General features: G+C 69.4%; 46 protein-coding genes and 2 pseudogenes (2 of these 48 running past the window's edge). 18 read left to right on the top strand and 30 right to left on the bottom strand.

What is annotated here, in order from left to right; genetic code table 11:
* Nucleotides 1-7, bottom strand: the beginning of a protein-coding gene (locus ACWDZ6_RS17640) for a substrate-binding domain-containing protein (RefSeq protein WP_451503581.1). It extends 1112 nt beyond the left edge of the window; only the first 7 of its 1119 coding nucleotides appear in the window; its start codon is at nt 5-7; its stop codon lies beyond the left edge, outside the window.
* A gap of 134 nt (nt 8-141) precedes the next feature.
* The gene (locus ACWDZ6_RS17635) at nt 142-2487 is read right to left on the bottom strand and encodes a protein kinase domain-containing protein (protein ID WP_451503580.1); all 2346 of its coding nucleotides are present in this window, start codon (nt 2485-2487) and stop codon (nt 142-144) included.
* A 344-nt stretch (nt 2488-2831) separates the two neighbouring features.
* Here ACWDZ6_RS17635 and ACWDZ6_RS17630 point away from each other — a divergent pair.
* Together ACWDZ6_RS17630 and ACWDZ6_RS17625 are read left to right on the top strand one after the other, a co-directional pair.
* Nucleotides 2832-3634: pseudogene (locus tag ACWDZ6_RS17630) on the top strand (RNA polymerase sigma factor); the annotation flags it as partial.
* Between the two features lie 302 nt (nt 3635-3936).
* Entirely contained in the window at nt 3937-4131 is a 195-nt protein-coding gene (locus ACWDZ6_RS17625) for a hypothetical protein (protein ID WP_451503579.1), read from the top strand.
* A gap of 767 nt (nt 4132-4898) precedes the next feature.
* On the opposite strand, the gene ACWDZ6_RS17620 is transcribed toward ACWDZ6_RS17625, so the two are convergent.
* Together ACWDZ6_RS17620 and ACWDZ6_RS17615 are read right to left on the bottom strand one after the other, a co-directional pair.
* A complete protein-coding gene (locus ACWDZ6_RS17620; protein WP_451503578.1) occupies nt 4899-5720 on the bottom strand; it encodes an alpha/beta fold hydrolase in 822 nt (273 codons plus the stop codon).
* A gap of 468 nt (nt 5721-6188) precedes the next feature.
* Nucleotides 6189-7427 (bottom strand): MFS transporter, encoded by a 1239-nt coding sequence (locus ACWDZ6_RS17615; protein ID WP_451503577.1) that lies wholly within the window; start codon nt 7425-7427, stop codon nt 6189-6191.
* 100 nt (nt 7428-7527) lie between these two features.
* On the opposite strand from ACWDZ6_RS17615, the gene ACWDZ6_RS17610 reads away from it, so the two are divergent.
* The 3 genes from ACWDZ6_RS17610 to ACWDZ6_RS17600 all read left to right on the top strand — a co-directional run bounded on the left by ACWDZ6_RS17610 (nt 7528) and on the right by ACWDZ6_RS17600 (nt 12718).
* Nucleotides 7528-8613, top strand: a complete 1086-nt coding sequence (locus tag ACWDZ6_RS17610; RefSeq protein ID WP_451503576.1) for a DUF5937 family protein — start codon at nt 7528-7530, stop codon at nt 8611-8613.
* 386 nt (nt 8614-8999) lie between these two features.
* Nucleotides 9000-9752, top strand: coding sequence for an SDR family oxidoreductase (locus ACWDZ6_RS17605; RefSeq protein WP_451503575.1), 753 nt, complete (start codon nt 9000-9002; stop codon nt 9750-9752).
* A 203-nt stretch (nt 9753-9955) separates the two neighbouring features.
* Nucleotides 9956-12718, top strand: a complete 2763-nt coding sequence (locus ACWDZ6_RS17600) for an ABC transporter substrate-binding protein (RefSeq protein ID WP_451503574.1) — start codon at nt 9956-9958, stop codon at nt 12716-12718.
* Between the two features lie 266 nt (nt 12719-12984).
* On the opposite strand, the gene ACWDZ6_RS17595 is transcribed toward ACWDZ6_RS17600, so the two are convergent.
* The 3 genes from ACWDZ6_RS17595 to ACWDZ6_RS17585 all read right to left on the bottom strand — a co-directional run bounded on the left by ACWDZ6_RS17595 (nt 12985) and on the right by ACWDZ6_RS17585 (nt 16355).
* Entirely contained in the window at nt 12985-14706 is a 1722-nt protein-coding gene (locus ACWDZ6_RS17595; protein ID WP_451503573.1) for an acyl-CoA dehydrogenase family protein, read from the bottom strand.
* 112 nt (nt 14707-14818) lie between these two features.
* Nucleotides 14819-15376 carry a PadR family transcriptional regulator gene (locus tag ACWDZ6_RS17590; RefSeq protein ID WP_351445928.1) on the bottom strand — a complete coding sequence of 186 codons (558 nt, stop codon included), beginning with the start codon at nt 15374-15376 and terminating at the stop codon, nt 14819-14821.
* A gap of 358 nt (nt 15377-15734) precedes the next feature.
* On the bottom strand, nt 15735-16355 hold the full coding sequence (locus ACWDZ6_RS17585; RefSeq protein WP_366729808.1) for an L-threonylcarbamoyladenylate synthase: 621 nt from the start codon (nt 16353-16355) through the stop codon (nt 15735-15737).
* Between the two features lie 257 nt (nt 16356-16612).
* Between ACWDZ6_RS17585 and ACWDZ6_RS17580 the strand changes: the two genes are divergently transcribed.
* Nucleotides 16613-18481, top strand: coding sequence for a glycoside hydrolase family 15 protein (locus ACWDZ6_RS17580; RefSeq protein ID WP_451503572.1), 1869 nt, complete (start codon nt 16613-16615; stop codon nt 18479-18481).
* Nucleotides 18482-18557: 76 nt separating this feature from the next.
* Here the strand turns inward: ACWDZ6_RS17580 and ACWDZ6_RS17575 are convergent, their stop codons facing one another.
* The 7 genes from ACWDZ6_RS17575 to ACWDZ6_RS17545 all read right to left on the bottom strand — a co-directional run bounded on the left by ACWDZ6_RS17575 (nt 18558) and on the right by ACWDZ6_RS17545 (nt 28302).
* Entirely contained in the window at nt 18558-19748 is a 1191-nt protein-coding gene (locus ACWDZ6_RS17575) for a damage-control phosphatase ARMT1 family protein (RefSeq protein WP_451503571.1), read from the bottom strand.
* A gap of 69 nt (nt 19749-19817) precedes the next feature.
* Entirely contained in the window at nt 19818-22373 is a 2556-nt protein-coding gene (gene valS, locus ACWDZ6_RS17570) for a valine--tRNA ligase (RefSeq protein WP_451503570.1), read from the bottom strand.
* A gap of 373 nt (nt 22374-22746) precedes the next feature.
* Entirely contained in the window at nt 22747-24459 is a 1713-nt protein-coding gene (locus tag ACWDZ6_RS17565; RefSeq protein WP_366729804.1) for a glycerol-3-phosphate dehydrogenase/oxidase, read from the bottom strand.
* 75 nt (nt 24460-24534) lie between these two features.
* On the bottom strand, nt 24535-26052 hold the full coding sequence (glpK, locus tag ACWDZ6_RS17560) for a glycerol kinase GlpK (protein WP_389176432.1): 1518 nt from the start codon (nt 26050-26052) through the stop codon (nt 24535-24537).
* Nucleotides 26053-26106: 54 nt separating this feature from the next.
* Nucleotides 26107-26952, bottom strand: coding sequence for an MIP/aquaporin family protein (locus tag ACWDZ6_RS17555; RefSeq protein ID WP_451503569.1), 846 nt, complete (start codon nt 26950-26952; stop codon nt 26107-26109).
* Between the two features lie 279 nt (nt 26953-27231).
* Entirely contained in the window at nt 27232-27678 is a 447-nt protein-coding gene (locus tag ACWDZ6_RS17550) for a nitroreductase family deazaflavin-dependent oxidoreductase (protein ID WP_451503568.1), read from the bottom strand.
* Nucleotides 27679-27735: 57 nt separating this feature from the next.
* Nucleotides 27736-28302 carry a dihydrofolate reductase family protein gene (locus tag ACWDZ6_RS17545; protein ID WP_389176428.1) on the bottom strand — a complete coding sequence of 189 codons (567 nt, stop codon included), beginning with the start codon at nt 28300-28302 and terminating at the stop codon, nt 27736-27738.
* Nucleotides 28303-28449: 147 nt separating this feature from the next.
* Between ACWDZ6_RS17545 and ACWDZ6_RS17540 the strand changes: the two genes are divergently transcribed.
* Nucleotides 28450-28806 carry a DUF779 domain-containing protein gene (locus ACWDZ6_RS17540; RefSeq protein WP_451503567.1) on the top strand — a complete coding sequence of 119 codons (357 nt, stop codon included), beginning with the start codon at nt 28450-28452 and terminating at the stop codon, nt 28804-28806.
* Between the two features lie 24 nt (nt 28807-28830).
* A complete protein-coding gene (locus ACWDZ6_RS17535; protein WP_366729798.1) occupies nt 28831-29337 on the top strand; it encodes a hypothetical protein in 507 nt (168 codons plus the stop codon).
* On the opposite strand, the gene ACWDZ6_RS17530 is transcribed toward ACWDZ6_RS17535, so the two are convergent.
* Complete coding sequence (locus tag ACWDZ6_RS17530) at nt 29327-29521, bottom strand: hypothetical protein (RefSeq protein ID WP_326654167.1); 195 nt, start codon at nt 29519-29521, stop codon at nt 29327-29329. The two genes, ACWDZ6_RS17535 and ACWDZ6_RS17530, sit on opposite strands and share 11 nt — an antisense overlap.
* A 358-nt stretch (nt 29522-29879) precedes the next feature.
* Between ACWDZ6_RS17530 and htpX the strand changes: the two genes are divergently transcribed.
* Both htpX and pspAB read left to right on the top strand, forming a co-directional pair.
* Complete coding sequence (htpX, locus tag ACWDZ6_RS17525; protein ID WP_451503566.1) at nt 29880-30800, top strand: zinc metalloprotease HtpX; 921 nt, start codon at nt 29880-29882, stop codon at nt 30798-30800.
* 41 nt (nt 30801-30841) lie between these two features.
* Nucleotides 30842-31444, top strand: coding sequence for a PspA-associated protein PspAB (pspAB, locus tag ACWDZ6_RS17520; RefSeq protein ID WP_451503565.1), 603 nt, complete (start codon nt 30842-30844; stop codon nt 31442-31444).
* Nucleotides 31445-31449: 5 nt separating this feature from the next.
* On the opposite strand, the gene ACWDZ6_RS17515 is transcribed toward pspAB, so the two are convergent.
* The 7 genes and pseudogenes from ACWDZ6_RS17515 to ACWDZ6_RS17485 form a co-directional block, all read right to left on the bottom strand.
* Nucleotides 31450-32316 (bottom strand): phosphatidylinositol-specific phospholipase C/glycerophosphodiester phosphodiesterase family protein, encoded by an 867-nt coding sequence (locus tag ACWDZ6_RS17515; RefSeq protein WP_451503622.1) that lies wholly within the window; start codon nt 32314-32316, stop codon nt 31450-31452.
* A gap of 368 nt (nt 32317-32684) precedes the next feature.
* On the bottom strand, nt 32685-33782 hold the full coding sequence (locus tag ACWDZ6_RS17510; protein WP_451503564.1) for an acyl-CoA dehydrogenase family protein: 1098 nt from the start codon (nt 33780-33782) through the stop codon (nt 32685-32687).
* The gene (locus tag ACWDZ6_RS17505) at nt 33779-34960 is read right to left on the bottom strand and encodes an acyl-CoA dehydrogenase family protein (protein ID WP_451503563.1); all 1182 of its coding nucleotides are present in this window, start codon (nt 34958-34960) and stop codon (nt 33779-33781) included. Before ACWDZ6_RS17505 ends, ACWDZ6_RS17510 begins: the two co-directional genes overlap by 4 nt.
* Nucleotides 34957-35925 carry an NADPH:quinone oxidoreductase family protein gene (locus tag ACWDZ6_RS17500; protein WP_451503562.1) on the bottom strand — a complete coding sequence of 323 codons (969 nt, stop codon included), beginning with the start codon at nt 35923-35925 and terminating at the stop codon, nt 34957-34959. The genes ACWDZ6_RS17505 and ACWDZ6_RS17500 overlap by 4 nt, the downstream gene beginning before the upstream one ends.
* Before the next feature lie 181 nt (nt 35926-36106).
* Nucleotides 36107-36841: a PIG-L deacetylase family protein gene (locus tag ACWDZ6_RS17495; protein ID WP_451503561.1), complete on the bottom strand. Its 735-nt coding sequence runs from the start codon at nt 36839-36841 to the stop codon at nt 36107-36109.
* A 28-nt stretch (nt 36842-36869) separates the two neighbouring features.
* On the bottom strand, nt 36870-38168 hold the full coding sequence (locus ACWDZ6_RS17490) for an alpha/beta fold hydrolase (RefSeq protein WP_451503560.1): 1299 nt from the start codon (nt 38166-38168) through the stop codon (nt 36870-36872).
* 81 nt (nt 38169-38249) lie between these two features.
* Nucleotides 38250-38697: pseudogene (locus tag ACWDZ6_RS17485) on the bottom strand (cellulase family glycosylhydrolase); the annotation flags it as partial.
* A gap of 74 nt (nt 38698-38771) precedes the next feature.
* Here ACWDZ6_RS17485 and ACWDZ6_RS17480 point away from each other — a divergent pair.
* Together ACWDZ6_RS17480 and ACWDZ6_RS17475 are read left to right on the top strand one after the other, a co-directional pair.
* On the top strand, nt 38772-39905 hold the full coding sequence (locus tag ACWDZ6_RS17480; protein ID WP_451503621.1) for a hypothetical protein: 1134 nt from the start codon (nt 38772-38774) through the stop codon (nt 39903-39905).
* Between the two features lie 419 nt (nt 39906-40324).
* Nucleotides 40325-40729: an SseB family protein gene (locus tag ACWDZ6_RS17475; protein WP_351445893.1), complete on the top strand. Its 405-nt coding sequence runs from the start codon at nt 40325-40327 to the stop codon at nt 40727-40729.
* Between the two features lie 68 nt (nt 40730-40797).
* On the opposite strand, the gene ACWDZ6_RS17470 is transcribed toward ACWDZ6_RS17475, so the two are convergent.
* Nucleotides 40798-41217, bottom strand: a complete 420-nt coding sequence (locus ACWDZ6_RS17470; RefSeq protein ID WP_351445891.1) for a CBS domain-containing protein — start codon at nt 41215-41217, stop codon at nt 40798-40800.
* Nucleotides 41218-41563: 346 nt separating this feature from the next.
* On the opposite strand from ACWDZ6_RS17470, the gene ACWDZ6_RS17465 reads away from it, so the two are divergent.
* Nucleotides 41564-41740, top strand: a complete 177-nt coding sequence (locus tag ACWDZ6_RS17465) for a CsbD family protein (protein ID WP_451503559.1) — start codon at nt 41564-41566, stop codon at nt 41738-41740.
* Nucleotides 41741-41871: 131 nt separating this feature from the next.
* Here ACWDZ6_RS17465 and ACWDZ6_RS17460 read toward each other — a convergent pair whose 3' ends face one another.
* The 3 genes from ACWDZ6_RS17460 to ACWDZ6_RS17450 all read right to left on the bottom strand — a co-directional run bounded on the left by ACWDZ6_RS17460 (nt 41872) and on the right by ACWDZ6_RS17450 (nt 44360).
* Nucleotides 41872-42513: a uracil-DNA glycosylase gene (locus ACWDZ6_RS17460; RefSeq protein ID WP_451503558.1), complete on the bottom strand. Its 642-nt coding sequence runs from the start codon at nt 42511-42513 to the stop codon at nt 41872-41874.
* A 146-nt stretch (nt 42514-42659) separates the two neighbouring features.
* Nucleotides 42660-43451, bottom strand: coding sequence for a SigB/SigF/SigG family RNA polymerase sigma factor (locus ACWDZ6_RS17455; RefSeq protein WP_451503557.1), 792 nt, complete (start codon nt 43449-43451; stop codon nt 42660-42662).
* A 558-nt stretch (nt 43452-44009) separates the two neighbouring features.
* Nucleotides 44010-44360, bottom strand: a complete 351-nt coding sequence (locus ACWDZ6_RS17450) for a PRC-barrel domain containing protein (protein ID WP_351445885.1) — start codon at nt 44358-44360, stop codon at nt 44010-44012.
* Between the two features lie 526 nt (nt 44361-44886).
* On the opposite strand from ACWDZ6_RS17450, the gene ACWDZ6_RS17445 reads away from it, so the two are divergent.
* A complete protein-coding gene (locus ACWDZ6_RS17445; RefSeq protein WP_451503556.1) occupies nt 44887-45450 on the top strand; it encodes a ferritin-like domain-containing protein in 564 nt (187 codons plus the stop codon).
* 108 nt (nt 45451-45558) lie between these two features.
* Here the strand turns inward: ACWDZ6_RS17445 and ACWDZ6_RS17440 are convergent, their stop codons facing one another.
* Entirely contained in the window at nt 45559-47013 is a 1455-nt protein-coding gene (locus ACWDZ6_RS17440) for an ATP-binding protein (protein WP_451503555.1), read from the bottom strand.
* On the bottom strand, nt 47010-47846 hold the full coding sequence (locus ACWDZ6_RS17435; RefSeq protein WP_451503554.1) for a response regulator transcription factor: 837 nt from the start codon (nt 47844-47846) through the stop codon (nt 47010-47012). The genes ACWDZ6_RS17440 and ACWDZ6_RS17435 overlap by 4 nt, the downstream gene beginning before the upstream one ends.
* A gap of 260 nt (nt 47847-48106) precedes the next feature.
* On the opposite strand from ACWDZ6_RS17435, the gene ACWDZ6_RS17430 reads away from it, so the two are divergent.
* Both ACWDZ6_RS17430 and ACWDZ6_RS17425 read left to right on the top strand, forming a co-directional pair.
* A complete protein-coding gene (locus ACWDZ6_RS17430) occupies nt 48107-48745 on the top strand; it encodes a carbonic anhydrase (protein WP_451503553.1) in 639 nt (212 codons plus the stop codon).
* Entirely contained in the window at nt 48739-50694 is a 1956-nt protein-coding gene (locus ACWDZ6_RS17425; protein ID WP_451503552.1) for a SulP family inorganic anion transporter, read from the top strand. The genes ACWDZ6_RS17430 and ACWDZ6_RS17425 overlap by 7 nt, the downstream gene beginning before the upstream one ends.
* A gap of 188 nt (nt 50695-50882) precedes the next feature.
* Here ACWDZ6_RS17425 and ACWDZ6_RS17420 read toward each other — a convergent pair whose 3' ends face one another.
* Nucleotides 50883-51395, bottom strand: a complete 513-nt coding sequence (locus ACWDZ6_RS17420) for a hypothetical protein (RefSeq protein WP_366729781.1) — start codon at nt 51393-51395, stop codon at nt 50883-50885.
* Between the two features lie 10 nt (nt 51396-51405).
* Nucleotides 51406-51963, bottom strand: a complete 558-nt coding sequence (locus ACWDZ6_RS17415; protein WP_451503551.1) for a hypothetical protein — start codon at nt 51961-51963, stop codon at nt 51406-51408.
* 715 nt (nt 51964-52678) lie between these two features.
* Here ACWDZ6_RS17415 and ACWDZ6_RS17410 point away from each other — a divergent pair.
* Together ACWDZ6_RS17410 and ACWDZ6_RS17405 are read left to right on the top strand one after the other, a co-directional pair.
* A complete protein-coding gene (locus ACWDZ6_RS17410) occupies nt 52679-54031 on the top strand; it encodes a beta-ketoacyl synthase N-terminal-like domain-containing protein (RefSeq protein ID WP_451503550.1) in 1353 nt (450 codons plus the stop codon).
* A 77-nt stretch (nt 54032-54108) separates the two neighbouring features.
* A protein-coding gene (locus tag ACWDZ6_RS17405) for an SDR family NAD(P)-dependent oxidoreductase (protein ID WP_451503549.1) crosses the window boundary here: on the top strand, nt 54109-57292 show its 5' portion. The gene runs 3152 nt beyond the window's last position; 3184 of the gene's 6336 nt are visible here — the first part of the coding sequence; the start codon lies at nt 54109-54111; the stop codon falls past the right edge of the window.

Raw genomic sequence — 57292 nt, 5'->3', positions numbered from 1 at the left:
GGCGCATAGCCCCCATGATTGCCGCATGGCCTGCGGCGACCAAGCGGCAGCCGGAATCGAAACCGATTCGTAGAGATGGGAAGAGAGACAGAGCAAGATAGCTTGCCTGGGTCCAGCTGCGTCGATGTGACCAACCCCGGGTCAGAGGCAGGGACCCCAGTCGTACGCGTTGTACAGAGCGCGGCGGGTGTAGAGGTGGCCCGGGCCCAGCACCCGGGCACAGTCCTGGGCGAGTTGGTCGAACAGACCGGCCGCCTCCGCTCGCTCCCCCGCCCGGCGGAGGTAGTAGGCGTGGTTGTACCGGGCGCGCAGGGTGTCAGGGTGGTCCGGGCCCAGCACCCGCGCCCGGTCCTGGGCAAGTTGGTCAAACAGGCCCGCCGCCCGAGCCTCCTCCGCCCAGCCGAGGAAGTACGCGTGGCCGTGCTGGGCGCGCAGGGTGTCGCGGTGGTCAGGGCCCAGCACCCGGGCACAGTCCTGGGCGACCTGCTCCAGCAGACGCGCCGCCTTGGAACGCTCCCACGCCCGGCCGAGGTTGACCGCGTGGTAGTACCGGGCGTCCAGGGTGGTGGAGTGGTCGGTGCCCAGCACTCGGGCAAAGTCCTGGGCTAGCTGCTCCAGCAGACGCGCGGCCTCCTCACTCTGGCCCACAAGCCGGCTCGCCTCGCCGAGGTAGTACGCGTGGTGGTACCGGGCGTCCAGAGTGGCGGAGTGGTTCGGGCCCAGCGCCCGAACACAGTCCTGGGCAATCTGCTCCAGCAGATCCGCCGCCTGCGCTTGTTCGCCCGCCCGGCCGAGGTAGTACGCGTGGTCGTGCCGGGCGCGCAGGGTGTCGCGGTGGTCAGGGCCCAGCACCCGAACACAGTCCTGGGCGACCTGGCCCAGCAGGTGTGTCGCCTGCACATGCTGTCCCGCCCGGCCGAGGTTGACCGCGTGATAATACCGGGCGTCCAGGGTGGTGGAGTGGTCGAGGCCCAGCACCCGAACACAGTCCTGGGCAACCTGCTCCAGCAGACCCGCCGCCTGCGCACGCTCCCCCGTCCGGCCGAGGTGGAGCGCGTGGTAGTACCGGGCGTCCAGGGTGGTGGGGTGGTCCGGGCCCAGCACTCGCGCCCGGTCCTGGGCAAGTTGGTCGAACAAGCCCGCCGCCTGCGCATGCTCGCCTACCTCGCCGAGGTAGTACGCGTGCATGTACCGGGCGCTCAGAGTGTCACGGTGGTCCGGTCCCAACGCCCGAGCACGATCCTGGGCTATCTGCTCCAGCAGACCCGCCGCTTCCTCGCGCTCGCCCACACGCTCGCCGGGCTCGCCGGGATAGATCGCGTGGTCGTAGCGGGCACGCAGGGTGAGCAGGGTGTCGGGGTGGTCCGGGCCGAGCACCCGAGCACGATCCCTGGCGACCTGCTCCAGCAGGAGTTTCGCCCGCGCACGTTCCCCCACCTCGCCGAGGTTGACCGCGTGGTCGTGCCGGACGCGCAACGTAGCGGGGTGGTCCGGTCCCAGCGCCCGAACACGACCTCGGGCCACCTGCCCCAGCAGGTGCACCGCCTGCGCATGCTCGCCCTCATCGGCGAGCCTGTGTGCGTGTGCCTCCGTGCGGCGCAGTTCCTCTGGCGTGGAGAGGCTGGATGTGTGCTGCGGTGCGGAGAACACCCTGTGCAGGCGGTCGCGGACGGCGCGGGCGTGCGGGGGGCGGTCATCGAGGTCTTTGACGAGGAGATCCAAGACGAGTTGGTCCAGGGCGGGAGGAAGATCGTGACGGTGGGTCCTGGGGGGTTCGGGTTCTGTGTGGGCGTGGGCGGTCAGCAGCGCCCAGTGGTTGTCGGGGGTGAAGGGGGGCCGTCCGGTCAGCAGCGCGTAGAGCAGGCAGCCCAGGGCGTACAGGTCGGTGCGGCCGTCGAGGCGGGCGCCTGCTTTGGCCTGCTCCGGGGCCATGTAGGCGGGAGAGCCGATCAGACGGCCCTCGGCGGTGATCCGGGTGTACGCGCTGTCGATATAGGTCGCGATGCCGAAGTCCACAACTTTCACACAGCCGTTGCCCGGATGCGGGCGGGAGAGCATGACGTTGCTGGGCTTGATGTCGCGATGGATGATCCCCGCATCGTGGGCGGTGGCCAGGGCGTCGCAAATCTGCGCACCCCAGTCGATCACCTGAGCAAGATCCAGAATTGATGGCTGGGTAACCAGGTCGGTGAGGCAGGGACCAGGGAGGTGTTCCATCACCACATAGGGGACGCTGCGGCCATAGGAGTCGTGGTAGTGGCCGTAGTCGTAGACCGGCACGATATGCGGATGCCCGGAGAGCTGCGCAGTGATCCTTGCTTCCCGTCGGAAGCGGGCCTCGAATGCGGCCTCGTTCATGGTTGCGGCGCAGTGGAGCAGCTTGACCGCCACCAGCCGGTCCAGGCGCATATCCCGAGCGCGCCAGACCGCTCCTGCCCCTCCCGACCCCAACGGCTCATCCAACCGGTAGCGGTCTGCCAGTAACATCCCGCGCACTCTGCCCCCACTGGGGCGCGTAATGCCCACTCGTTCGGCCTAAGACGCCCCACCACCAAGCGTATTGCCGCAGGCGAGCGGGGACAGGGGGCCCGGCGGTCTTGTTGCACAGCTACTACTTACAACGGCCGACACAATGCACAGGCAGCCCAGTATCAGCGTTGAGTGCGGCTTACACATTCCGTGACGACATCGCGGAGACGCCCGGTCTGCTCCAGGAGATCTCGCTGCACACGGGCTCCGGTGCCTTCAGTCAGCAGTGCGCTGACCGATGCCTGAACGAGCGGCAGGTCGCCCGCCTCGCTGAGGGAGTCGCGTACGTGGTCCAGGAGCGCGTGCACCACGGTGTGTGCGGGGGCCGGGCGCATCGTCAGTGGGGCGTCTGGCCGGCCGACCCTTCCCCAAGCTCTCCGAGCAGGGGATACCCCATGCGGGACCCGAAGGGCTGGCTGATCACCGTGGCCTGGCGCAAGTTCCTCGACGCGACCCGCGCGGACGCCGCCCGCCGCCGGCGTGAGGACCGCCTCGACGAGGAGCCCGCGCCCGGGCCCGCGACCGCGGTGGACGACACGCTCCAGCTCTACTTTTTGTGCGCCCACCCGTCGCTGACGCCGTCGTCCGCGGTCGCGCTCACGCTGCGCGCCGTCGGCGGGCTGACCACCCGCCAGATCGCCCAGGCCTACCTGGTGCCCGAGGCGACCATGGCGCAGCGCATCAGCCGGGCCAAGCGGACCGTCTCCGGCGTGCGGTTCGAGCAGCCCGGCGACGTCGCCACCGTGCTGCGCGTCCTCTACTTGGTCTTCAACGAGGGCTACTCCGGCGACGTCGACCTCGCCGCCGAGGCCATCCGGCTCACCCGGCAGCTCGCGGCCCGGGCCGACCACCCCGAGGTGGCGGGGCTGCTCGCGCTCATGCTGCTCCACAACGCCCGGCGCGCCGCCCGGACCGCGCCCGACGGCAGCCTGGTGCCGCTCGCCGAGCAGGACCGCGGCCGGTGGGACACCGAGTCACCGAGGGCGTCGAGATCCTGCAGGCGGCCCTCGCCCGAGACCGGCTGGGCGAGTTCCAGGCCCAGGCGGCCATCGCGGCACCCCACGCCGACGCGCCCACCGCCGAGGAGACCGACTGGGTGAGCGTGGGCTCGTCGCGCGAATCACGCGGCCAGGCATCGAGTCCGGCGAACGCCTCGGTCGGCACCGCTGGAAGATCGAGCGGACGATCGCTTGGCTCTTCGGCTCCCGCCGCCTGACCGTCCGATACGAACGAAAGGGCTCGCACTTCCTCGCCTTCCTCGGCCTGGCCGCCGCCCTGACCTGCTACAAGAAGCTCGCGAAACTCGCCACGTGAGACACCCTCTTAGCCGCGCTCCGCGAACAACCCTGCGATCCAGGGGTTGTTCAGCGTCCCGGTCGCCTGCCGCTACCCGAGCCCACCGACCACTTGAACAGCATCGACGAGTTGCCCTCGGAGCAGCAGGGCTCCTCCGTCGAACCCGGCGACCGCCGACACGTGGCGGTGCCGAAGGCCGCGATCACCACGATCGCGATCGTGGTGATAGCGAGCGACGGCCCGAGGGCGCGGCTTGACGCCGCCCACTTCCAACTGCTCCCCGCTCCCTGCCCTCGTGTCCCCTGAGCGTCCCCCTGGATCTCGGTCTTCGGCTACGCCGCGCAACCTCCCGCACCCGAACCCGATTGTATCCCTGCAGGTCAGAGCCTTGAACGGAACAGCTACAGACCGCCGCGACATCTCGATCAGTACGTGTGAGCAGCGGATTCTCTCCGTTGGGCCCTACTTTGCACACCAACGCCCCCTGAAGGACGTTTCCGCAGGCCAGGGAACTGCTGTAGTGGGGCGGGGGGACTCGAACCCACGGCCGACGGATTATGAGTCCGCTGCTCTGCTCTACTACCCAATTCTCCCCCAACACTTCCCGTTCGTCGGCATGCAACTGGCCGCAGCCAGCGACCGGAATGCCCTTGCCGCACCCACCGAGCCTTGCCAACGAAGCGACAGGGCGTGTCGGCAAACCTGTTGTTGAGCTACTGGACGCCCCGGCGTGGTCCGGGTCCCGTGCCCGAGACCCGGATCCGGACCATTCCCGGACCAGGTCCGCCGCCGGTCGCCGTTCCGTCTCCGCAGGCCAGAGCAGGTGCCTCGTGTGTACCACCCTGAGACGACGAATCTCCTGGTGGGCTATTCGCCGAAGAAGTTGGGGTTCCCCCAGAGGGCGGTTGAGGGTCTCTGAACTGCAACTGTGCGGGACGGAGGCCCTCTTGCTGCGGGCTGCATCAGCTCGCCGGACCGAGAGCGCGCGACGTGCTGTTTTGCCCCCAGCCTGTCTCAACCGGCTCCCACCGCTGATCAGTATCTCCGGATTACTCCCGGGTGTTCGGTGTCGCTCAGCCGAGGCAGTGAGGCTGGAAGCCCGGATCGGCCGGACCCTTGCGCTGCAGGGCGTTCTGTACCCACTGCGCGACGACCTGGTCCTTGGTGGCTTGGTCGTGTTCGGTGATGTCGAGCGGGCACTCGTCCTGCAGTAGGACGTTGGTGACGTCGCCCGCCCGGCCGCTCAGGTAGGAGCTGGTGTAGGGGACGACCACCTCGTCATACTTGGTGGCGATCTGCGTGTAATCGGGACCTGCTGGGGCCTCGGGGGCGGCGTTGAGCTTCTGGAGCAGGCCGGAGCCGGCGGTCTGGTCCACGCAGGACGGGCAGACAGTGGCTCCGGCCGCGAGCGCCAGCGGGTTCGAGGTGCCGTGGTTCGAGGGCACGATGCCGACAAGGTCATCCACCTTGGAGGCACCGCCCAGGAACTTGATGTAGTAGCGCGGCATCATCCCGCCCTGGCTATGACCTACGAGGTCCACCTTGCGTGCGCCGGTCGAACCAAGTACGGCGTTGACGAAGTCGCGCAGCTCGGCCGCCGAGTCGGGTATGGGGTCGGTGGCCGCATGCCCGTAGTTGAACGCAAACACGCAGTAGCCGGCGTTCGCGAGCCGCGGCGAAAGCGTGGCCCAGTTCTCGGCCATGGTCTTGAAGGTGCCATTGACCAGGACGACCGGCTCCGGGTGCGCCGAGTCCGGCTTGCAGGACCAGTCATTCGCACCGGCCGGGGGGACATCGGTGACGTCGGCCTGAGCAGTGATGTGGGGACCCATGAAACCGAGGGCTACCGCAGCGGCGACAGCGGTCAGAATCCGGCGGGCGGCGCGCAGGCGCATGGGGCGTTCCTAACGTCAGGCCTCACTCGAGGGCGGTTCCACAGTGCCGAACCATAAGCGGAATAGTTACTTCCGAGTCAGTAGGGGTCAAGCCTGCGATCCGCCGCTGCATGTCACACCGCCTGAGCCTTGAGGTCGGAGTCGATGTGTGGTCATTGCGGTGCGGGGACGGAACGATCAAGCCGGAGCGCTCATGTACGACCTGATACCTCTTCGCCAACTGCCGCACGTCACAGGGCGGTTGCGCATGGCGCCGTTGCCCGACAGCACCCAGGTGGTTGCGCGCACCCCTTACCGGCGGTCGAGTGACTAAGTTCGCAGTACTGGCATGCGTCACAAGTTGCGCGCTGCCCGTATCCAACTCGCAGCTTGACGACACGTCTGGGGACTCCGACGAGCCCCTCCTCCGTCACGGCCGGAGAACGTCCTGCCGCTGCTTCAAGCCGTCGCCGGAGGCGCCTGCCGAGCTCACGAGCCTGCTCTCGCCCGGCGGCAGCAACCGCTGAGCCGCGTTCCTTGGTCCTTCTCGGTGGCAACGGCGGAGGCGGAGAGGAGCGTCGCACCGGCGAGGCTCCCCCAGAGGGCAGCCGGGCCGTGGGGTGCGAGAGCGGTGATGACCGCCGGGGAGACGGCGAGGCCGAAGCCCGTGGAGAGCTCGAAGCGGGCGAGGGCGCGTCCCAGGACATGGGCCGGGGCGAGGGCGGCGACGAGCGCGGTGGCGCTGCCGGCATAGATGATCTCGCCGATGGTGCAGACCACGGACACCGTGGCAACGGCCGGGGCACCCCAGCCGTGCCCCAGTGAGGTGGCCGCGAGGAAGCCGAGGTAGGACGCGGCGAGTACCACGCCGGCGAGAGCCAGCACGCTCCGCCGGGAGAAGCGGGACATCAGGACGGTGACCGGAACCTGCAGGGTGACCACCAGCACCGTGTTGGCCACGAAGATGGCTGCCGACCACACCGGGGATGCGTGCAACTGTGTCACCAGGACCAGCGGGAGCGCGATTTCGGGGACGTTGAGGCAGAACGCGTAGACCACGTTGGCGGCCAGCAGCGCGCGCATCCGGGGTGCGGGCCCGTCGGCCCTGTCCTTGGCAGGGGCAGCGGCCGGATGCGCGTGCAGGTGGACCGACCACGCCAAGGCCGCCGCAGCGAGATAGGCGAGCCCGGTGACGGCTGCCAGCGCCTGCAATGCGGTGGTGCCGCCCGCCAGGCACGCGGTGGCGAGGAGCGCGCCCGCGCCCAGGCCGGCGTTGCGCAGGGCGCGGCCTCCCGCGAGAGCGGTGTCGCGTTCCCGGCCGTGGGCGACCGTGGCCACGAGAGCTGCGTGGGCGGCGGGCCATGCCTGGTTGCCGATGCCGAGGAAGAGCGCCGCCGTTGCGAACGGCCAGACGTGCCCCGCCGGGGTGGCCAGCAGCAGCGCCACGCCAAGCACCCGCACCAGCATCGACGCTGCCACGACCGTGCTGCGTGCGCCCCGGTCCAGCCATCGGCCCACCGCCGGCATGCACACCAGACCCATGACGACGCCGACCGTCATGGCGATGCCGGTGGCCGGCGCGGACAGTCTCAGCACCGTCACCCCGTAGAGCAGCAGAAAGGGCCGCAGCAGGCCGGTGCCGAGCGCGTCCACGGCCAGGGCGACGGCATAGCGGGGGCCTCCCGAGGCACGGACGAGGGCGCGAGGCTGGATCTTGGTGGTTGCCATGGCGTCAACGGTCCGTTCGGCCGCCGGGCCGGGGTGCGTCGGTTGACGGACACCGTCAATCGACGCAGCCGCCGGCCATCCGGTCAGGGATGCTGAGGGGGTGACGTTGAGGATCGACATCAGCGGCCTGCCGTCCGAGCGACTGCGGTTCGCCGCCTCCCCGCTGGCCGAGCTGACCGCGATGCTGCACGTGCTTGCCGAACCCGGGCATCATCCGCAGCTCGCCGGCTGGGCCGGGGATGTCTGGGCCGGTCTGCGGCCTGAGCTGGTCGAGCGGTTGCGGGAGGCGGAGTTCCTCTGGCGTTCCTCACAAGCCGACTTCCTCATCCCCGCCCGACCTCGGCCGACCCTCGACGAGGAGTTGGACGACGTGGACCGGATCGACGACGAAACGTATGTGACCGCCGCGCTCGTCACCACGTGCGGCAGCAGCCGGGTCCACTTCGGCGCGCCGTCGCCGCTCGCCGACGCGACTGCGCGCGAGCGGGCCCTGGACCTGGCACAGGCCCGCGGCGCGCGGCAAGAGGCCTTCGCGGAACGGCTGCTCGCGGACCCGGGCGCCGTGCGGGCGCGGGTGCGCCACACCCTCGAACAGTGCGCCGAGGCCTTCTTCGACGCCGCCTGGGCGGGCGTCGCCGTGCAGCTCGCCACCGACCTGCGCCTGAAGAACGACCTGCTGAAGCGCCAGGGAATCGGGGCGGCACTCGCATCGGTCTCCGGCGCGGTCACCCTGGCACCGGACGGCGACTGCATCATCGTGGACAAGCTGCAGGACAAGGCGACCACCGCCCAGGGCATCGGGGTCACCTTCATCCCCAGCGTCTTCGGCCGCCCGCACCTGGTGGCGGTCCACGCGCCCGGGTGGCGGCCGGTGGTGCAGTACCCCGTGGCCGAGCCGAGTCCATCGGAGCCGGTATCGCTGGAAACGGTCACACGACGGCTGGAGGCACTCGCACATCCGGTACGGCTGCGGCTGCTGCGCACCCTGGCCCGCGGCCCGCACACCACAGGTGAGCTGGCCCACGCCTGGGAACTTTCACCCCCGGAGGTTTCCCGCCACCTCGCTGTCCTGCGCCGCGCGGGCCTGCTCACGGCCCGGCGGCACGGTCGTTATGTTCGTTACACCCTCAATCTTCCCGATCTGACGGCCCTCGGCGCCGACCTGCTGGCGGCCGTACTGCGCTGAGCAGCTTCGGTCTGCCAGAACGCGGGCGGGGGCGCTCCGGGACGGCGGATCCGGCGAAACGAGCCGCGCCGAGCTCAGTGCTGAAGGCGGGCGAAGGACGTACCCCACACGGACCTGCCCAGGACTGGAGGTGCGTGATCCGGTTCGCGCGGCTCAGCAGTCGTGGGGGTACGGTGATCGAAGGCGGTGCGTTGCGCTCCGTGGGCACAAAGATGCCGACCGCCGTCCGGCACGGCACGGCAGGCAGCGCCGAACCGACGCCGCTCGCGGCCCCGTACGCTCGGTGAGTGCGCCGGTTCGATTCGTGCCCACGGCCGCCGCACGCAACGGGTCGGAGAATCCGCCCGGACGCTCTCGGGAACGGAACGCTCGACGAAGGGTGCGCCATGAAGTTCACAGTCCTCGGGGGAAGCGGCCGGATCGGCACACAGGTGGTCGAACGGCTGACAGCGGACGGCCACGACGTCGTACCCGCATCGCTGTCCACCGGAGTCGACGTGATCAGCGGCAAGGGCCTGGCCCAGGTTCTCGAGAGCGCCGATACGGTGATCAACCTGACGAACTCCCCCGTGTTCGACGAGACTTCCATCGACTTCTTCGAAACGTCGATGAACAACATCGCGGTCGCGGCGGAGGCGGCCGGTGTCCGCCATCATGTGATTCTCTCGATCGTCGGCGTGGACCAAGTGCCGCAGCTCGACTACTACCGGGCCAAGGTCGCTCAGGAGAACGTCCTCGAGAACGCGCCCACGCCGTACTCGATCGTGCGCGCCACGCAGTTCTCCGAGTTCGTCGAACCGATCCTGGCCATGACGACCGACGGGGACACCGTCCGGCTGCCTTCCACCCCCGTGCAGCCGATCGCCGCCTCCGACGTCGCCGCGGCGGTCGTGAGGGCCGCCTGCGGCACCCCGTTGCAGGGCATCCGCAATGTCGCGGGCCCCGACATCTTCCCCCTCGATGAGCTGGGCCGGATCACCCTGGCCGCACGCCCGGACGGCCGCCACGTGGTCACCGACGACCAGGCGGGCATGTTCGCCGTGGTCACCGGAGACGTGCTGACCGCGCCGGAGGACGCCGACCTTGCCCCCACGCACTACAGGGACTGGCTTCAGCAGCCGCAGCAGGGCGCGCGCTGACGGCCCCGACGTGCCCCAGGGCCGCATATTCCGCACCGGCAAGGGTGTCGCGGCACGTCCGGGCGCGCGAGCGCTTCAGGTTGCCGAGGACGGGAACACCCCCGGCAACAATTGTGGCTGGCATGTGATCCAACACCACGCTTGCCTATGGCAGTTGATGGGAATAACCCTTGCTTCTCAGGGGGAACAAGGGGGGCTTGCTCATGACCGCGGGGGATCCGCAATGCCGCATTCCGGCCTATCCAGGCGTCGAGCGCTTCATCGACGCGTTCGACAAATTGGTGGTGCAGCCGCGGCGCAGGCGCAGCAGGGTGCCGGTCGTCCTGCTCAGTGAGCCGGGCAGCGGCAATGCCGGGCGCCAGATCGTCACAGGGCTGCGCTCACGGATGCGCGGCCGCAGCGAGGTCCTCGCCCCGCACGCGTACATCCCGCAGATCCCGGACGGGACCGACCCGCCGCCGCTCGAACTCTTCGAGCATCTGACCCTTCAGCTCGCCGAGACCATGCCGCCCGGCACCGGTGAACTACGGCTGCACAGCTACCGGTTGCTGCGCTCGGTCGTCACCGCGCCCGCCGTCGAGGGACTCATGGAGCGCCGCCACGCCGAGCTGCGCAACCACTGCTACGCGGAGCACCGCAACTGGTCCCGTACCGCCCAGACCCTGTGGTGGCTCGGCGGCCGCGACCAGGCCAGCGGTGGCACGCTGCTCGAGCTGCTGTGGAACTTCATCGCAGGCCCGCTGTTCCAGCGCCTGCCGCGCGCCTTCTACGGCTGGCGCGCCAACCGGCGCATGCTGGGGCGGGCTCGCAGCCGCAGCTGGTACGCGGAATGGGTGCGCCGTCAGCACGGCAGCCCGCCCACCGACTTCTTCCGCTCCGCGCTCGACCTCGTGCACGGCGAGCCCGCCAATGAGCCGGAGCGTATGGACCGAGTGCTGATGCACGCGCTGCTCGCCGACCTCGACCAGGCGTGCCGGACCCGTCTCTTCAACCCGTGGCGGCGACGCCGCGGCTCCCGCTTCGTGCTTCTCTTCGACGAGGCAGGGCCCGCCGACTCGCGCGTCCAGCGCTTCCTGCGTGAACTCCGCTCCGCCATGGAGGACTTGCGCTGCACCTCTGTGTTCGCGGTGGCGGGCGGCGTACGTTCGCTGGCGTCGCGCATCCCCGACATCGATGCCTCGGGCCTCGCCCACGCCGGCGCCGAGCTGATCAATATTGAGCGGCGCGGGATGTCGCCGGGTCAGCCGACCGGCATCGTCGTGCCGGTGGCTGAGGGACCCGAGGACGACCAGGCGGCGGTGTACTGGCTCGGCCGCTGGCCCACGCTGGTGACGCCGTCTCCGCACTGGGGGCCCGGGGCCGAGGTGGCCGGAGTGCTCGGCATCGGAACGCTCGCGCTCGCACTCGCCGCCGTCCTGTTCCTCGTACCGGACATCGGGAGCCGCGACAAGGACGACCCCTGCCAGGGCTCCACCTTCCTCGGCACGGACGGGCAGTGCGTCGGTGTCGCCGAAGGCGCGGCCGGCTTCGGCAAGGAGCCCAGTGAGCAGGCCGTACAGTCCGTGCTCCAGCAGATCGAGCGGCAGAACGAGGCGGTCGACAAGGAGCTCGCGGGCCGGCCCGGCGACGACCCGCGCCCCGGTCTCCGCACCATCGTCTACTTCGGCCCGCTCACCGGTGGCAAGGACGCCGAGGACCCGGTGCGCGGCGGCACGCTGGCGGAGCTGCGCGGCATCGCGCTGGCGCAGCAGCACATCAACGCCCAGGCGCTGCGTTCGGGCGAGCGCGTCCCGCTGCGGGTGCTCGCCGCCAACGCGGGTGACCGCTTCAAGGACGCGCCCGCCGTCGCCGACCGGATCGCGGAGCTCGCCGCGCGCGATCCGTCCATCGCGGGCGTCGTCGGTTTCGGGCAGAGCCGCCGCAATACGTACGACGCCATACGCACCCTCGACAAGGCCGGTATTCCGATGGTCGGCACCTCGGGCACCGCGGATGAACTCCTGGGCCAGGGCGAGCACTACTACCAGACGGCCGCCACTGATGCGCGGGCCGCCGAGCTGATGGCAGCGTTCGCGTCGAGCGCCGGGATGACCACGGGCGGGCAGAAGGCAAAGCGGGTGAGTCTCGTCGCCGACGCCACCGACGCGTACAGCAACAGCCTTGCCGCGTCCTTCCGTGCCTCGTACGGGCCGGGGCGTACCGACGTACTCCTCTACACCCCGACCGACGCACCGGAACCGGGACCGGTGCCGGGTGCGCTCGGCGGGCGGCCCGTGCCGACCGTGGAGGACCTGGCCCGCGAGGTCTGCCGTACCGTGCGTGAGGAGCCGCGGACAGCGGTGGTGTGGTCGGCGCGAGCCAGCCAGTTCCAGCTGTTCCTGGCCGAGATCGCCCGTATCTCCGGCGACTGCCCGAAGATCAGCGTGCTCGGCGGCGACGACGTCACCAACACGTTGACGGAAGAGCAGCGCCCCTGGGACGACTTCAAGGGCCTCACCCTTTTCTACGTCTCGCACGGCTACGCCCCCACGCTGGCGGCACGGAGCCCGGAGGCCGCGGCCTTCCTCGCCGCCTACGACCGCGCGTACGGCGGCGACCACAGCGCCAGGACGAAAGCCATGCGCGAGGACGGCCATGTCGCGCTCGCCTGGGACGCGTTGCGCTATCTCGCCGAAGGCATCGACCAGGCCTGGCGCACCACCGGAGGGCATGACGACCGCCTCGACCGCGGGCTGCTGCAAGGCGTGCTCTACCAGGGCCTGGGCGGCGGAGGGTTCGACGGCGCCACCGGCCGTATCGACGCGCACGGGGCGGCGGGCGGGGGACGGCTGACGGAGGACAAGCTGCTCGCGGTGCTCCGGGGCAGCAGCGGCGGCCCGGCGACCGAGCTGCTGTGCGGCACGGTGGCGCGCGGCGACAAACGCACGACGTGGGGGCCGAAGGGCGTGGAGCACCCGTGCCCGTAGCCGCGTCGGCTCACACGACGGCCTGGAGTGAGCACCCATGAACCCGGGGGCCGCGGTGGCCGGTGCTCTCCACGGCACCGCCTCGTACGCCTCTCGGCCAGGGGCCTGACTGCCCGGCTCGGAGCCGCGGGAAGCACCATGGCTTCCCGCGGTCCGAGCGGGCGGTCACCGACGGCAGTGGGCCCCGGCGGCAGTCGCCGACGCACGTGGACGGCGGCTGAGCCCGCGGGCCCCGGCGCGGGCGGACAGGCCGTCTGCTCCGTTGGTTACGGCGCCATCTCGTACGCCCCGGACAGTGCCTCGACGCGCTCCCAGACTCGCGCCGAACGCGCTTCGTCGACGACGGGACGCCGGACCGCGCCCAGCGCCCAGCGCTGCTGTTCCGCCGTGGCGGAGTCCTTGCCGTACAGCTCGACGGCGTGCGCGGAGAAGTCGCGTACGAGGACGGAGAACAGTTCGTCGAGCACGTCCTCCTCGAGCCCGGTCAGGCGTGCCTGTTCCAGGATCAGCTGGCCGTGCACCACCAGCGCGAACAACTGCCCGACGGCGAGAAGGAGATCGAGGTCGCGGCTCTGCTCCTCGCCGGGGGCCGCGGTGGTGACGAACTCGCACAGGGCGTCCGCCTGCTCACGGAAGCGGCCGACGTTGGGCACGGTGGCATAGGCGTCGTAGGCGGTGCGCCAGTCGTGGAAGCGCACGGAGCCCAGGCCGCGGGCCGGTCCCTGGTGGAAGAGGAAGGCGTCGTCGGCCGCGTCGAGGCGGGTCGGCACGGGCGCGTATTCGGCCGGGTCCAGCAGATGGTTGCGCATGAACTTGAGGATCAGCGCCAGGTTGACGTGGACCGTGCCCTCGAGCTTCGGGAGCCCCCGGATCTCGGAGGCGGCCTGGGCGAAGTAGGTGTCCTTCTCGAAGCCCTTGGCGGCGATGACGTCCCACATCAGGTCGATGACCTTCTCGCCCTCGGTGGTCACCTTCATCTTTGTCATCGGGTTGAACAGCAGGTAGCGGCGGTCGTCGGGGCCGGCGGACCGGAAATAGTCGACGGCCCGGTCGCTGAACAGCTTCATCCCGACGAGACGGACGTACGCGTCGGTCAGCTCGCGGCGCACGTGCGGGAAGGCGGTGACGGGGCGGCCGTAGAGGATGCGGTTGTGCGCGTGGGTGACGGCCTCGTACATCGCGTGCTCGCAGATGCCTATCGAGGCGGTGCAGAGGTTGAACTTGCCGACGTTGACAGTGTTGAGGGCGGCGTCGAACGCGGCGCGGCCGGTGTGCAGTACGTCGTCGGCGCCGACCGGGTAGTTGTCGAGGCGGAACTCACTGACGTACTTCGAGGAGTCGACGACGTTCTTCACAAGGTGGTACGCCGGGTGGCGGCTGTCGGCGGCGAAGAAGACATAGCCGTCGGGGCCCTCGATGTCGGTGCGGCGGCCGAAGACCGAGACGAGCCCGGCCGTATTGCCGTTGCCGATGTAGTACTTGGAGCCGCCGGCCCGGAAGCCGCCGTCACCGTCGGGCTCCAGCAGCATGTCGGTGGAGTAGATGTCGGCGCCGTGGGCCTTCTCCGACAGACCGAAGGCGAACACCTCACCCTGGGCGAGGAGTTCCGCCGCACGGGTGCGAGCGGCGGCGTTGTCGCTCTGCCAGACCGGTCCGAGACCGAGGATGGTGACCTGCCACGCGTACCAGTAGTCCAGGCCGTAGAAGCCGAAGATCTCGTTGAGGGCGGCGATCCGGGCGGTGTCCCACCGCTTGTCCTGCTGCCCCTCGGCGGCGGATGCCGGGGTCAGGAAGGTGGCGAACAGCCCTTCCTTGGCGGAGAACGCGAGGAAGTCCGCCAGCCAGGCACGGGAGCGGTAGTCCTCGATCAGCTTGCGCTTGCCGCGGTCCTCGAACCAGTCGACGGTGGCGCGCAGCAGCCTGCGGGTCTCGGGGTCGAAGTGTGCCGGGTCGTAGGTACGCGGGTTGAACAACAGCGGGTCGGCCATGGGTGTTCGCCTTTCCGGCTCGGGGGTTGAGGGATGCGCTCCGGAGAGCTTCAGGTACGTGAGGGCGGGTCAGGTCGTCGTCGGGGCAGGCGGGCGGTTTGCCGGCGCCGGATCAGCGATCGGGGCCGAGGCGGTGGAGGGTGGCGAGTACGTCGTCGAGCCAGGCGAGCGTCATCCGCTCGTACGCGATACCGCCGCGCAGCACGACGTGCTGGAGCTCCTGTCCGGCGTCGGTCGTTCCGGGGGCCTCGGGTCCGGTGAAGTCACGCAGCTCCCCCGCGAGATAGTGCGCGAGGCGGGAGGTGTGCGCCTGGTGGTGCCGCTCGACCTCGCGGATCAGCGCGGCCGGGTCGTCGAAGGCCGCGCCGCGGATCTTCACGGCGAGGTCGTGCCGCACGCTCTCGGGTTCGATCGGCTCGTGCAGCCACTGGGAGAGGGCGGCCCGGCCGGGCGCGGCGACCGAGTACTCCTTCTTGTCCGGCCGGGCCTGCTGGGGCACCTCGCGGACGTCGATCCAGCCGTCGCTCTCCATGCGCTTGAGTACGCGGTAGATCTGCTGGTGGGTGGCGGTCCAGAAGTAACCGATGGACCGGTCGAACCGCCGGGCCAGCTCATAGCCGGAGCCCGGCTTCTCCAGCAGAGAGACGAGGATCGCGTGTTCGAGCGCCATGCCCCGATCCTTCTATGCAACTCGTTGCATAGACAAGGCGCACTGCCAGGGTGAGACACGGCTCACCCCGGCGGCCGGGACGGAGCTGCGGCGCGCATGGACTGCTTCCGTGCATATGGGCCGGCTGGGCCGCTTCGAGCGGGAGCTGTTTCTGCTTCGCTGCGATTCCCTGAGGCGGGTGTCAGTGGCTGATGACAGTGTCGCCCGCGCTGCTTGACGACTTTCCTGGGCTCGTCCCGGGACCGACGCCGCCGGAGCACGCCGATCGCACGGGTGCGCCCGGCCCCGCCGAACACTGCGCAGGCCGGACGCCTGGGCGCACGCCCGGGCCCGGCACCTGGTGACGCGATCGACGCGGCTACTCGAACCGCGCGGTGTCGCCCGCCCCGCGGCGTACGATCTCGGGTTCGCCGCCGGAGAAGTCGATGACCGTGGTCGGCTCGGTGCCGCAGTCGCCCGAGTCGACCACGATGTCCACGACGTGGTCGAGCCGTTCCTTGATCTCCCAGCCCTGTGTCATCGGCTCGTCCTCGTCGGGCAGGATCAGCGTGCTGGAGAGCAGCGGCTCACCGAGTTCGGCGAGTAGGGCCTGAGCGACGGCATGGTCAGGAATCCGGACTCCGACCGTCTTCTTCTTCGGGTGCAGCAGCTGGCGCGGCACCTCCTTCGTCGCGGGAAGGATGAAGGTGTAACTGCCGGGTGTCGCTGCCTTGATCGCGCGGAACACGTCGTTGTCGACGTGCACGAACTGACCCAGCTGCGCGAAGTTCTGGCACACGAGGGTGAAGTGGTGACGATCGTCGAGGTTCCGGATCGACCGGATCCGGCTGATGCCGTCACGACTGCCCAACTGGCTTCCCAGCGCGTAGCAGGAGTCCGTCGGGTACACGACGAGCGCGCCGGATCGGATGCTGTCAGCCACACTGCTGATGGTGCGCCGCTGGGGATTCTCGGGGTGCACGTCGAAGTACTTCGCCATCCGCCGAGTCTAGGTGATCAGGACGTCGGCCCAGGTGACCAGGACGGCGCCGCCGGAAACCGAGAGCGTCCCGAGCCGAACGGCATCGTCCACGGCGCCCACGGCGCCTTCCTGGGCCACGCGGGTCTCGGCGTGCTCGCGGTCCGCCCAGGTCCAGGGGCTGCGCCACCCCTGCCATGGTTGGCGCAGCCTTGTACGTCTTAGTATGAAATGCGGAGATATAAGCGCATGGAACCGCCACAGCAGAGGGAGGATCCATGACTGCTGAGGCTGAGGCTCGAAGGACCGAAGAAGTCCCCGATGTGGCTCGAGGCCCGGGGAGCATCGGCGCTCCCCGGTATCTGCCGCTCTCCGAGCACGGGCTGATCGGGGATCTGCGCAGTGCCGCGCTGGTGGGGACGAACGGCACGATCGACTGGTACTGCTGCGGCCGTTTCGACGCGCCCAGCGTCTTCGCCTCGATCCTCGACGCCGAGAAGGGCGGCTCCTTCGAGCTCGCCCCTGATGTGCCGACCCGCACGAAGCAGTTCTATTTCCCCGACACCAACGTGCTCATCACCCGCTTCTTCGCGGAGGACGGGGTGGGCGAGATCCAGGACTTCATGCCGATCGTCGACGACTCGCGCGAGGCCGACCGGCACCGGCTGATCCGCAGGGTGGTCTGCGTCCGCGGATCACTGCCCTTCCATGCCTACGTGTCACCCCGCTTCGGCTACGGAGCCGACCCGCACACCATCCGTACCGAGCACGGCTGCCCGGTTTTCGAGTCGGCCTCGCTCGCCCTTGCGCTGACGTCGAGCGTGGCGGTCGAGAACGACGGCCGGGACGCATGGTCACTGTTCAAGCTGCACGAAGGTGAGAGCGCTGTCTTCGCGCTCGACCAGGTCGGGGGCGAGGTGACCCCGCGGCGTTGTGCCGTCGCCGAGGCGGAGGAATTGTTCGAGGCCACCGTGCGGTACTGGCGGCGATGGCTGTCCAGGTCGCGTTACCGCGGCCGCTGGCGCGAGATGGTCCACCGCTCCGCGCTGACGCTCAAACTGCTCACCTACGCACCGACCGGCGCCATCGTGGCCGCGCCGACGACGAGCCTGCCCGAGCAGATCGGCGGCGAACGGAACTGGGACTACCGGTACGCCTGGATCCGCGACGCGGCTTTCTGCGTCTACGCGCTGCTCCGGCTGGGCTTCACCGACGAAGCCCAGGCCTTCATGAAGTTCATGACCGAGCACCTCTACCTCTCGGACCCCAGCACGGGCCCACTGCAGATCATGTACGGCATCGACGGCCGTTGCGAGCTGCCCGAGCGCGAGCTGCCCCATCTCGAGGGCTATCGGGGCTCCGGCCCCGTGCGCGTCGGCAACGACGCCGTCGGCCAGTTGCAACTGGACATCTATGGCGCACTCATCGACTCGGTCTACCTCTACGACAAGTGGAGGGAGCCGATCTCCAGCGCGCACTGGGACACCGTCTGTGATCTGGTCGACTGGGTCTGCGAGAACTGGGACAAGCCCGACGAGGGCATCTGGGAGACCCGGGGCGGGCGCAAGGACTTCCTCTACTCGCGGCTGATGTGCTGGGTGGCGATCGAAAGGGCGATGCGGATGGCGCAGCGCCGGGGGTTGCCGGCCGACATGGTGCGCTGGGCCGGGACACGCGACACGATCTACCGGCAGATCATGCGGCGCGGCTGGTCGGCCGAGCGGAACGCGTTCGTCCAGCATCTTGACGGCAATGTCCTCGACGCCTCCGTACTGATGATGCCGCTGGCCAAGTTCATCTCCCCGACCGACCCGAAATGGCTCTCCACACTGGACGCGCTGGGCGAGGAACTGGTCTCCGACTCGCTCGTCTACCGCTACGACCCGCAGGCCAGCCCGGACGGGCTGCGGGGCGAGGAGGGCACGTTCTCGATCTGCTCCTTCTGGTACGTCGAGGCGCTCAGCCGCGCCGGGCGCCTGGAAGAGGCCCAGCTGGCCTTCGAGAAGATGCTCACCTACGCCAACCACCTCGGCCTGTACGCCGAAGAGATCGGCCGCACGGGCGAGCAGAGGGGCAATTTCCCGCAGGCGTTCACGCATCTGGGGCTGATCAGCGCGGCCTTCAACCTCGACCGGGCGCTGGGCTGAACGGCGCCCCTGCCCGCGGTCCCGCCCGCCGCGCAACAGCCCCGGACCCTTCGGTTCCGTGTCCGGTGGCGCGGCGTCACGTCCTGACCTGGACGAGCGCGTGCGTACCGCTGGTCCGCCAGGCACTGCCTGTCGTTTCCAGCTCCGCCTGCGTATGTGGGGCGAGCCCGGTGATGACGTCGGACTTCAGTGTCCGCAGCGCGGCGACCGGTCCGGGGAAGTACGCGGTGACTTCCGCGAAGGGCGTGGTGGCAGGCCAGTGGCGGTCGCCGACGAGCCGGCGGTAGTTCAGGTCGCCCTTCATGACGGTCACAGCGGCGGAGGCGAAGTCCTCCCCGAGCCCGACCGGCATGTCCGGGTACGGGAATGGCGCGCACGCGAATGGATGGCTGCGCAGGACGAGACGTCCGCCGCTCACCGCCTGCCGCAGCCGCTCAGCGATCTCCGATGCCTGTCCGGGGGCCGTGGACATCCGTGCCAGACAGTCGAGCACGTCGGAGGTGGTGGCGTCGGAGACGTAGTACGGATACGGCTTGATGTGCAGGCTCACCGACGAGGCGCGGTCCGTGGTGAGCAGATGGTCGGCGAGAACCAGATCGGGCAGCAGCTCCGGTCCGGCATTGTCGGCGACCAGGCACACCTTTCCCGGACGTCGGCCGTCCAGCAGGTTCCAGAACGCCGCCGTGTCGTCCACGACGAGCCCTGTCGCGCGCTCTCCCAAACCGGAGTCACCGGCGGACAGTTGGAAACCGAGGTCGGCCCTGTTCCCCCAAAGTGACGCGTGCAGCAGCGTGGTGTCCCGCTGCACTGCCGGAAGACGGGGGATCTCGTCGAGGGCAGCGAGCTCGGCGTCCAGGGTCGCGCCCATGAGCTCGGCGCGTTTGAAGGGTGCGAACGGGTCGATGCCCTTCCACGGCCCGGGAGCGAAGTAGCCCAGCGCGGCCAGCAGCTTTCGGTAGAAGTAGCTCTCCGCCCAGAGGAACGGTACGTCCGCCCAGCGACGCCCGATATGGCCCTCGCCCCACTGCCTCCACTGAGCGGCATCCGGTTCGGTGTCGTCGAGAGCCTCGACGACACCTCCCTCGGCGGTCTCGCGCAGCAGGGCATCCAGCGCGTGCTGCTGTTCCGCGGGATAGGCGGTCGCCTGGCGTACGCGCTCGATCAGCGCAGGGTGCCGGTCATGGAGCACGCCCCAGGCGAAGGAGCCGACGACATTGCTGACCACGACCGGGGCGTGGCCCACATCGGCCGGAGTTGGTTGCGACATGCTCGGCGGACTCCCTCTGTCGACGCCGCGGACGGACACGCGAGCGGCATCACCGTACGCCGCGTCCGGTCAGAGGCTGACCTTCACGGCGAGTGTGCCGTCACCCGGCTCCTGCTCCACGACACCGATCCGGCCGGCAGCACGTACATCGGAATCGACCAGTGAGAATCGGTCGAGGTCCGCGCGGGAGCCTGTGATGGTTGCCTTCGCCACATCGGCACGCATGGACACCTGCGCCTCCGACTTGGCCTTGCGGACCGCCGCGATGACCTTGGACGCGGTCGACAGCAGCTCACCGTCCGCGCCGTCGGCAAGTTGTCGGATCTTCTCCGCGGAAGGCCAGCCCGCACGGTGGACGGAACCCTGCATCCACCACGACCAAACCTCTTCCGTGACGAAGGGCAGAACAGGAGCGAACAGGCGCAGCAATGTGTCCAGAGCCGTCCTCAGCGCCGCTCGGGCCGATTGAGTACCCGTCGCGTCGTCCTGCTCGCCGTAGGCTCGGGCCTTCACCAGCTCGAGGTAGTCGTCGCAGAAGCGCCAGAAGAACTGCTCCGTACACTCCAGGGCGCGCGCGTAATTGAAGTCTTCGAACGCGTCGGTGGCTTCGTCAACGGTCGCCGCGAGCTCGGCGAGCATCGCCCGGTCCAGCGGCTCCGTCACCTCTGCCGCTTCGGGCGCGTCACCGAAGCCCAGGACGAACTTGCCGGCGTTGAGGATCTTCATCGCGAGGCGGCGGCCGACCTTCATCTGCCCGATATCGAAGGCGGTGTCGGTGCCGGGCCGCCCGCAGGCCGCCCAGTAGCGGACGGCGTCGGAGCCGTGCCGGACGAGCAGATCGGCCGGGGTGACCACATTTCCCGTGGACTTCGACATCTTCTTGCGGTCCGGGTCGAGGATCCACCCCGAGATCGTGGCGTGCTTCCAAGGCAGCACACCGTGCTCGGCGTGTGCGCGAACGACGGTGGAGAACAGCCAGGTGCGGATGATCTCGTGCGCCTGCGGCCGCATGTCCATCGGGAAGACCCGCTCGAACAGATCGGGGTCCTTCAGCCGACGGCCGGCGATCTGCGGGGTGAGTGAGGAAGTCGCCCAGGTGTCCATGACGTCGGGGTCACCGATGAAGCCGTCCGGCTTGCCACGCAGCTCTTCCGCATACCCGGCAGGCGGCTCGGCGCTGGGATCGACGGGCAGCAGCGCCGAGTCCGGAACGATGGGCCTGTCGTATGCCGGACTGCCCTCCCCGTCGAGCGGATACCAGAGCGGGATGGGCACGCCGAAGAACCGCTGCCGACTGACGAGCCAGTCGCCGTTGAGTCCGCTGACCCAGTTCTCGTACCGCACCCTCATGTGCTGCGGGTGCCAGTTCAGTTCATTGCCCCGCTGAAGGAGTTCCCGGCGCAGGGGGACGTCCCGGCCGCCATTGCGCAGATACCACTGACGGGTGGTGACGATCTCGAGCGGCTTCTCGCCCTTCTCGAAGAACTTCACCGCATGCGTGATCGGGCGGGGCTCGCCCTCCATCTCGCAGCCGGTACGCAGCATCGCCACGATGCGCTCCCGCGCTGTGTACGCCGTGGCACCGGCCAGTTGCTCGTAGGCGGCGCGTGCCTGCACCGAGTCCAGGCCGGCGGGCGGCTCAGCAGCGAAGCGTCCGTCCCAGCCGATCACCGGACGGGTCGCCAGCTGTAGCTCGCGCCACCACGTCACGTCGGTGGTGTCGCCGAAGGTGCACACCATGGCGATTCCCGAGCCCTTCTCCGGGTCGGCGAGCTTGTGCGCGACGACGGGCACCTCGACGCCGAAGACCGGGGTACGCACGGTGGAGCCGAAGAGGTCCTGGTACCGCTCGTCATCGGGATGCGCGACCAGTGCCACACAGGCGGGCAGCAGCTCGGGACGGGTCGTCTCGATCATGACCTTGGCGCCATCGGCGCGGTGAAAGGCCAGCCGGTGGAAGGCGGCAGGGCGTTCACGGTCCTCAACTTCGGCCTGGGCGACGGCCGTACGGAAGGTGACATCCCACAGCGTCGGGGCCTCCGCCATATAGGCCTCGCCGCGCATGAGGTTGTTCAGGAAGGCGAGCTGCGAAGTCGCGCGGGCTTCGCCATCGATGGTCTGGTACGTCCTTGTCCAGTCCACCGACAGGCCCAGCCGGCGCCACAAGTCCTCGAATGCCCGCTCGTCCTCGACGGTCAGCCGCTCGCACAGCTCGATGAAGTTACGCCGGGAGATCGGGATCTGCTGCTTGCCGGACTTGGCCGGCGGGGTGAAGCCGGGGTCGTACGGGAGTGCCGGGTCGCAACGGACGCCGAAGTAGTTCTGGACGCGCCGCTCGGTCGGCAGTCCGTTGTCGTCCCACCCCATGGGGTAGAAGACTTCCTTGCCGAGCATTCGCTGATAGCGGGCGATCGCGTCGGTGTGCGTGTAGGAGAAGACGTGCCCGACGTGCAAGGAGCCGCTGACAGTAGGTGGCGGGGTGTCGATGGAGAACACCTGGTCACGCGTCTTGGAGCGATCGAAGACGAATACGCCCTGCTCGTCCCACCGTCGAGACCACTTTTCTTCCAGCCCTTCAAGGCTGGGCTTCTCGGGCACGCCACTACGGCGGTGGGTGAACGTCATACGTCCGCATGCTATCCGCGTCCAGGGCCTGATCTTCTGGCATTTTCGACCGCTCACGATCCGCGACGCGGCCGTGGCCGTGCGGTTCACGACCCTGCCGTCGGCCGGGCAACTGCGGCGTTTCCCCGGCCGACGCCAGTGGATTGCCAGAGCGCACGTGCGCTCCGGCAATCCTCGTCGGTGTCGAGGTCAGCGAACAGGTGGGCGGGCCGTCGGAACCGGCTGCGTCGGTTGCGGGCGAGCCTACGCACCATGAACGACATCGTCCGGCAGCGGTTGCGGCACCGGCCGGACACAGCCGCGCGCTGACGCCCGCGGAGCGTCGGCAACCCGCGAGCCGGGGGCACCACACCCTCTCAGCACACCGGGACGCTCAGCGCACCGGGATGATGTCGGGGGCGCCGAGCCGTACCGCGTCGGCCGTCTGGTCGTCCGGCTGCTGCTGAGCCTCGCGTTCGGCCGCCACCCGCTTCAGGTAGTGGTCGACCTCGCGGTCCCGGCGCGCCCGGTCCCACCCCAAATGAGGTGCCATGAGGTCGGCGACGGTACGCGCCGCGTCCACTCCGCGGTCCCAGGACTCGATCGAGATCCGGGTGCGCCGGGCGAGCACATCCTCCACATGGCGGGCCCCCTCATGGGTCACCGCGTAGACGGCCTCGACGCGCAGATAGTCGTCGGAACTCGGCAACGGCTCACCGAGCGAGGGGTCGGCCGCGACCATGGCGAGCAGCTCGTGCAGCAGGGAGCCGTAGCGGTTCAGCAGGTGCTCGATGCGGGCGACATGCAGCCCGGAGCGCTTGGCGAGTTTGTGCCGGGAGTTCCACAGGGCCGGATAGCCGTCGGCGCCGAGCAGCGGAACGCGCTGCGTGACGCAGGGGGCCACCTTCTCGTCCAGACCGCGGGCCGCCTCGTCGACCGCGTCCTTGGCCATAACGCGATAGGTCGTGTACTTACCGCCGGCCACCACGACGAGCCCGGGAACCGGGTGCGCGACCAGGTGCTCCCTGGACAGCTTGCTGGTCTCCGCGGCCTCGCCGGAGAGGAGCGGCCGAAGACCGGCGTAGACGCCCTCGACGTCCTCTGCGGCCAGCGGTGTGGCCAGAACACGGTTGACATGATCCAGCAGGTAACTGACGTCCCTGGAACTCAGCGCGGGATGAGCCTTGTCCAGGGTCCAGTCGGTGTCGGTGGTCCCGATGATCCAGTGCCGCCCCCAGGGGATGACGAACAGCACGCTCTTCTCGGTGCGAAGTATCAGTCCGGTGCGGGAGATGATCCGGTCACGCGGCACCAGCAGATGCACGCCCTTGGAGGCGCGGACGTGGAACTGGCCCCGGGTGCCGGCCATGGCCTGGGTGTCGTCGGTCCACACACCGGTCGCGTTGATGACCTGCTTGGCCCGCACCTCGGTCTCGTCGCCGGTCTCCAGGTCCCTGACCACGGCTCCCACCACCCGCTCGCCCTGACGCAGGAAGCGGCTGACGCGGGTGCGGTTGGCGGCCAGCGCCCCGTAGGCGGCTGCCGTGCGCGCGAGGAACATGGTGTGCCGGGCGTCGTCGACCTGGGCGTCCCAGTACAGGATCGCGCCGACCAGGGCGTCGGAGCGCAGAGCGGGCGCCTCGCGCAGAGCCTGGCGCTTGAGCAGGTGACGGTGACGGGGCAGGCCGCTGGAGGTGCCGGAGGCCGCGGCCATGACGTCGTAGAGCAGCACGCCCGCGCCGACGTACGGACGCTCCCGGAACCGGTGCTGCAGCGGGTAGAGGAACGACACCGGCCGCACCAGATGCGGGGCCAGGAGCTGGAGGAGCAGTCCTCGCTCCTTGAGGGCTTCGGCGACCAGCCGGAAGTCCAGCATCTCGAGGTAGCGCAGGCCGCCGTGAATCAGCTTGCTGGAGCGGCTGGATGTGCCCGAGGCCCAGTCCCGGGCTTCGACGAGGCCGACGCTCAGGCCCCGGGTGGCGGCGTCGAGGGCTGCCCCGGTGCCCACGACACCGCCACCGACGACGAGGACGTCCAGCTCGCCCTCCCCCATCCGAACGAGGGCCTCCGCGCGTGCCTCGGGAGAGAGAGCCACCGGATTCGCCATCGGTTTCCTCCTCGTGCTGCGGTCGCGCGCCGCGCGTGACCGGGGGCGCCCCGGATGGGCGCCCCCGGCGGAGGCCTACTCGACCTTGGCCCAGTCGAGTGTGCGCTCGACCGCCTTCTTCCAGCCCTCGTAGCCTTCCGCGCGCTGCTCCTCGGACCACGCGGGCTCCCACCGCTTGGACTCCTGCCAGTGGGTGCGCAGCTCGTCGGCGTCCCGCCAGAAGCCGGTGGCCAGACCGGCCGCGTAGGCGGCACCGAGCGCGGTGGTCTCGGCGACGACCGGGCGGCTGACCGGTACGCCGAGGACATCGGCCTGGATCTGCATGCACAGGTCGTTGGCCGTCACGCCGCCGTCGACCTTGAGCACGTCCAGGTGGACGCCGGAGTCCTGCTCCATGGCCTCCACCACGTCGCGACTCTGGTAGCAGATGGCTTCCAGGGTGGCCCGCGCCAGGTGGCCGTTGTTGTTGTACCGCGCGAGGCCGACGATCGCGCCGCGGGCGTCGGAGCGCCAGTACGGGGCGAACAGGCCGGAGAACGCGGGGACGAAGTACATGCCTCCGTTGTCGTCGACGGTACGGGCGAGACGCTCGCTCTCGGCGGCATCGTTGATGATCTTCATCTGGTCGCGCAGCCACTGCACCGCGGACCCGGTGACCGCGATGGAGCCCTCCAGGGCGTAGATCGCCGGGCTGTCGCCGAACTGGTACGCCACGGTGGTGAGCAGGCCGTGCTGTGAGCGGACCAGTTCGGTGCCGGTGTTGAGCACCAGGAAGTTGCCGGTGCCGTAGGTGTTCTTGGCTTCGCCCGGCGCGTAGCAGACCTGCCCGACGGTTGCCGCCTGCTGGTCGCCGAGCACCCCGGTGATGGGGATGGCGGTGCGCAGCGGCCGGGAGGAACGGGTCTCGCCGAATGCCTCCCGGTGGGAGGACGGGCTGATGGTGGGCAGCATCGCCCGGGGAACGTCGAAGAAACCCAGCAGCTCGTCGTCCCAGTCGAGGGTCTCCAGGTTCATCAGCATCGTGCGGCTCGCGTTGGTCACGTCGGTGGCGTGGATGCCGCCGTCGGGGCCGCCGGTGAGGTTCCACAGGACCCAGCAGTCCGTGTTGCCGAAGAGGGCATGGCCCTTCTCCGCCGCCTCGCGCACTCCGTCGACATTCTCCAGAATCCACTGGATCTTGCCGCCGGAGAAGTAGGTGGCCGGCGGCAGCCCCGCCTTGCGGCGGATGACATCGCCCTGCCCCGACCGTTCCAGGGCGGCCGCGATGGAATCGGTGCGGGTGTCCTGCCAGACAATGGCGTTGTAGTAGGGGCGGCCGGTGCGGGGGTCCCAGACAACGGTTGTCTCGCGCTGGTTGGTGATGCCGATCGCCGCCAGGTCGGACGCGGACAGGTTCCCGTGCCGCAGGGCGTTCTGTATCACCGAGTTGGTGCGTTCCCAGATCTCCACCGGGTCGTGCTCGACCCACCCCGAGCGCGGGAGTATCTGAGCGTGCTCCAGCTGGTGCTTCGCGACTTCGTTCCCGTCGTGGTCGAAGATCATGAAACGTGAGCTGGTGGTTCCCTGGTCCACTGCGCCGACGAAGTCCGCCATGGCATGCCGCCTCTCCTCTGGGATGGACTGGGTTGCGGCCTCGCGCCGGGCCGGTCAGGGCTCGGGGGTCGGGACGCGTCCGGGGGGCTCCGGCTCCGCGGTCGGCAGGAACCGGCCGATGAAGAACTTGTACAGGAATGCGCCGAGCACGCCGCCGATCAGCGGACCGATGATCGGCACCCAGAAGTAGAAGTTCCCGTATTGATCTCGCCACGCTCCGCCGTACCCGGTGATGAAGCTGGCCAGTCGGGGACCGAGGTCACGTGCGGGGTTGATCGCGTAGCCCGCGTTGGTGCCCCAGGCCATACCGATCCCCACGACGACCAGGCCGATGATGAAGGGGGCCAGGTTGGCGCCTGGGGGCGTGTTGAGCAGGTCTGTGATCGCCATGATCAGCAGCAGCAGGATCGCGGTGCCGATGATCTGGTCGCGGAACGCACCCCATTCGCCGACCGGCAGATTCGGGTTGCCGTTGGCGGGCAGCGTGGAGAAGACGATTTGCGTCTTGAGGGTGTGGCCTGGGTCCGCCTTCGCCAGCGCCTCGGTGTAGTTCCAGCGCACGATCAGGGCTGCTACGAAGGCGCCGGCCAACTGCGCCAGCGCGTAAGGAGCCACCTTGCTCCACGGGAAACCCCTGAACGTCGCCAGGGCCAGGGTCACCGCGGGGTTGAGGTGAGCACCACTCAGGCGCGCCGCCACATAGACACCGAGGGTGACGCCGAGGCCCCATGCCCAGGCGATGCTGTCGTGGTTGCCGAGGCCGCCCGGGGGGTCCGTCAGGGCTCCGCCCGCGACCACTTGGGCCACCACGCCGCAACCGAAGAGGATAAGGATCATGGTGCCGGCGAATTCGGCCGAAAGTTCGCCGATCAACCCTGATCTTTTGAGTCGCTCAGCCATGGAAGCCCGCTTCCCGCCGGCCAGGGACCGGCCGTCAACTGCCCGATTCCTCCACATATCAGCATAGGACGATCAAGGGCAAGCCGCACGCACAGGGGTGACGAGAGGCGGCACCTGGGCTACGGCGCTCCCGGCACTGCCAGGTACCGATGGGGCCAGTGCGGCCGGCGGGAAAGGGGTCTAGACCACGACGGGTAGCTTCGGCTCCCTCCAGAAACCGGCAGAGCGCCGCCGGCCGGCGGAGACGTAGGCCCTGCCGGTCGGCGGCCCCTCTGGCGCTCAGCTGTCCTTGGCCGCGGGCTCCAGCACAAAGACGGGGATCTCCCGGTCGGTCTTCTTCTGATACTCGGCGTAGTCGGGGTACGCCTCGACTGCCCGCTCCCACCACACGGTCTTCTCGTCCCCGGTCACCTCACGGGCCGTCATGTCCTGACGCGTCGGGCCGTCCTGCAACTCGACCCGGGGGTCGGCGACGACGTTGTGGTACCAGACCGGGTGCTTCGGAGCGCCTCCCAGCGACGCGACCACCGCGTAAGTGCCTTCGTGCTCGACCCTCATGAGCGGCGTCTTGCGGAGCTTGCCGCTCTTGGCGCCCCTGGTCGTCAGGAGGATGACGGGCATCCCCCGCATCGTCGTTCCCTTGGTACCGCCGGAGCTCTCGAAGAGCTCAACCTGGTCGCGGACCCATTTCTCGGGGCTCGGCTCGTACTCACCCTCAAGAGGCATGTCACTCATCCGATCGTCGGAGTCACGTACAGGGCTCAACGCCCCGGGCCAAGGCAATCATCCCGCCGGACGTTCGTAGCGGAGCAGCACGGTCCGAGCGTCGAAAGACCGCGACTCGACGAACTCGAGATTCAGCCGCTCCTTCCCCTGCAGGAAGAGCGGCCTGCCGCCGCCCAGGACCACCGGGTGCACGACGATGTGGTACTCGTCGATCAGGCCGAGCTCCGTGAGGGCCGCCGGCAGCGTGGAACCACCGGTCAGCAGCAGGTCCTTGCCCGGGCTCCGCTTCAGGGCGGCGACCTCTTCGGCGAGGTTTTCGCCGATCACCCGGACGTTTCCCTCCGGCTGTTGCAAGGTCCTGGAGAAGACGATCTTCGGAGTACGGCGCCAGACCGGCGCGAAGGCGAGGTCGTGCGGGTCGTCGGAGATCGACTCGGCGTCGGGCCAGTAGCCGGACATCATCTCCCAGACCACACGCCCATAGAGGAAGGTGTCGACGCGCGCCTGCAGGCCGTCGCCGTACGCGCCGAGCTCGGGCCCGAGCACCGGCCAGTCGAAGGCTCCCCCGGGCCCGTCGATGTGTCCGTCGAGCGAAGAGTGGACGAAGTAGATGATCTTCCTCATGGCCGTTCCTCCTGGTGCGTGGCGCGCCCTTTGGACGCCTTCACCGGTATGTCGAACGGGGTCGTGCCCGATCGACATACCGAGGGAAAGATCTTCCGCGAGGGCGCTGCAACGGCATTGCAACCTCGCAGGTGCTCTGCTGGCGGGATGACTGATGCCCCGCGCGTGGAGCTGACCCCCTCGGCCGCCGATCTGTTGCGGCGGCTGAGGGCGGCCCACGGTCCGTTGATGTTCCACCAGTCGGGCGGTTGCTGCGACGGCAGCGCGCCCATGTGCTACCCGGAGGGTGAATTCCGTACGGGCGCGTCCGACGTCCTTCTCGAGGACCTCCGGGTCGACGGCGTCGAGGAGTCCGTCTCCTTCTGGATGTCCCGGAGCCAGTACGAGGTCTGGAGCCACACCCGGCTCATCGTCGATGTCGTCGAGGGCCGGGGCAGTGGTTTCTCGCTGGAGGCGCCGGAGGGAGTGCGGTTCCTGATCCGGTCGCGCGTCGTGGGTACCTGAGGCGTCAGCCGCGGTGGCGTGCCCATGAGCCGTTTCCGGCGCCGCTCGCAGGTGCGGAAGTCGACGGCGGTCGGATACCAGGCGATGCTGGTACGCGTGAATGCCCCCACTCGCGGCGCCTGGCTGCGCTCCGGAATAAGCCGTAACGGCGGACCCCTGCAGGAGAACGAGCAGGTGGTCTGGCTCCAGATCGACGCCTACTACGCGGACAGCCGCGGCTTCGCCGGCATCACCACGTACGACGGCGCCGATGTCCGCTTCCACCACGATGTCGGGACGCCCGGTGAGGATGTGGGAACCCTTCAACGCGACGGCGACCGTCTGATCGAGACGGGTACGAACCCGGACGGCAGCACGTTTCGCGAGGTGTGGACGCCGCTGGTGGACAGCGAGGAAGAGTGCGGGTCCTGGCGGGTCGGCGAGGCGCAGATCGTCCGCGTCGGCACCCATGTGGTGCATGTGGATGCCGACGGCGGAGGCTACTTCGAACTGCCGCCGGACGTCGAAGTGCCTCCGCAGATCACGGTCTGAGGCTGCCCACCACATTGGCGGTGGCCGCGATGCCTTCCTGAATGGTCGGCGCCATGCTCGTGCCCGCGAGGAAGAAGCCGAGCAGGGCACAGACCACCGCGTGGGACATCTTCAGTCCGCCGTTCCGCACAAAGATCACCGCGAGCACCAGCAGAAACAGCACCACCGAGATCGAAATGGCCATCGCCAACCTCCTCCGCCGCCGCGCCGGAATTGCGGCATTCGGCCGTCAGTCTGGCGTAGTGGACGGCCCATACGGCCGACTGGCGTGTCCGCCGTTCGGGTGGTCTGTGCCGGGTGACCTCGACGGGGAGCGGTGCCGGATGCGGACTCCGAACGCGGCCGGCGGATCTCGCCGAAGCCCGCGGCACGGTCCACACCCACCCAGCGGCACGGTCCACCCCCACAGCGGACGGACGGGAGCTCACTCATGGACGGGAGCTCACTCATCGCGGCCATGGCCGCTATACCGGCTATGGCCGCGACAGGAGCACAATCGAGTAAGGGGGGAACCAGAAACAGCTCCGCCCGGAGGTTGTCGGATGCCACGGAACCGGGCCCCGTCCCGCTACGCCCCTGATCAGGGACTCACCACCCGCATGGTGACGACGATGTTCCTGATCGGGCTGCTCTATGTCGTCTTCGTGGGCGCCCTGCTGGCGATCCTCCGAAGCTCGTGGCCGATCATTCTGCTGATCGCAGGTGGTCTGTTCATCGCGCAGTTCTGGTTCAGCGACCGGATCGCGGCCTTCAGCATGGGCGCCCGCGAGGTCACGCCCGAGCAGGCGCCGGAGCTGCACGGCGCCGTCGACCGTATCTGCGCGCTCGCCGACATGCCCAAGCCCCGGGTCGCGATCGCCCACAGCGATGTGCCGAACGCCTTCGCCGTCGGCCGCAATGAGAAGACCGCGCTGGTCTGCGCCACCACCGGTCTGCTCCGCCGGCTGGAGCCGGAGGAGCTCGAGGGCGTTCTCGCCCACGAACTGTCGCACGTCGCCCACCACGATGTCGCCGTCATGACGATCGCGTCGTTCCTCGGTGTGCTGGCCGGCGTGATGACCCGTATCGCCGTGTGGGGCGGCTTCGGCCGGGCGGGCGGCAGCCGCGACAGCAACACCGCGATCGCCGTGCTCCTGATACCCGTGATCAGCGCCGTCGTCTATGTGATCAGCTTCCTGTTGACCAGGCTGCTCTCCCGCTACCGCGAACTGTCGGCCGACCGCGCCGCCGCCCTGCTGACCGGCCGTCCCTCGGCGCTCGCGTCCGCGCTCACCAAGGTGACGGGCGAGATGGCGAAGATCCCGACGCAGGACCTGCGCAAGGCGGAGCCGTTCAACGCCTTCTGGTTCGCCCCGGCGTTCTCCTCCAAGGAGAGCCTGAGCCGCCTGCTGTCCTCGCACCCGACGCTGGAACAGCGCCTGGACCAGCTGGGCAAGATCTCGACGCAGCTGTCCCGCCCGTAACGGCCCCACGACGATGACGGACGACTGACAGAGGTACCGCTGTGGGACTCCTCGACACGATCCTCGGCCGCAGCAGGCCGGTACGGCCCAACCTCGACCAGCTCTTCGGCCTGCCCGCCGCCGCCATCACCCTCCAGGCGGGCGCAGGCTTCACGCCGACCGGCATCGGCTCGGTGTGCTTCGCCAGCGTGGAGGGCGGCGCCTTCGCGCAACTCCAGGAGGACGTACGGGAGCTGCTCGACGCCGACACCGACCGGGGAGGCATCCCGGTCGAGTTCAGCCAGGACGCGTACAGCTACACCTGGCTCCTCGCCCGCCACCCCGCCGACGACACGGCCTCACTGGTCAATGACCTGCACGCGGTCAACACCCTGCTCCAGGACGCGGGCTTCGGCCCGCAGCTGCTCTGCTCCCTGATCACCTTCCGCGAGACGTCCGGCGAGCGCCCGCTGGCGCTCGTCTATCTCTACAAGCGCGGCACCTTCTACCCCTTCGCGCCGCTCGCCGGGGCGAAGGAGAAGCGCGACAACGCCCTGGAACTGCAGACCAGGGCGCTGCTCACGGACGATCTCCGCATCGAGACGGACCTGGCCCGCTGGTTCCCGGTCTGGGGCGCGCCCGGCCTCGGAGGTCCGATGCCGTAGCCCGGCTACCGGCCCCGGGCGCGGAGGAAGCGCTCGAGCGCGGCCAGATCGTCCGTATTGATGTGGTCGACACGGGCGGCGAGCAGCTCGGTCCACACAGCGTCGCGGTCCGGACCGGCCACGTCGGGCGTCGCCCAGAACCGGACGCGCTGCCCGTGGTCATGGGCGTCGGCGACGATCGAGTGCAGCTTCTGCCGCTCGGCGGCCGGGAATCGGCCGGTGCCCAGCCAGCTGAAGCTCTGCGTCCAGTTGCTGGAGATCAGCGGGACGAAGGAGGCGGGGGCGGAGGTGCCGAGGTCCTCGAGGCGGCCGTCGTAGAAGGCGTACCGTACGCGCTGTGCCTCCATGGGTACGCGGGCGGCGCGGTCGCCGGAGATGACCGGGGTGACAGCGCCGAGGCGGACATGGCCGTAGGCGCAGGTGCTGAGCATCCGCCGGTAGTGACGCAGCTGACGGTCGAGTTCCAGATAGGCGGCGGCGCCGTCCGTCTTGATGTCGACCAGCAGTTGGACCGGCCGCCGGTAACCGCGGTACACGGAACCATGGTTGGCCTTCACCCGGGTCAGCAGCGGGTCGAGGTAGAGCGAGCGCAGAGTGCGGGTCGGGTCGAGGTCCGCCGGCTCATGGGCGACGAGCAGCTCGCCGTTCACCAGGAAGACGTCGGCCTCCACGCTGGTGAAGCCGTGTGACAGGGCGTCGTGGAGGGGCCGTTCATGCAGGTAGTCGTTGTGGGCGTGGGCCCGGCGGAGCGGCTGCGGGCCGGTGCGCCCGCCGTGCTTCTCGGCGGCCCGCGCCTGCGCGGGCACGGCGACGGCGCCGGCCAGCGCGGCGGCGAGGGTGGTGACGGCTCTGCGACGGGTGGTCAGCACGATGGTGCCTCCGGGCTCTGCGGGTCGGGAGGGACATCGGTGAGTATCCGCCCGGGGCAGCCCAAGTGGCAGAGCAGCGCGAAGAGTTCGGCCACCCGTCACCTACTGCTCAGCGTGGCCTCGGAGTGCGGGAACTCGTCGTCCAGCGGCCGGGTCGTCCCGGCCCGCGTTGTCGCCAACGGGTCGGGGGCGTGGCGGAGCCGGGTGGTGAACGGCGGGATCTCGTCGGGCGCCTGCAGTGACGGGCGGCGCGGGCCGTCCCATTGCGCCGCTCACGCGGAGTGGAGTTCCGGCAGCATCGAGCAGGCCGCCGCGCCGATGGTCGGCGCGGCGGCCCGAGTTGCCGTGAACAGTGCCTGGGTGCCGGCCCCCTACGGAGCCTGCAGGTCGACCAGTGCGGCCAGCGCCTCCTTGTGACGGCCCGGCGTGCCCAGGGCGATCTCGTCGGACTTGGCGCGCTTGAGGTACAGATGCGCGGGGTGTTCCCACGTCATACCGATACCGGCGTGCAGCTGGACGCACTCCTCGGCCGCGCGCACGGCCACCCGGGAGCAGTATGTCTGCGCGACGGCCACCGCGAGGGCGGCGTCGGAGCTGTCCGTGGCGAGGGCGTCCGCCGCGTTACGGGCCGCGGCACGGGCCGAGACGACCTCGAGCCACACCTGAGCCATGCGGTGCTTGAGCGCCTGGAACGAACCGACGGGCCGGTTGAACTGGTGACGCTCGCGGGTGTGACGGACTGTCTCCTCCAGGCACCACTCTGCGAGTCCGAGCTGCTCGGAGGCGAGCAGCCCGGCCCCGGCGAGCAGTCCGCGGCGTACGGCCTTCTCAGCGGTCTCGGCGTCCGCAAGGTGGGTAGCGGCGGCCATGTCGTCGAGGGTGACGGCGGCGAGCGGACGGGTCAGGTCGAGCGGGGTCAGCGCCTCGACGGTGACGTTCGCCGTCTCGACCGCGTACAGACCGTCGGTCCGGAGCACGAGGAGGACATCGGCGACGGCCGCATCCGCCACACCGGTGATCCTGGGTTCGCCGACCGGGAGGTGTCCGTCGTGCGACGCCGACAGCGGCACGGCGAGTACGGCGGTCCTGCGGCCGGCCGCCAGCTCGGTGAGCAGCCCGGCGACGGCCTCCGTCTGCGTGTCGAGCGCGAGGAGCGTCTCGGTGGCGATGACGGAGCTGGTGAGATACGGCGCGGGGGCGACGCTGCGGCCCAGCTCCTCCAGTACCACGGCGGCCTCGCGGTGGCTCGCACCGTGCCCGCCGAGCTTCTCGGGTACGAGGAGTCCGGCCGCGCCGATGCCCCCGGCGAGCGCTTTCCAGAGCTCGGGGTCGTACGGCGTACCGGACTCGGCGCGCACCAGGACGGACGTCGTATCGCTGCGGTCGGCGAGCAGGGAACGTACGGCTGCACGCAGGTCGTCCTCGGCCTCGGAGTACAGCAGATCGGGCTGTGTGGACTGAGTCGTCATCGGGCCAGGTCCTTCCAGGCGACGTCCTTGTCGTTGCGCGGCTCGGAGGGAAGCCCGAGGACACGTTCGGCGACGATGTTCAGCAGCACTTCGCTGGTGCCGCCCTCGATGGAGTTGCCCTTCGAGCGGAGGTAGCGGTATCCGGCGTCGCGCCCGGTGAAGTCGACGAAATCGGGACGGCTCATGGTCCAGTCGTCGTACAAGAGGCCTTCCTCGCCGAGGAGTTCGACCTCGAGGCCGCTGATCTCCTGGTTGAGACGGGCGAAGGCGAGCTTCATTCCGCTGCCTTCGGGGCCCGGCTGGCCGGCGGCGAGCTGCTGGCGCAGCCGCTCTCCCGCCAGCCTGGCGACCTCCGCCTCGACCCAGAGCGTCAGCAGCCGCTGGTGCAGATCGTGGTTGCGCAGCTCGGGGCGTTCGCGCCAGGTCTGCGCGATCGGGCCGATCATGCCGCCCTCGCGCGGGAGGCGGCTGCCGCCGATGGAGACCCGCTCGTTCATCAGGGTGGTCTGTGCGACCTTCCAGCCCTCGCCGACCTCGCCGAGGCGGTGTGCGTCGGGGATTCGCACATTGGTCAGGAAGACCTCGTTGAACTCCGCCTCACCGGTGATCTGGCGCAGCGGCCGCACCTCGACACCCGGGTCGGTCATGTCGCAGATGAAGTAGGTGATGCCCCGGTGCTTGGGCAGATCCGGGTCGGTGCGGGCGATCAGGATCGCCCAGCGGGCCACATGGGCGCTGGACGTCCACACCTTCTGGCCGTTGATGACCCAGTCGTCGCCGTCCCGTACGGCCCGGGTGCCGAGGGCCGCGAGGTCGGAGCCCGCGCCCGGCTCGCTGAACAGCTGGCACCAGACCTCCTCGCCGACCCACAGAGGACGGAGGAAGCGCTGCTTCACCTCTTCGGAGCCGTACTTGAGGATGGTCGGCGCGGCCATGCCGAGGCCGATGCCGATACGGCGCGGGTCGTTGTCCGGCGCGCCCGCAGCCGTCAGCTCGGCGTCGACGGCGGTCTGCAGCGTCCGCGGGGCGTCGAGTCCGCCGAGGCCCTCGGGGTAGTGCACCCAGGCGAGGCCCGCGTCGAAGCGTGCCTTCAGGAAGTCGGTGCGGTCCGTGCCGGCCGGCGGGTGCGCGGCCAGCAACTCCTTGGTGCGGTTGCGCATATCCGTGGCGTCCTTCATCGGGCTTCTCCCTCCGGGATGACGACCAGGCGGCCCGTGGTCGTGCCGTCCGCGACGCGCTGGACGGCGCCCGCGGCGTCCTTCATGGCGACGCGATCGCTGATCAGCGGCTTGATCACGCCCTGCGCCGCGAGCTTGGTCAGCTCCTCGTGGCAGTCGCGGATCGCGCTCGGCTCCCTCGTGTTGTAGAGGCCCCAGTGGAGGCCGACGATCGAGTAGTTCTTCACCAGGGCGTGGTTGAGGGCCGGGGTGGGGATCGAGCCGCTGGCGAAGCCGACGATCACGATCCGGCCCTCGAAGGCGATGCACTTCACGGACTTGGCGTAGGCGTCACCGCCGACCGGGTCGTAGACGACGTCCGCGCCGCGGCCGCCGGTCGCTTCCTTCACCGCCGCGACGATGTCGTCCTCGCGGCGGTCGATGACGACATCGCAGCCGAGGTCACTGGCCGTGCGCGCCTTCTCCGCGCCGCCCACGACACCGATCACCCGCGCACCGGCCGCCTTGCCGAGCTGGACGGCGGCGCTGCCGACGCCGCCCGCCGCCGCGTGCACAAGCAGCGTCTCGCCCGCCTGGAGGTGCGCACGGCGGTGCAGTCCGAACCAGCCCGTCTGGTAGCCGATGTGCAGTGCGGCCGCCTCGGCATCGTCCAGGGCTTCGGGTGCGGGCAGCACCGCCGCCGCGTCGGCGACGACGTACTCGGCGAGTCCGCCGTTCGGCAGTGCGGGGTTGGCGATCACCCGGCGGCCGTCCTCGGTCTCACCGCAGATCTCCACACCCGGCGTGAACGGCAGCGGCGGCCTGATCTGGTACTGACCGCGGCAGAGCAGCGCGTCGGGAAAGTTGATGTTCGCGGCGCGGACCTTCAGCAGCAGCTGCCCCTCGCCCGGCGTGGGCCGGTCCACCTCTTCGAGCCGCATCACCTCGCTCGGCTCACCGTTCCGGTGCACTCGCCATGCCTGCATTTCGGGGCCTCCACAAACCGTAGGCGGTACTGCGCTCCATCGCATACTAAGCGGTCGCTTGTCTCTGCGGAAGACCCGGTCGGCCGCGCTCGGTCCGGTTCGCACAGGCGGCCGCTCGCCCTGCGGGCCGGACAAGATCGAAGCCGGTCCGTACGAGCCGGGGCCGGGCGCGATGCGGCGTTCAGCGCGGGAACAGCTCGAAGGTGACGGCGGGGCGGCCGCCGAAGCGCTCTGCCGCAGCCTGGGCGCTCGTGGTGAGGAAGCTGCGGCAGTACGTCTCCGGGTCCTGGTCGGTCAGCACCTCGATATAGCTGCGGTGCTCCAGCAGCGAGAGTACGGAGCGCTCCAGGCCGGGCGTCGCGTCGACCGCGTGCGTGGGCGCCGTGGAGCCCGCGACGGCCACCCAGCGCACCCCGCTCCACGGCTCGAGGCCCTGCTCGGCGATGAGTTCGGGGAAGATCCAGCGGTTTCCCGCGTCAGCTGCCGCGTCCAGCGTGGCCCGGCCCACCGCCCGGTGGTCGGGGGTGTTCCAGGCGGTGCCGCCCCAGGTGTCGCGGTGGTTGAGGGTGATGACCAGCTCGGGCCGGTGGCGCCGGATGGCCGCCGCGATGTCCCGGCGCAGCCCCGTCCCGTACTCGATCACGCCGTCCTTGTGGTCCAGGAACTCCACGGTGGAGACGCCGACGACGGCCGCGCTCGCCCGCTGCTCCCGCTCGCGCAGCGGGGCGCACTCGGCGGGCTCCATGGTGTCGATACCGGCCTCGCCGCGACTGGCCAGGAGGTAGGAGACCTCACGTCCGCCGTCGGTCCAGCCGGCGACGGCCGCGGCGCAGCCGTACTCGAGATCGTCGGGGTGGGCGACGACGGCGAGCGCGCGCTGCCAGTCGTCGGGCATGGGTTCCAGCTGCTCGGTCATGGGCGCAGGATACGGCGCTGAGTGTGCGTCAGAGCTCCGCGCGGGCGAGGGAGAGCAGCCGGTCCAGGACGCGCGGACCGCTCGCCCGCACCCCGTCGTGCTCGTACTCGTCGGTGACCCAGGTGCGCAGTCCGCGGATGGTACGAGCCGTTCGCAGCGAGTGCTCCGTGTCGACATACATGTCGTCGTGATAGATGGCCGCGGCGACCGGCACACGATTGGCGGCGAGCCGGGCCGGGTCGTACAGCGGGGTCCAGTCGGTACGCGCGGCGAGAAGCTCGGCGGTCTCGCGCAGCGGGCTCAGCGCCGGGTCAACCTCGAAGTGCCAGGGGTGGACACTCTCCCCGGTGAACATCAGGGGCCCGTCACCCGCCAGGGCTTTGGCGGCGTCGAACTGCGGGAATTCGGCCCGGACTCGTTCGGCCGCCCAGGCGGTCGGCTTCGCGCCCTGGGCGTAGATCGCTTCGTGCAGCACGGCGTACAGCGGATGAGCGGCGTGCGAGAGGGTGGCGAGCACGCTCTCCTGGAACGCGTCGGAGAGTTCGTACCCCGCTCCCGTACGGACGAAGGCGTCCTCCAGCAGATAGTGCAGCTGGTGACTGCCGTCCCCGCCGCCGAGCAGGATGCCGAGTGACTGGAATGCCTCGGGCGTGAGGGTGTAGCCGCCGGGCAGCACGGTCTTGTGCTCAGCGAGGTGGGTGGCGATACGGCGGGCCCGTTCCACGTCCTGCGGGTAGCGGCTGTAATGGGCCTCGGCCTTGCGCTGGATGCGGGGGTACGCGGCCCGGTAGACGTCCTCCACGCCGGCGTCCAGGGAGGGCAGACCGCCGGTGACCAGGACCGTGCGCAGGCCCTCGGGCGCTGTGGAGAGATAGTGCGTGGCGCAGAATCCGCCGAAACTCTGGCCGAGTACGGTCCACGGTGCGCCGCCGGTGAGCCGCGGCCGGATCGTCTCGCAGTCGCGCACGATGCTGTCGGCCCGGAAGTTCGCGAGGTAGCCGGCCTGGGCCTGCGGTCCGCCGCGCAGCGGCAGGGTCTGGCGGTTCAGCGGAGTGGAGCGGCCGGTGCCACGCTGGTCGAGGAGCAGCACCCGGTACTCCTGCACGGCCCGTCCCAGCCAGGCCTGTCTGCCGATGAAGCGGCGGGCGCCGAAGCCGGGTCCGCCCTCCAGATAGACCAGCCACGGCAGATCCGCGCCGGCCCGCGCGCTCGCGACGAACTCGCGGCCGTACAGCTCGAGCTGCTCCCCCGCCGGGTCGGTGTGGTCGAGCGGCACGGTGAAGTGCCGGTCGGTGAGAACGATTCCCGGCTGGCGATAGCTGGTCACTGCTGCTCCTGCTCCTGTCATTCCGCGCCCCCGCCCGCCCATGGGATCACATGGGCGGGCGGGGGACATACGGAGCCGGTGTCAGCCTGTCGGGAAGTCGTCCGGGGTCCTGGTCCGGTCGCGGACCCGGACACCGGCGGCCTCGAGCGGCCCGATGCCTGTCCAGGGACCGTTGGTGTTGCAAGATCCTTCCTCGAAGACGGCGCCGGCACGTTCGTCGTCCGAGTAGTTCCAGTTGGACCAGCTGAGCCTCTTGCGGGCCATCGGATCGATGTACTGCTGGGCCCTGGCGAAGCTGTTCCCGCCGTCGCCGGAAGCTGTTTGGGTGCCGAACTCGGTGACGAACACGGGGAGTCTGTCCGCGGCACGGGAGAGCGTGCCCAAGTACTCGGCGCCGTGCGAGGCGGCGTAGAAGGAACGTGTACATGATGCGGGAGGCCTTGACCGGGTTGTTCACGATCTCCGTCTCGTCCGAGTCCTCGGACACACCGAGGGAGGACCGGGCGCGGGTGCCGACCAGAATCGGGGCCGACCGCACAAAAGCCTTCGGCCAGGGTGTATCGCACCCCGAGGGCAGCTTCGGACACGGCGGCGTCGGCTACGGTGCTGGGTGTGGTGATCAACGGAGGGCACACAGCAGAACCGGGAACCGCGCTGCTCATCGCAGCCGCCCCGGTCGGCAAAGGCCGTCTCATCGACGCGAGTTCGGTGCTGCCCGCGCTCGCCGCCGTACCTCCCAGCGCGCTGACGGGCACGCCGACCGCGACGGTGATCGAGCTCGCCGATCCGCTCGACCCTCAGACCGTGCTCACCCGGATCCGGGCCGCCGCGATCGCGGAAGGGCCGCTGTACCTGTACATCGCCGGGCAACTGCAGCTGGACCGCAGGCAGCGGCTCCTGCATCTCGCGCTCGCACGGACGACGCCGACGACCGTGCGCTACACGGCACTTCCCTGGCACTGGCTCGCGGGCGAACTCGCGGTCCGGCGTCCGGACACCACGACCGTGGTCGTCGATCTGGTCGCCGACCACGAGGCGTGGCAGCACATCGTGACGGAAGGCCTCGCCCTCGGACATGGCGTCCGTCTCTACGGCCGTATCGCGCCGGCGTCACCGCGCCGCGGTACCGCGGTCCCCGCCTATCTGAAGGCGTGTGCGGCGATCTGGCGCAGCGGCGCGCGGCCGGACCGTGCCACGCTGCACGAACAGGCCGCGGCGCGGGTCGGCGCCGACGACGCGCTGCTGCTCACGGTCGGACCTCCGCCGCTCGTGGGCGTCCCCGCCGCGGAGACCGTGGCGGCCGTGGCGGTGGCCGACCCGCATCCGGCGATCCTTGCCGCCGCGCAGGCCGGGCGGCACGGCGAGGCCGCGGCCGCGGCGGCAGCCTGGGAACAGCAGGAGCTACGGACCCACGGCCCCGGCTCGGTGCAGGCCATCCACTGGCTGGAGGTCCGGGCGGATCTCGCCCGGCTCGCCCACGATCCCGGTCTCAGCTGCGAATTGTGGATGGCCGCCGCAGCAGCCCGGCTCACACGCCGGCAGGCCCCGGACGATCCCGATGTCGAAGGGGCGGTCGACCGGGCCCACCACCAGTGGGAGCAGATCCGCGATCTGCCGCGGGCACGCTCACTCGCGCCGGCGCTCGTCAGGCTGCGCCAAAGTGTCCCGGGCCGTCAGCGAGGGGCACTGCAGGTGCTCCAGCGGCGCCTGGAGCACCTGCACGCCGGCCAGGCGTAGCAACCCGAGCGAGAGCGGGACGGGCCGGGACGACGGTCGGAACTGAACCATGTGGCGGGCGGCCTCCGTCTGGCCCACGCTGGGGAGGGAGAGGTCTTCCACTGGCCGCCCGGTCACGCCCCGGAAGCGCTCGCGGACTGTGAGTGCATCCTCTTTCTTCCCGATTTCTTCCCGACAAAGGAGTTCAACGAGGTGATTGATCACATCGAAGCCCAGGTGGGATGACCCATCCCAGCCGGGACCTGTCATGTGATCATTTGAGAATTGTCCTGTTCTTGCACGACTGGTGGAAACCCGCCGCCGAGGGCGCCATGAGCGCACCGAAGGCGCGGGTACGCGAAATGACATCCGCCCGGGTGCCGGGCAACCCTTTCCGCCCGTTCCCGAGCGGCCTGTTGGCCACAACAACGGGATACGTGATGCACAACTCCTCGGACAACACCCCATCCGCGGCTCAGCAGGCATTGCATGCCCTGGCCGAGAACGCTCAGGACGAGACGGCACTGGACACGCTGGCCGACAGCGATGTGCTGATTCCCGTTCCCGGCGACCCGGCCGCCGAGCCGGAATCGGATACCGGAGCCGTGACACTGCCGGTCCTTGAACAGCCTGGCGGTGAAAGCCTGGTACCCGTCTTCACCTCGGAACTGCGCATGGCCGAGCTGCTGCCGTCCATCTCGCGCTACCACCTCGTACCTTTGGGCACACTCGCCGCAGGGTGGCCGACCGGCGACCTGTCACTGACCATCGACGCCAGTTCCCCCGACGCCCTGACCCTCAGCGCCGAGGGCGTACGTACGTTGCTGGCCGGGCGCCACAGCTGAGTTCCCGGGCAGAGCCGGGGACACCGGATCAGGGTCTCCTGGTCCGGGAGCCGGGCCCGGTGCCGTAGTCAGGTGCTGGGTTCGGCCGCACTGATGTCGGCCAGTGCTGACATCCATTCACGCTCGATGGCGAGGTCACCCAGCGTCACCACCCCCACGGGGCGGTCGTCCTCGGTGACGGGCAGTCGCCGCAGGGCGTGCCGGCGCATGAGGCCGAGGGCATCCTCCGGGCTGTCGCCGGGATTGATGCTGATGACTTCGGTGGTGCAGATGTCGTGCACGGTGGTCTCGTCGGGGTCCTTCTGGTCAGCCATGGCACGAACGACCAGATCCCGGTCGGTGATGATGCCGCACAGTCGGCCGTCCTCGACGACGAGGGCATCACCGACATTCTCGTCCCGCATTCGGCGAGCAGTCTCCGTAAGGGAGGTCAGTGGGCCGACGGTGACCGGATGCTTGGTCATGAAGTCGCGTACTCGCTGGGTCATGGCTACCTCCGGAAGGTTGGCCTCGCCCCGCCGGCCGCAACAATTGCGCCAGCACCAGCAGCAGCGGGCGCCACATCGGCTCGGCGACCCACGCCGACACCACAGGCCGCAGAATCGGGTCTCCTCGGTTCCGCTTCAACCCTGGCACTGGGCACGCTGTTCTGCACCCTGTGACGGAGAGGGCAGTCGGGCGCCGCCCACTACAGCGGCGCGGTCCTGGCCTGGTGATCCGCAGCCGCCGGAAGCAAGCTCACCGAACGTTACTGTTCGCACCCATTTGCGCACTGTGAGCGATGGACGCAAGGTGGTTACGCAGTCCATCACCAAGCGCGAAAGGACAACTGTCATGGGTAAGGCAAAGGCCAAGGCCAAGCAGGTCAAGGGCAGGATGAAGGAAACCGCCGGCAAGACCATGAACGACCGAGGCATACAGGCGGAAGGCCGTGGCGAGCGGATGGCGGGCAAGAGCCAGGAAGCCGCGGAGAAGGCTGCCGAGCGGATGAACAAGCCGTCCGGGCTGTAGCCAGGACTACTGCAAGGGGCTGGGCATGGGGCGGCGAGCCTCGGCCCAGCCCCCTTGTTCGCCGCCAAGGCGGCGGGCGGTACCCCGAGTTCCGTGGTCACCCCGTCTGACCTGGCGCCGAATGGGCGACATCACTCAGGCAGAGCGGGGGCCCGTTGATCCAGGCCGCTGACGGTGGAGGCCCGGCGGAAGACGTCGACGAGCATGGGGAGGGTGATCCGCCCCGTCGAAGTGTTGCGTCGGCTCGGGTGGTAGCAGCCGATCAGATGCAGTTCCTTCTTCGCGCCGCTGCCGGGCAGGGTCACCTCGGCACCGTGCCCGAAGACGGGCCGTGGACGCGGCAGTTGCCACCCCGCGTCGCCGAGCACGGGCAGCAGCGCGTGCCAGCCGAAGGCGCCGAGGACGACCACCGCGCGCAGGCCGGGGCCGAGGAGTTCCAGCTCGGCCGCGAGCCACGGCCGGCAGGTGTCACGCTCCGCCGGAGTGGGCTTGTTCTGCGGCGGAGCGCAGTGTACGGGCGCCGTGACACGGACTCCTCGCAGCTCCAGGCCGTCACCGCGGTGCGTGGAATTCGGCTGCGAGGCGAGACCGACGGCGTGCAGAGCGGCGAAAAGGATGTCGCCGGAGGCATCGCCGGTGAACATCCGGCCGGTCCGGTTGCCGCCGTGGGCGGCCGGGGCCAGACCGACGACGGCCAGCGCCGCGTCCGGCGGCCCGAATCCCGGCACCGGCCTGCCCCAGTACTCCCAGTCCTGGAAGGCCGCACGCTTCATGGCGGCGACCTCCTCGCGCCAGTCCACCAGCCTGGGGCATGCCCGGCACTGGACCACGTGCGCGTCCAGCTCGCCCAGTTCCCCGCAGCGGGACGCGCTGCGCGCGGGAAAGTCGGCCCCAGCAGGACTCGGCGGTGAGCCTCCCACTAGGCGGCGTCCTGCATCACAGCGTCGCGCAGTTGGCTACAACTGCGGCTGATCAGGCGGGACACATGCATCTGCGAGATACCGGCCTTCTCCGCGATCCTGCTCTGCGTCATGTCCTCGAAGAACCGCAAGTAGAGGATCTCCCGTTCGCGTGCGGGCAGTTGCCGCAGCCGCGGCCTGATCGCCTCCCGGTCGACGACAACATCGAGTGCGGGGTCGAGGCCACCGAGGGAGTCGCCGAGGCTGTAGCCGTCCTCGCTCCCCCGTTGTTCCGCGTCGAGGGAGAGCGCGGTGAAACTGTCGAGCGCCTCAAGACCGGACAGCGCTTCCTCTTCCGTCATGGCGGCCTGCTCGGCGATCTCGGCGACAGTCGGCGCGCGGCCGGCGACCGACACAGTGAGCTCCTGCTGTGCGGTCCGTACCCGATTGCGCAGATCCTGGACACGACGCGGGACATGCACGGTCCACATGTAGTCGCGGAAGTGCCGCTTTATCTCGCCGGTAATGGTCGGCACGGCGTAGCTGGCGAAGGCGGTCCCGCGTTCCGGATCGTAGCGGTCCACGGCTTTCACCAGGCCCAGCGCGGCCACCTGCCGCAGGTCGTCGAGACTCTCACCGCGGCTGCGGAACCGGCCGGCGAGCCGGTCCGACATGGGGAGCCACGCGGTCACCACCTCTTGGCGCAGCTTCTCTCGTTCGTCTCCCGGCGGCAGCCCGGCCAGCCGGGTGAACGCGGCGGCGGTGTCGGGTGCGTCGTCGTGCGGGTGCTTCCTGGCTTCCTGAGTGCGCATGATGCGTTTCAGTTCCCTTGACGGTACTGACGGAAGTTGGTCGATCCCTCGGGAGTCCGGATCGCACGGGGACGGACCCACACCTGGGGCGTCGAGGCGCTCCCCGGGAGTGCCTCCGGTCCGAAGCACATAAAGCACGTGCCCGCCGCCCAATTGGCCAAACGCATGGTCCTGGAGAATTCGTCAAGGCCTTTCGGGACCGTCGATTTCCACCGAGTCGCCGGCCCCGATCCATGCGTCCACGTTGCGCCGCGTCATCCGCAACGCGACATCCGCCGAATCAGGGTGGATATGGGTGACGGCGTCATCTGTAATGCTCACTTTCAGGTGACGTATATCAGCGATCGCACCCCGACCTCAATTCCCGGTCACTACCAGCCTGACCTCGGGAGCCCGCCCACGCAACATACGCGTACCACCGTCCCCTCCCCGATCACATCGTGGGCACGAAGACGACATCGTGAGCACGAAGAGGCAGCGCGCCGACCTGAGGGTTCCGCAGCGAGGTGGGGCCCGCCGGAGGTCCCCGGCGGGCCCCACCTCGGTATCCCCGTACGGTCAGGCGCGGTGACTGCCGTAGTAACCACCGATCTGTTCGAGGTAGCCCGGGTCGCCGGTGTGCTTCTCCTTGTCGAACTCGGGCGCGTCCTTGATCTGGGCCTTGGTGCGGCCGACGTAGATCGTCTCGGCGGCCGTGTCGACACGGATGACCGTGCCGGCAGGCAACAGCACGTGCTTGCCGAAGATCCACGGCCCGGTGTCGACGACAAGGTAGGCGGATCCGACCTCGTCGGAGTGCTTGTCGACCTTGCCGATGCTTCCGTCGGTTGCCTCGACCTTGAACCCGGCCAGAGTGGTGCCGGCGGTGTAACCGCTCGTCGGCTGGTAACCCCAGATGTTCTCGCTCATGAAATGACTCCTCATCGACTGCGGACGGCGAGGAAAACAGTGACCATTTTCCCGCGACTGTCACCCTCGACCTGCCGAGTGCCCCGGTCCGCTTTCGTTACACACCTTGATCGTAAAATGTCCTGCCGCGTCGGCGGGATTCAGCCGCTGAGTGACACGTGGGATTCGAGCGGGCAGCGCAATGATTTCGGGGCAACCGAAGAACACGGAAGTCGATGAAAATGGTCCCGCTCCGGTTTCGATCGAACCGTCGGCGGCGCACAGCGGCTTCCGATTGACGCTCTCGAGCATGCCTGACACGGCCGAGTCCACCTACCGCAGACCTGGCCGCACGGGCGGCACCGCGCCAGGCAGGATCCGGCCGCTCCGCGCGTCGGCACCGCGGCCGGGCCGGCCGACACCCGCGGGACGCGGCCCAGCGGTGTGCCGAGCGGCTGAACCCTGATGAATTCGTGTGCACGATGACGACCGGCGGGTACCCGTGTCTTGTCCGCACCCCCGTGCGACAAGAAAGGCGTTCTGCACCGTGGCCGACTTCCTCATCGACATCGAGACGATTCGCGCACGCGCCCGCGAGGAGATGAGTAAGGGGCCGGTGACGGACGCGTACGGCGCTGATCTCGCGCGTGTGCTCCAGGTGCTCAATGAAGCGCTGGCCACCGAGATCGTCTGCACCCTGCGCTACAAAAGGCACTACTACACGGCTTCCGGGATCTACTCGGAGCCCGTGGCAGCCGAGTTCCTGGAGCATGCGCAGGAGGAACAGCAGCACGCCGACAAGCTGGCTCAGCGGATCGTGCAGCTGGGCGGCGCGCCGGACTTCAATCCGGACACGCTGACCACGCGGGCCCACGCGGAGTACGACGCCAGTTCCGACCTGATCGAAATGATCAAAGAGGACCTGGTGGCCGAGCGAGTGGCCATCGCGGCGTACACCGAGATCATCCAGTGGCTCGGCGAGGACGACCCCACCACGCGCCGCGTGTTCGAGGACCTGTTGGCGCAGGAGGAAGAGCACGCGGACGATCTCCGTGGACTGCTGGAGCGCATCCCGCCGGACGGTGGCTCCGCGGCGGGCAGGACGCGCTGACCCCACCAGCACGGCTGCCGGTGAACCGTACCGGCGTACGGGTACCGGCCGCCCCGGCCCCACCCCCCGGAGCGGGCCCGGGCAATCGCGTTCGGCAACGGGCCGTACTCACCGCTTCCCCGCAGTCGTACCCGCTCCCACCGCCGGGCGGCGGCGGTGCGGGAGGCTCGGCAAGCCGCTGGAGCGGCGGGGCGTCGCGCGCTGAAGGCGGATGACGGCCCTGAGGCCGCCGCCCGGGGCAGGGAGAAGCAGCGCCTCGCCGCTGCCGGCCAGCGTGAGGCGCTGAACGATGGCGAGGCCGAGGCCGGTGCCACCCTTGGGGGCGCCGGGGGCGCGCCAGAAGCGGTCGAACGCGCGGCCGCGATGTTCGGCGGTCATGCCCGGGCCCTGGTCTTCGACGTGCAGCTCCGCCCCGGCGGCCGAGAGCCACCGGGAGACGGTCACCACGCTGCGCGTGGGAGCGACGCGCAGGGCGTTGGAGAGCAGGTTGTCCAGAATCTGCTCCAGGGCGCCAGGCACCGCGAGGACGGTGCCGACCGGATTGCCCTTGAGGACGAGTCGGACGCCTTCCCGCGTGTACAGCCCGGACCAGGCGAGGGTCCGGTCCCGCAGAACCCGGTCCAGGTCGACGGGTTCGGGCGTGAGCGCGGTCTCCTCCATCAGGGCGAAGGCGAGGAGGCCCTCGACCATTCTGGCCAGCCTGTCCGTCTCGGTCATCGCCGCGTTCAAGTTGCCGCGCACGGTCGGCAGGATGTCGGGTTCCATGTTGTCCAGGCGCAGCCGCAGCGCGGCGAGCGGGGTCTTCAACTGGTGGGACACCTCGCCCGCGAAGGCGCGCTGCGAAGCGAGCAGATGCTCCAGCAGGGCGGCTGTGCGGTTGAAGGTGGCTGCCAGACTGCGTACTTCGGGCGGTCCGGTGGTGACGGAGGCCGGGGTGGCGAGGCTGCCACCGGCCAAGGTGCGTGCGGCGCGCTCCAGTTCGAGGATCGGGCGGCCGATCCAGCGGGCCAGCGCGAAGGCGGCCAAGGCGACAACGGCCAGCACCCCGAGCCCGCCGAGTCCCAGCACCAGCCATACACGGTGGACGTTGCTCGCTATCGCGTCGGTGGGGACGGTGAGGCGTACTGCGCCGTGAAACGTCGCGCCGTGGCGTACCGGCACGGCCACCGACAGCCACTGGACACCGCCGATGGTGGAGGTACGTGCGTTGGCTCCGTCACCACCGAGCAGCGCGGAAGCGATCTCCGGCCGCCGGGCGAGGCCGGCCTGCTGATCGCGGCCCAGCGGGTGCGAGGTGACGAGCAGGGTGCCGCTGCTGTCCACGACCAGGATTCGGCCACCGATGCGCCGAGCGCAGACGCCGACGCGTTCGGCGAGTTCGTCGGGGCGGCCGTAGGTGAGGGAGAGAGCGGCGTAGTCGGCAACCGATTCCGCCTCTTCCGTGGCGGCGTTGGTGGCTCTCTCACGCTCGGCCCGGGTGTAGACATAGCCGAGGGGGAGCTCCAGGCAGATGAGGACGAGGGTCGCGAGGGTCAGATAGCTGAGCAGCAGTCGGCGTGTCATCGGGGCTGTGATTCGGGGTGGTTGGTGTCGCTGCGGGGGCGTACGGCGAGGCGCAGGCCCACCCCGCGCAGGGTTTGGATCCAGGCCGGGTCGCCCAACTTGCGCCGCAGGGTGGCGACATGGACGTCCAGGGTCTTGGTGGGACCGTGGAAGTGCAGATCCCAGACCCGGTCGAGGATCTCCTGACGCGAGTAGACAGCCCCGGGGTCCTCGGCCAGCAGGGCGAGCAGGTCGAACTCCTTGGGGGTGAGGATGATCGGCCTCTCCCCGATCCAGACCTCGCGGGTGCGGCGGTCGACGACCAGCGCCCCGGTCGGGGAGGACTGCGGCGCTGTGCGTCCGGGTTCGGGCGCGGCTTCGGGGCCCTGCCACTCCAGTGCCCCCGAGGCCCGGTCGGGTGCTGTCGCGGGCGGAGCCGCCACAGCCGCTCGGGGTAAGGGCCTGAGACGGTTGGCGGCTTCCGCGGCACCCGACCATGCCGCGGTGCGGCGGGTCACGGCCCGGATGCGTGCGATCAACTCCCGGATGCTGACCGGTTTCGCCAGGTAGTCGTCGGCACCCAGCTCCAGGCCCAGCACCCGGTCGGCCTCCGTACTCCGTGCGGTGAGCATGATGATCGGCACCTCGGAGACCTGACGGATGCCGCGGCAGACGTCGATGCCGTCCATGTCGGGCAGTCCCAGATCGAGCAGGACGATGTCGCCGTAGGGGCCTTGCAGCCCGGCGGCCCCGGTGGACACATGGCTCACCGTCAGGCCGTAGCGGCCGAGGCCCTCCACCAGGGGTTCGGCGATCGTGTCGTCGTCCTCGATGAGCAGGGCCCGCAGTGTCATTGAGTTCCGTCTTCCCGTGAATGCAGAGTAAATCCTGAGTAAATCCTCACGACATGAATTCCCGATAGTCCGCACCCGGGACGATCACCGTACATTGATTGAAATCAACGGCACGCGGGTCCAGGGACATTGGGAGACAGGTCACAGCACCTTGCCCGATTCTGAGGTGGCCCTAGCGTTCCTCTAACCTCCGCCTTGCATCCCCCTCTCTACGGTGTTGAGCCAGGTCCAGGCCACAACCCACCCACTGGGGAGGCACCATGAAGGCTCTGCTCGAACGCGCCCGATCGTTCCGGCGCCGGGTAGATTTCGAAAGCCACACATATCGGAAACTGGCCGAGGGGCAATTTCCGCAGGCACTCTTCATCGCCTGTTCCGATTCCCGTGTCATACCTGCATTGATCACGGGGGCACGGCCCGGTGAAGTCTTCGAAATACGCAATGCGGGCAACATCGTGCCGCCGCACGGACAGCATCTGGTCTCCGGGGAGGCCGCCACGGTCGAGTACGCGCTGGAGGTGCTGGACGTCCGTGACATCGTCGTCTGCGGGCACTCGCACTGCGGCGCGATGGGCGCGCTGTCCTCCGGCAACGACTTCTCCGCACTGCCCCGCGTAGGGGCGTGGCTCGAGGTCGCCAGGCCGGGGCTGGCCCCCGTGCTGGAACGCGAGCCGACCGGTCCGGTCAACTCCACCGGCGAGAGCGAAGATGCGCGCCTGACAGAACTGGCGCAGCTCAACGTGCGGGTACAGCTGGCCGCGCTGCGGGAGTACCCGGCGATCCGGCGAAGGCTGGCGCAGGGCGTGCTGCGGCTGCACGGCTGGTACTACGAGGTGGACACGGGCGAACTCTGGGAACTGAGCGAGGACGGCGACACCTTCCGGGTGCACGCATGCTGAGCCCCGGTCAGGAGCGGGACTCCGGTTACGGCCAGGACCACGGCGGCCGCCGGCGCCAGGGCAGGACCCGAGGCGGCAGGCACCGGGCTCGGCGCTCCGGGCGCGGACCGAGTCCTGCGCAGGCGATGCCGTCCACGCCCGGCATCGCAGGAACGCCTCCGTACGACACCGACGGTTCGTACGACTCGTACGGCAACGCGCCCCCCTCGTACGGAACACCGCCGCCGCAACCACCGGCCCCGCCGGAGCGGCCGCGGCCGCAGGGCGGAAACAAGCGTGAGACCCGTCAGAAGGTGGATCTCGCCACCGAGATCACCGCCTCCTTCGTCGTCTTTCTCGTCGCCCTCCCCCTGTGCATCGGCGTGGCCGTGGCCTCTGGCGCGCCGCCCGAGCTGGGCATCATCTCCGGGGTCGTCGGCGGCCTGGTGGTGGGCATGGCGCGCGGCAGCACGCTTCAGGTGAGCGGCCCCGCGGCCGGTCTGGCGGCACTGGTCGCAGAGGCGGTGCTGGAGCACGGTCTGGCCACGCTCGGAGTGATCGTGCTGGCGTCCGGGGTCCTGCAGATCGGGCTCGGTCTGATCCGGCTGGGCCGGATGTTCCAGGCGATCTCCATCGCCGTGGTGCAGGGCATGCTGGCCGGGATCGGGCTGCCGTTGATGTTCAGCCAGGCGTACCCGCTTGCGGACGCCAAGGCCATCGGCAAACCGGTCGAAAATATCCTGGGCATACCGGAGTTGATCGCGAACACCGCCGCCGATCCGCAGAAGTCGATCGCGGCTGGGCTCGGTCTCGGCACCGTCGTGCTGAGCTTCCTGTGGAAGAAGTTGCCGGGACCGGCGAGGAAGGTGCCGCCCGCGCTGGTCGCCGTGGCGGGCGGTATGGCGGTCGCCGCGCTGCCAGGGGTCCGGATCACCACCCTCCAGGTCGGCAACCTGCTGGCATCCGTACAGATTCCGGGACCGACACAGTTCGCGGCGCTGGCCAGTGGCTCGGTACTGACCACCGTCGTCACCTTCACCATCATCGCCTCGGCGGAGAGCCTGTTCACCGCAGCTGCCGTGGACCGCATGCACACCGGCGAACGCACCCGCTACAACTCCGAGTTGATCGCCCAGGGTGCAGGCAACACCCTCTGCGGCTTCCTCGGCGCGCTCCCGATGACCGCGGTGGTCGCACGCAGCTCGGCCAATGTGCAGGCAGGGGCCAGGACCAGGCTGTCCCGCACGCTGCACGGCCTGTGGCTGCTCTCGTTCGCCCTGCTGCTTCCGAATGTGCTGGCTCTCATCCCGATCTCCGTACTGGCGGGTGTGCTGGTGCACAGCGGCTGGAAGTTGTTCGCACCTGAGGAGTTCCCGAAGATGTGGCGCCAGGACCGCGGCGAGTTCGTGGTGATGACCCTCACCACGGTCGCGATCGTCGCCACCGCCCTGCTCGAAGGCGTACTGGCGGGTCTCGCCGCGGGGATCGTGCTGGCCGCGCTGCGCATGTCACAGACCTCGGTACACACCACCGTGGAGGGCGACACCGCGATATTGGTCATGACGGGCAATGTGACCTTCCTGCGGCTGCCGAAGCTGATCGACGCTCTGGAGACGGTCGCCGCCGCGGGGACGCCGGGAATACGGCTCGATCTGACCGCCGTGGCGCACTGGGACCACGCCTGTCGCAGCCAGGTGGACGAGTTCGTGGCACAGCACCGGGGATCGGACGTACGCGTGGAACTGCTCCGCCCGGACACCCCGAACGCGCCGGCCCCGCCAGGCCCGTCGGCACCCGGGGCGGAGCCGCTGCCCGACAGCAGCCCGGCACATGTGCCGGGGCCGACGGCACAGTGGTTCTACCGCGACCCGACTCCGGTGGAGGACCCATTGACCTCAATGGACTCAATGGACTCGACGGTTTCGACGGGCTCATCGGACGCATACGGGGCCCGGGCGCGTATGCGCTGAGACCCGGTCGACTCAGCCGAGGGCGCCGTCCGCTTCCAGGACGGCGCCCTCGGTGTGCGGCGCGGGTTCGCACCCCGACGAGGCCGGCGGCACGCCTGGGCGATCTCCTCGTTCGTGCACCTGATACGTGTCCGGGGCGCCCTTGTCTCTGTCGAGGACCTGCCGCGGACACACGGGCAGGTGCTTGCTCAATGCTGTCCGAGCAGGCGGCGGAAGAACGACCGATACTGCCGTAGGGCCATACGCAGATCTTCGGTATCCGCTTCCTCGCCCCGCTTCCACTGTCCCTCGAGATCCTGCTTGTGCTGGGCGAACGTCGCGGCCAGTGTCTGCATCACGTCCGCGACCAGGGCGTCGGCCGCATGCACCGCTTCGCGTGGGTCGTCGACGAACCGGTTTTGAATCTCCTGCCAGCGCACGCGGAAGGTCTCTTCGTCCTCCGTCGTCAGGAGCTGCGGTGATTCGTCTTCGGCCGGTCCTGCCGCCTCCTGAGCCGGGGATTCAGCGGGTTCACTTGCCACTGGCGCGGCTTCGCCAGGAAACGAAGGGGCCTGGGACCCGCGTTCGGACTCGGCCCCGCCCCGGTCACGCGGCGCTGCGAGGTCCTCGGTGGACAGGCCGCTCTCGGTGGGTTCCGGTCTGGGTTGGCGTTCCATCTCTCCTCCGTTCGGCCAGTCCATCGCGTCGAAGGTCTTCGGCACCTGGGAGCGGTCAGGCCGGGGCATGACGGGCCTGCCCGCCATCGGTGAGCAACTCGTCGAACAGAACGCGGTAGTGCACCATGGCGCCCCGCAACTGCTCGGTGGTCGCCTCGTGCTTCACTCTGAGCTCATTGACCTCGTGGGCGGCGCGATAGTGCTCGATCGTGCGGCCGTGCTCGACAGAAAGATCGTCGAGTCGCTGCGCCAGGCCCTCGGTCGGGTAGCCGCGCTCGTGCATCAACGAAGTGACCAGCAGGTCCGCGTCGTGCACGGCATCCTCCGGGCGGTCCACGAACTCTCCCTGCACGCTTTCCCAGTCCCGGGCGTACCGATCCCGGACGCTGCTGGGCAGGGGCTTGATGTCCAGTGAGTCGTGGCGCTTCTCGCGTGCGCTCAATTCACGCTCCGCGACGCGCCGACTGCCGGTGTCCTCGACCGTGCGTTCGTACTCCGGGCCGAAACGCTCGCGCAGGTGCCGACGGCGCCGGACGAAAGCGGCTGCCACGGCAAGCACAGCGACAACCACGACGATGGGGATGATGATCGCTAGGAGGGTTCCTGTTGACATCGGACGAACCTCACAAAATGCCGATTAGCCTCTTTTTTAGAATATTTTATTATCGCCACGGTGGCGAGCTGACGGTCCCAGCCGGCCGGGGGCCATCGGGTCCCGGTCGCCACCCGCCCGGAACCCGGCCCCCATGGGAACGCTCCGGCGAAACGGGTGCCGGAGGCGACTACCTACCATCGCGGGAATTCGAGGCAATGCACAACCGCGGCGAGCGCCCCCGAACGCCGCCGGAGCACGCGCCAACCGGGCCGACCGAACTCAGGGGCGGGTTCACCATCTGTCCGCTGGGCAGAAGTAACCAAATCAATAACCTTGTTCAAAGGTTAACTTGACACTCCCGTCACTCAGTTGCACACGCCATCGAGGGAGCGAGGACGGGAAAGCGGAATACGCCGGTGGAGTTCTGGAGCACGTTTGGTCTTTCCAGTGCTTCGAGCGCCGCCTCCTTGGCTCATCGGTATCAGACCTTCCTCGCGATAAGCTGAGTACAGATTCGCAGAATGAACCTTTGGTAGGACTTTCTCAGGTCACGGCGCGTAGGAACACCGGACCGTCCCGCCACCCGCCATGACGAGGCTCCAGATGCGTTCGAGCAGGTCACGGCGGCGAGCCGGGACGCTCCTCGCGCCCCCTGCGCTTTGGGTCCGGACGGACCAAGCCCCAGTAGCGGTGTGGTGATTCGCCATGCCATCCACATGCTCGGAGGTGGGATATGAACGGTCGAGCGGCGGCAGCGCAAAGTGGCGTCGGAGCAAGCGCACGGGATGTCGTGGTGACCGGTATGGGATTCTGCCTGCCGGGTGACGGACGGCCCGTCTTCACCGCGGAAGAGGTCTGGGACATCGCCTCGCACGGACGCTCGTGCCTCTTGCGTGATGGCGTCTACCACGGCCCGGTAAACCTCACGAATGAAATGTTCGAGGAACGTTTGCCCGATTTACCGGGAGTTTTCTCCCGGCACTTCACTGCCGCACATCGATTCGGTCTGATGTCACTGGCAGAGGCGTGCGTGGACGCCGAGTTGAACCTTAATGCCGGGGATCTGGCGGCTTCAGCGATTCTGGCCGGGCGGGGCGGGGTGGACGCCCAAGTACACAGCTATCTGGCGGTATTGGAGGCCGACTCCGAAACGATCACCGCCCGGCAGGCGATGGACTTGTTCATCGGCACCGAATTGGCCGTTTCCCCCTCCGACGTTGCCCTGGTCCAAGGAGCCCTGACCCGCTCAACCGGTCCTTGCTACACGGTGTCCTGCGGCTGTGCCTCGTCAGCCGTCCAGCTGGGAAACGCGCGCCTCATGATTGCCGGCGGCGTGGTGGACATCGCCGTGGTGACCGGCGTCGACGTTTTCAATGTCGGTCTGGTCCGGAACGCGCAGCGCCTGCTCCGTGTCGCCCAACGAGCGAATACGTCGATCGGGCCGATGGGCAAGCCCGCCCTTCTGCCGTCGTTCGATCGCCTCATGCGGCCCTACGACCGGCGCGCGGACTGCGTGAACTACGGCGAGGGTTCAGTGACTTTGATCCTGGAAAGCCGCGACCACGCACACCGGCGCGGTGCGCATGCATACGGCCGGATCCTGGCACAGGCCACGACCCGGGACGGTCTCGCCAACCCGTTGTCGAGCGACGAGAGCGGCTCGGGGCTGGTGGCCGCAGTCCGTAAATGCCTCGGAGACCGGTGGTCCATCGACCAGGTGCCCTACATCCACGGCGGCAGTGACGGTGACGCGCTGGTAACCGCCTTTGAGGTGAACGCGATCAGGCAGCTGTACGGCTCGGCCGCCGCCGATGTCCTCATGACGTCCCAGGAAGGCTGCTTCGGCCACAACGGCGCCCCGGCGGGGTGCCTCGGGGTGGCCCTGACCCTCCTCATGCTCGAACGGGGTGAGGTCTGTCCCACGGCGAATTGCGAGCAGCCGGCTGATGACCTCGTCTTCGACCCGGTTCCTGGTGTGCGTACCCGTGCTCTCGACTTCGACCACGCACTGAACTTCACCTACCAGATCGGCGGCGTGAAGAGCGCGGTCCTGGTGGGAAGCCTGGATGCCGCTCAGCGGTCCTGAGCACTGCACCAGCGCAAGACAACTCCACAACGTCTCTCGAAACCGAGCCCGTCCGTCCGGCGGGAGGGGAGGGTCCAATGCTCCAGCGTGAGCACCCTGTGAGCGGGGAGAACCAGCACATCGCCGTAGTCGGTCTGGGGTGCCGCCTTCCCGGCGATGCCGACTCGCCCGCGGCGCTGTGGCAGCTGCTGGCCGACGGACGCGACGCGGTGGGGAGCCCTCCGGCCGGCCGGGCCGAGCCCCGGGCACCAGGTGGTCCGGGGAGCCCCGAATCAGGTAACCCGAGGCTTCGGCAAGGCGGTTACCTCCGGGACGTCGCCGGCTTCGACGCGGAATTCTTCGGGGTTTCCGGTCGCGAGGCGGACGTGCTCGACCCACAGCACCGGCTGCTGCTGGAGGTGACGTGGGAGGCGCTGGAACACGCCGGAATGCCACCCGACCGGCTGGTCGGGAGCCCGACGGGGATCTTCGTCGGCATCAGCTACAACGACTATTTCGAAGGTCTCGCCGGGAAGCCGCAGGAGCTGGAGGGATCGCTCCTGACGAACGGTCATTGCGTCGCCGCGGGACGGATCTCCTACCTGCTGGGGCTGCAAGGCCCCTGCGTCGCGCTGGACACGGCGTGCTCGTCATCGCTGGTGGCACTCCACCTGGCAGGCCAGTCGCTGGGGGCCGGCGAGTGCGACCTCGCGGTGGCCGGCGGTGTCACGCTCATGCTCGGATCCAGGACGATGAGGTCGTTCGCCAGGATGGGGATGGTGTCGCCGACGGGACGCTGTCACACATTCGACGCGGCCGCGGACGGCTTCGTACGCGGCGAGGGGTGCGGTGTCGTTGTCCTCAAACGCCTGGCCGACGCGGTGCGGGACGGTGACCGCGTGCTCGCGCTGATACGTGGATCGGCGGTGAATCAGGACGGCCGGTCCGACGGCCTGGCCGCACCCTCGGCGGCCGCTCAGGAGGCACTGTTCCGGGAGGCACTGGCACGCGCGGGGACCGACCCCCGCGACGTGGGGATGATCGAGACGCACGGCACTGGCACACCGATCGGGGATCCGATCGAGTTCTCGAGCCTGGCACAGGTATACGGGACAGGGCGGGGCCGGTGCGCGCTGGGATCGGTCAAGACGAACCTTGGCCATCTTGAACCGGCCTCCGGGATCAGCGGCCTGATCAAGGCCGTGCTGTGCCTGCGGCATGGGCTCGTACCGCCCAATCTGCACTTCGCCCGGTGGAACCCGGCCATCGCGGCGGAAGGAACCCGTTTCTTCGTTCCCACCCGGCTGACCGAGTGGCCCACCGACTCGTGCTCCCGGCTCGCCGCCGTCTCGTCCTTCGGGTATTCCGGTACCAACGCCCACGTGATTCTCGAACAGGCACCCGCCGCCAACGCCCGCCGCCCGCTTGCCCCTCCCCGGCCGGAGCGAACGGCGCCCGACGTCTTTCTCCTGCCGGCCGGGTCCGCCGGGGTGCTGCCGGCCTCGGCCGGACGGCTGGCCGACTGGCTCGAGAGCGACGGCTCGAGCGTGCCATTGCGCGACGTTGCCCACACACTGGCCCTGCGGCGCTCCCCCGGCCGCGGCCGCCTCGGTGCGGTGGCCGCCTCCCGCGGTGAACTGATCCACGCGCTGCGCTCGTTCACGGCCGGACAGGCACACCCGGGCGTGGTGTCCGGGGCGGTGGCCGCCGGAGTCTCCCGGCGACCGGTGTGGGTGTTCTCCGGGCACGGCTCGCAATGGCCGGGCATGGGACGCACACTGCTCGAGCACGAACCCGTCTTCGCCGCGGCGCTGGCCGAAGCCGACGAGCTGATCGCTGCCGAGGCCGGGTTCTCGGTGCTCGACATGGTGCACTCCGGCGAACCGGTGAACCGATGCGCGCGGGTGCAACCCCTGCTGTTCGCGATGCAGATCGCCCTCGCCGCACTCTGGCGGGCATACGGCATCGAGCCGGCCGCGATCGTGGGCCACTCCATGGGTGAGGTCGCCGCCGCGGTCACGGCCGGAGTGCTGACCCTCGGGGACGGGGTCCGTGTCATCTGCCGCCGGTCCACGCTCCTGACCCGGATCGCCGGAGCGGGCGCCATGGCAACCGTGGGCCTGGACTGCGCCACGGTAGAAGGCGAACTCATCGCCGCCGGCGCCACCGGATCGGTCTCGGTGGCTGTACTTGCCGCCCCCGGCTCAACCGTCGTCGCCGGCGAGAGGGCCGAGGTGGAACGACTGGTTGCCGCCTGGGACCTGCGAGGTATTCCCGCGCATCTGATCGCCGTGGACGTCGCCTCGCACTCCCCCCAGGTGGATCCGCTGCTCGCCGACCTCGCCGCGGCTCTGGCCGGCTTGACACCCAGGCAGCCCCAGGTCCCGTTCTACTCCACGGTCCTGCCCGACCCGCGAGGCATTCCGGACTTCGACGCCGCCTACTGGTGCGCGAACCTGCGTCGCCCCGTCCGGTTCACCGACGCGATCGGCGCCGCGGCCGCGGACCGGCACAACGTCTACGTCGAGGTCTCCCCGAACCCGGTCGTCACCCGCTCCATCACGGACAGCCTGCCCGGTCTCATCGACAACCCTGTCGTCCTGCCCACCCTGCGCCGTGGCGAGTCGGAACCGGCCACCTTCCGGACCCAGCTCGCGGCGCTGCACTGTGCCGGCGTGAACGTCGACTGGTCGCGGCTCTACGCGAACGCCGACCTCTCCGACGTACCCTCCATCACCTTCGACCGCCGGCGTCACTGGGCCGACCTCACCGCCGGCCCGGGCACCGACGCGGGAACGGCCGGCCACCTGCCCGGCACACACGCCGAGGTCCCCGGCGAACAGGTGCGCCACTTCTGGCGGGGAGACGCCGGGACCGCCGCGCTGCCATGGCTGGCGGACCACCGGGTGCACGACAACCCGGTGTTCCCCGGCGCCGCCCACTGCGCCCTCGCCCTGACCGCGGCCTGCGCGGTGTTCGACGCGCCTGCGCAGCAAACCGAGGTCACCGACATCCGGTTCCTGGAGTTACTGCAGCTGTCCGACCACACCGAGGTGGTCACCACCGTGACCGTGACCGCCCCGGACCACGCCTCGTGTGAAATCTTCGGACGCGGTGGCGACGGAAGCTGGGTACGACAGGCGACGGCCGAACTGCGGCATGTCGCCGTACCACCGCAGCCTCCCACGGCAAGGCTGACCGCCCTGCCGGGACAGCATCCGGTCGTCCTCGACCCGGCTTCGCTGTACGCGAGCATGCGCGCCCGCGGCATCGAACACGGCC

The sequence above is a fragment of the Streptomyces sp. NPDC002926 genome (assembly GCF_053591755.1).
This window is presented reverse-complemented; position numbering and strand designations above follow the sequence as displayed.

Bases quoted from the DNA above. Each gene is read 5' to 3' on its own strand.
- ACWDZ6_RS17635 (WP_451503580.1), bottom strand. From the start codon at position 2,487: ATGTTACTGGCAGACCGCTACCGGTTGGATGAGCCGTTGGGGTCGGGA.
- ACWDZ6_RS17620 (WP_451503578.1), bottom strand. From the start codon at position 5,720: ATGCGCCTGCGCGCCGCCCGCCGGATTCTGACCGCTGTCGCCGCTGCG.
- ACWDZ6_RS17615 (WP_451503577.1), bottom strand. From the start codon at position 7,427: ATGGCAACCACCAAGATCCAGCCTCGCGCCCTCGTCCGTGCCTCGGGA.
- ACWDZ6_RS17605 (WP_451503575.1), top strand. From the start codon at position 9,000: ATGAAGTTCACAGTCCTCGGGGGAAGCGGCCGGATCGGCACACAGGTG.
- ACWDZ6_RS17600 (WP_451503574.1), top strand. From the start codon at position 9,956: ATGACCGCGGGGGATCCGCAATGCCGCATTCCGGCCTATCCAGGCGTC.
- ACWDZ6_RS17595 (WP_451503573.1), bottom strand. From the start codon at position 14,706: ATGGCCGACCCGCTGTTGTTCAACCCGCGTACCTACGACCCGGCACAC.
- ACWDZ6_RS17590 (WP_351445928.1), bottom strand. From the start codon at position 15,376: ATGGCGCTCGAACACGCGATCCTCGTCTCTCTGCTGGAGAAGCCGGGC.
- ACWDZ6_RS17585 (WP_366729808.1), bottom strand. From the start codon at position 16,355: ATGGCGAAGTACTTCGACGTGCACCCCGAGAATCCCCAGCGGCGCACC.
- ACWDZ6_RS17580 (WP_451503572.1), top strand. From the start codon at position 16,613: ATGACTGCTGAGGCTGAGGCTCGAAGGACCGAAGAAGTCCCCGATGTG.
- ACWDZ6_RS17575 (WP_451503571.1), bottom strand. From the start codon at position 19,748: ATGTCGCAACCAACTCCGGCCGATGTGGGCCACGCCCCGGTCGTGGTC.
- valS (WP_451503570.1), bottom strand. From the start codon at position 22,373: ATGACGTTCACCCACCGCCGTAGTGGCGTGCCCGAGAAGCCCAGCCTT.
- ACWDZ6_RS17565 (WP_366729804.1), bottom strand. From the start codon at position 24,459: ATGGCGAATCCGGTGGCTCTCTCTCCCGAGGCACGCGCGGAGGCCCTC.
- glpK (WP_389176432.1), bottom strand. From the start codon at position 26,052: ATGGCGGACTTCGTCGGCGCAGTGGACCAGGGAACCACCAGCTCACGT.
- ACWDZ6_RS17555 (WP_451503569.1), bottom strand. From the start codon at position 26,952: ATGGCTGAGCGACTCAAAAGATCAGGGTTGATCGGCGAACTTTCGGCC.
- ACWDZ6_RS17550 (WP_451503568.1), bottom strand. From the start codon at position 27,678: ATGCCTCTTGAGGGTGAGTACGAGCCGAGCCCCGAGAAATGGGTCCGC.
- ACWDZ6_RS17545 (WP_389176428.1), bottom strand. From the start codon at position 28,302: ATGAGGAAGATCATCTACTTCGTCCACTCTTCGCTCGACGGACACATC.
- ACWDZ6_RS17540 (WP_451503567.1), top strand. From the start codon at position 28,450: ATGACTGATGCCCCGCGCGTGGAGCTGACCCCCTCGGCCGCCGATCTG.
- ACWDZ6_RS17535 (WP_366729798.1), top strand. From the start codon at position 28,831: ATGAGCCGTTTCCGGCGCCGCTCGCAGGTGCGGAAGTCGACGGCGGTC.
- ACWDZ6_RS17530 (WP_326654167.1), bottom strand. From the start codon at position 29,521: ATGGCCATTTCGATCTCGGTGGTGCTGTTTCTGCTGGTGCTCGCGGTG.
- htpX (WP_451503566.1), top strand. From the start codon at position 29,880: ATGCCACGGAACCGGGCCCCGTCCCGCTACGCCCCTGATCAGGGACTC.
- ACWDZ6_RS17510 (WP_451503564.1), bottom strand. From the start codon at position 33,782: ATGACGACTCAGTCCACACAGCCCGATCTGCTGTACTCCGAGGCCGAG.
- ACWDZ6_RS17505 (WP_451503563.1), bottom strand. From the start codon at position 34,960: ATGAAGGACGCCACGGATATGCGCAACCGCACCAAGGAGTTGCTGGCC.
- ACWDZ6_RS17500 (WP_451503562.1), bottom strand. From the start codon at position 35,925: ATGCAGGCATGGCGAGTGCACCGGAACGGTGAGCCGAGCGAGGTGATG.
- ACWDZ6_RS17495 (WP_451503561.1), bottom strand. From the start codon at position 36,841: ATGACCGAGCAGCTGGAACCCATGCCCGACGACTGGCAGCGCGCGCTC.
- ACWDZ6_RS17475 (WP_351445893.1), top strand. From the start codon at position 40,325: ATGCACAACTCCTCGGACAACACCCCATCCGCGGCTCAGCAGGCATTG.
- ACWDZ6_RS17470 (WP_351445891.1), bottom strand. From the start codon at position 41,217: ATGACCCAGCGAGTACGCGACTTCATGACCAAGCATCCGGTCACCGTC.
- ACWDZ6_RS17465 (WP_451503559.1), top strand. From the start codon at position 41,564: ATGGGTAAGGCAAAGGCCAAGGCCAAGCAGGTCAAGGGCAGGATGAAG.
- ACWDZ6_RS17460 (WP_451503558.1), bottom strand. From the start codon at position 42,513: ATGAAGCGTGCGGCCTTCCAGGACTGGGAGTACTGGGGCAGGCCGGTG.
- ACWDZ6_RS17455 (WP_451503557.1), bottom strand. From the start codon at position 43,451: ATGCGCACTCAGGAAGCCAGGAAGCACCCGCACGACGACGCACCCGAC.
- ACWDZ6_RS17450 (WP_351445885.1), bottom strand. From the start codon at position 44,360: ATGAGCGAGAACATCTGGGGTTACCAGCCGACGAGCGGTTACACCGCC.
- ACWDZ6_RS17440 (WP_451503555.1), bottom strand. From the start codon at position 47,013: ATGACACGCCGACTGCTGCTCAGCTATCTGACCCTCGCGACCCTCGTC.
- ACWDZ6_RS17435 (WP_451503554.1), bottom strand. From the start codon at position 47,846: ATGACACTGCGGGCCCTGCTCATCGAGGACGACGACACGATCGCCGAA.
- ACWDZ6_RS17430 (WP_451503553.1), top strand. From the start codon at position 48,107: ATGAAGGCTCTGCTCGAACGCGCCCGATCGTTCCGGCGCCGGGTAGAT.
- ACWDZ6_RS17425 (WP_451503552.1), top strand. From the start codon at position 48,739: ATGCTGAGCCCCGGTCAGGAGCGGGACTCCGGTTACGGCCAGGACCAC.
- ACWDZ6_RS17415 (WP_451503551.1), bottom strand. From the start codon at position 51,963: ATGTCAACAGGAACCCTCCTAGCGATCATCATCCCCATCGTCGTGGTT.
- ACWDZ6_RS17410 (WP_451503550.1), top strand. From the start codon at position 52,679: ATGAACGGTCGAGCGGCGGCAGCGCAAAGTGGCGTCGGAGCAAGCGCA.